The sequence below is a fragment of the Acrocarpospora catenulata genome (assembly GCF_018476525.1).
GTDB classification, from domain to species: Bacteria; Actinomycetota; Actinomycetes; order Streptosporangiales; family Streptosporangiaceae; genus Acrocarpospora; species Acrocarpospora catenulata.
Map to the genome: position 1 here is coordinate 1 of NZ_JAHCST010000042.1, position 56,897 is coordinate 56,897.

At 68.2% G+C, this 56,897-nt stretch carries 53 protein-coding genes and 2 pseudogenes (1 of these 55 running past the window's edge); 20 read left to right on the forward strand and 35 right to left on the reverse strand.

The genetic code is table 11. The features are described 5' to 3' along the window. Window positions 1-468 precede the first annotated feature (468 nt). Together KIP79_RS31490 and KIP79_RS48675 are read right to left on the reverse strand one after the other, a co-directional pair. A complete protein-coding gene (locus KIP79_RS31490; RefSeq protein ID WP_214108595.1) occupies window positions 469-1,095 on the reverse strand; it encodes a hypothetical protein in 627 nt (208 codons plus the stop codon). Between the two features lie 376 nt (window positions 1,096-1,471). Next, entirely contained in the window at window positions 1,472-1,597 is a 126-nt protein-coding gene (locus tag KIP79_RS48675) for a hypothetical protein (RefSeq protein ID WP_256447539.1), read from the reverse strand. Between the two features lie 46 nt (window positions 1,598-1,643). Here KIP79_RS48675 and KIP79_RS31495 point away from each other — a divergent pair, with 46 nt between their 5' ends. Then, the gene (locus KIP79_RS31495; protein WP_214108596.1) at window positions 1,644-1,817 is read left to right on the forward strand and encodes a hypothetical protein; all 174 of its coding nucleotides are present in this window, start codon (window positions 1,644-1,646) and stop codon (window positions 1,815-1,817) included. 13 nt (window positions 1,818-1,830) lie between these two features. Beyond that, window positions 1,831-4,380, forward strand: a complete 2,550-nt coding sequence (locus KIP79_RS31500; RefSeq protein WP_214108597.1) for a hypothetical protein — start codon at window positions 1,831-1,833, stop codon at window positions 4,378-4,380. Between the two features lie 634 nt (window positions 4,381-5,014). Here KIP79_RS31500 and KIP79_RS31505 read toward each other — a convergent pair. The 3 genes from KIP79_RS31505 to KIP79_RS50215 all read right to left on the reverse strand — a co-directional run bounded on the left by KIP79_RS31505 (window position 5,015) and on the right by KIP79_RS50215 (window position 7,956). Continuing rightward, entirely contained in the window at window positions 5,015-5,893 is an 879-nt protein-coding gene (locus KIP79_RS31505; RefSeq protein ID WP_214108598.1) for a pPIWI-associating nuclease domain-containing protein, read from the reverse strand. 588 nt (window positions 5,894-6,481) lie between these two features. Next, window positions 6,482-7,066, reverse strand: coding sequence for a DUF6461 domain-containing protein (locus KIP79_RS31510; RefSeq protein WP_214108599.1), 585 nt, complete (start codon window positions 7,064-7,066; stop codon window positions 6,482-6,484). Window positions 7,067-7,242: 176 nt separating this feature from the next. Further along, window positions 7,243-7,956: a tyrosine-type recombinase/integrase gene (locus KIP79_RS50215; protein WP_372453725.1), complete on the reverse strand. Its 714-nt coding sequence runs from the start codon at window positions 7,954-7,956 to the stop codon at window positions 7,243-7,245. A 431-nt stretch (window positions 7,957-8,387) separates the two neighbouring features. Between KIP79_RS50215 and KIP79_RS31520 the strand changes: the two genes are divergently transcribed. From KIP79_RS31520 to KIP79_RS31530, 4 genes are all read left to right on the forward strand, one after another. Further along, the gene (locus tag KIP79_RS31520; RefSeq protein WP_372453723.1) at window positions 8,388-8,903 is read left to right on the forward strand and encodes a hypothetical protein; all 516 of its coding nucleotides are present in this window, start codon (window positions 8,388-8,390) and stop codon (window positions 8,901-8,903) included. 34 nt (window positions 8,904-8,937) lie between these two features. Further along, the gene (locus KIP79_RS48680; RefSeq protein ID WP_256447540.1) at window positions 8,938-9,069 is read left to right on the forward strand and encodes a hypothetical protein; all 132 of its coding nucleotides are present in this window, start codon (window positions 8,938-8,940) and stop codon (window positions 9,067-9,069) included. After that, window positions 9,066-9,254 carry a hypothetical protein gene (locus tag KIP79_RS31525; RefSeq protein ID WP_214108601.1) on the forward strand — a complete coding sequence of 63 codons (189 nt, stop codon included), beginning with the start codon at window positions 9,066-9,068 and terminating at the stop codon, window positions 9,252-9,254. The genes KIP79_RS48680 and KIP79_RS31525 overlap by 4 nt, the downstream gene beginning before the upstream one ends. A 300-nt stretch (window positions 9,255-9,554) precedes the next feature. After that, entirely contained in the window at window positions 9,555-10,460 is a 906-nt protein-coding gene (locus tag KIP79_RS31530; protein ID WP_214108602.1) for a LysR substrate-binding domain-containing protein, read from the forward strand. Window positions 10,461-10,464: 4 nt separating this feature from the next. On the opposite strand, the gene KIP79_RS31535 is transcribed toward KIP79_RS31530, so the two are convergent. The 7 genes from KIP79_RS31535 to KIP79_RS49740 all read right to left on the reverse strand — a co-directional run bounded on the left by KIP79_RS31535 (window position 10,465) and on the right by KIP79_RS49740 (window position 17,398). Beyond that, window positions 10,465-11,262 (reverse strand): ABC transporter permease, encoded by a 798-nt coding sequence (locus tag KIP79_RS31535; protein WP_214108603.1) that lies wholly within the window; start codon window positions 11,260-11,262, stop codon window positions 10,465-10,467. After that, window positions 11,259-12,035 carry an ABC transporter ATP-binding protein gene (locus tag KIP79_RS31540; RefSeq protein ID WP_214108604.1) on the reverse strand — a complete coding sequence of 259 codons (777 nt, stop codon included), beginning with the start codon at window positions 12,033-12,035 and terminating at the stop codon, window positions 11,259-11,261. Before KIP79_RS31540 ends, KIP79_RS31535 begins: the two co-directional genes overlap by 4 nt. Window positions 12,036-12,045: 10 nt before the next feature. Further along, window positions 12,046-13,050 carry an ABC transporter substrate-binding protein gene (locus KIP79_RS31545; protein ID WP_214108605.1) on the reverse strand — a complete coding sequence of 335 codons (1,005 nt, stop codon included), beginning with the start codon at window positions 13,048-13,050 and terminating at the stop codon, window positions 12,046-12,048. Then, the gene (locus KIP79_RS31550; protein ID WP_214108606.1) at window positions 13,047-13,409 is read right to left on the reverse strand and encodes a cupin domain-containing protein; all 363 of its coding nucleotides are present in this window, start codon (window positions 13,407-13,409) and stop codon (window positions 13,047-13,049) included. The genes KIP79_RS31545 and KIP79_RS31550 overlap by 4 nt, the downstream gene beginning before the upstream one ends. Beyond that, a complete protein-coding gene (locus KIP79_RS31555; protein WP_214108607.1) occupies window positions 13,406-15,055 on the reverse strand; it encodes an FAD-dependent monooxygenase in 1,650 nt (549 codons plus the stop codon). Before KIP79_RS31555 ends, KIP79_RS31550 begins: the two co-directional genes overlap by 4 nt. 105 nt (window positions 15,056-15,160) lie before the next feature. Beyond that, window positions 15,161-15,916, reverse strand: coding sequence for an SDR family NAD(P)-dependent oxidoreductase (locus KIP79_RS31560; RefSeq protein WP_214108608.1), 756 nt, complete (start codon window positions 15,914-15,916; stop codon window positions 15,161-15,163). 183 nt (window positions 15,917-16,099) lie between these two features. Beyond that, entirely contained in the window at window positions 16,100-17,398 is a 1,299-nt protein-coding gene (locus tag KIP79_RS49740) for a cytochrome P450 (protein WP_214108609.1), read from the reverse strand. Window positions 17,399-17,655: 257 nt separating this feature from the next. Here KIP79_RS49740 and KIP79_RS47575 point away from each other — a divergent pair. Both KIP79_RS47575 and KIP79_RS47580 read left to right on the forward strand, forming a co-directional pair. Beyond that, a pseudogene (locus KIP79_RS47575) lies at window positions 17,656-18,625 on the forward strand (AfsR/SARP family transcriptional regulator). Then, window positions 18,610-19,137, forward strand: coding sequence for a hypothetical protein (locus tag KIP79_RS47580; RefSeq protein WP_250214145.1), 528 nt, complete (start codon window positions 18,610-18,612; stop codon window positions 19,135-19,137). The pseudogene KIP79_RS47575 and the gene KIP79_RS47580 overlap by 16 nt, the downstream one beginning before the upstream one ends. A gap of 411 nt (window positions 19,138-19,548) precedes the next feature. Here the strand turns inward: KIP79_RS47580 and KIP79_RS31575 are convergent, their stop codons facing one another. Then, on the reverse strand, window positions 19,549-19,854 hold the full coding sequence (locus KIP79_RS31575) for a hypothetical protein (RefSeq protein WP_214108610.1): 306 nt from the start codon (window positions 19,852-19,854) through the stop codon (window positions 19,549-19,551). Further along, window positions 19,847-20,518 (reverse strand): hypothetical protein, encoded by a 672-nt coding sequence (locus KIP79_RS31580; protein ID WP_214108611.1) that lies wholly within the window; start codon window positions 20,516-20,518, stop codon window positions 19,847-19,849. The genes KIP79_RS31575 and KIP79_RS31580 overlap by 8 nt, the downstream gene beginning before the upstream one ends. Before the next feature lie 768 nt (window positions 20,519-21,286). On the opposite strand from KIP79_RS31580, the gene KIP79_RS31585 reads away from it, so the two are divergent. The 6 genes from KIP79_RS31585 to KIP79_RS31610 all read left to right on the forward strand — a co-directional run bounded on the left by KIP79_RS31585 (window position 21,287) and on the right by KIP79_RS31610 (window position 27,647). Beyond that, window positions 21,287-21,832, forward strand: coding sequence for a MaoC family dehydratase (locus KIP79_RS31585; RefSeq protein WP_214108612.1), 546 nt, complete (start codon window positions 21,287-21,289; stop codon window positions 21,830-21,832). A gap of 60 nt (window positions 21,833-21,892) precedes the next feature. Continuing rightward, a complete protein-coding gene (locus KIP79_RS31590; RefSeq protein ID WP_214108613.1) occupies window positions 21,893-23,152 on the forward strand; it encodes an acetyl-CoA hydrolase/transferase family protein in 1,260 nt (419 codons plus the stop codon). A gap of 23 nt (window positions 23,153-23,175) precedes the next feature. Then, window positions 23,176-24,363, forward strand: a complete 1,188-nt coding sequence (locus KIP79_RS31595; protein ID WP_214108614.1) for an acyl-CoA dehydrogenase family protein — start codon at window positions 23,176-23,178, stop codon at window positions 24,361-24,363. 236 nt (window positions 24,364-24,599) lie between these two features. Beyond that, complete coding sequence (locus KIP79_RS31600) at window positions 24,600-24,866, forward strand: winged helix-turn-helix domain-containing protein (RefSeq protein WP_250214149.1); 267 nt, start codon at window positions 24,600-24,602, stop codon at window positions 24,864-24,866. 992 nt (window positions 24,867-25,858) lie between these two features. Further along, the gene (locus KIP79_RS31605; protein WP_214108616.1) at window positions 25,859-26,467 is read left to right on the forward strand and encodes a MarR family winged helix-turn-helix transcriptional regulator; all 609 of its coding nucleotides are present in this window, start codon (window positions 25,859-25,861) and stop codon (window positions 26,465-26,467) included. Window positions 26,468-26,480: 13 nt separating this feature from the next. Beyond that, entirely contained in the window at window positions 26,481-27,647 is a 1,167-nt protein-coding gene (locus KIP79_RS31610; RefSeq protein WP_214108617.1) for a serine hydrolase domain-containing protein, read from the forward strand. 130 nt (window positions 27,648-27,777) lie between these two features. Here KIP79_RS31610 and KIP79_RS31615 read toward each other — a convergent pair whose 3' ends face one another. Together KIP79_RS31615 and KIP79_RS48685 are read right to left on the reverse strand one after the other, a co-directional pair. Beyond that, window positions 27,778-28,332 carry a DUF6529 family protein gene (locus tag KIP79_RS31615; RefSeq protein WP_214108618.1) on the reverse strand — a complete coding sequence of 185 codons (555 nt, stop codon included), beginning with the start codon at window positions 28,330-28,332 and terminating at the stop codon, window positions 27,778-27,780. Between the two features lie 89 nt (window positions 28,333-28,421). Then, complete coding sequence (locus KIP79_RS48685; protein WP_214108619.1) at window positions 28,422-28,955, reverse strand: COG4315 family predicted lipoprotein; 534 nt, start codon at window positions 28,953-28,955, stop codon at window positions 28,422-28,424. 804 nt (window positions 28,956-29,759) lie between these two features. Between KIP79_RS48685 and KIP79_RS31625 the strand changes: the two genes are divergently transcribed. Continuing rightward, the gene (locus tag KIP79_RS31625; protein ID WP_214108620.1) at window positions 29,760-30,308 is read left to right on the forward strand and encodes a DUF1707 SHOCT-like domain-containing protein; all 549 of its coding nucleotides are present in this window, start codon (window positions 29,760-29,762) and stop codon (window positions 30,306-30,308) included. A gap of 218 nt (window positions 30,309-30,526) precedes the next feature. Further along, entirely contained in the window at window positions 30,527-30,916 is a 390-nt protein-coding gene (locus KIP79_RS31630; protein ID WP_214108621.1) for a hypothetical protein, read from the forward strand. Here KIP79_RS31630 and KIP79_RS31635 read toward each other — a convergent pair. From KIP79_RS31635 to KIP79_RS49745, 7 genes and pseudogenes are all read right to left on the reverse strand, one after another. Then, entirely contained in the window at window positions 30,891-31,373 is a 483-nt protein-coding gene (locus KIP79_RS31635) for a nitrilase-related carbon-nitrogen hydrolase (RefSeq protein WP_214108622.1), read from the reverse strand. The two genes, KIP79_RS31630 and KIP79_RS31635, sit on opposite strands and share 26 nt — an antisense overlap. A gap of 28 nt (window positions 31,374-31,401) precedes the next feature. After that, complete coding sequence (locus tag KIP79_RS31640; RefSeq protein WP_214108623.1) at window positions 31,402-32,457, reverse strand: sensor histidine kinase; 1,056 nt, start codon at window positions 32,455-32,457, stop codon at window positions 31,402-31,404. Window positions 32,458-32,476: 19 nt separating this feature from the next. Further along, complete coding sequence (locus KIP79_RS31645) at window positions 32,477-34,306, reverse strand: ABC transporter ATP-binding protein (RefSeq protein WP_214108624.1); 1,830 nt, start codon at window positions 34,304-34,306, stop codon at window positions 32,477-32,479. Then, the gene (locus KIP79_RS31650) at window positions 34,303-34,830 is read right to left on the reverse strand and encodes a TlpA family protein disulfide reductase (RefSeq protein WP_214108625.1); all 528 of its coding nucleotides are present in this window, start codon (window positions 34,828-34,830) and stop codon (window positions 34,303-34,305) included. The genes KIP79_RS31645 and KIP79_RS31650 overlap by 4 nt, the downstream gene beginning before the upstream one ends. Before the next feature lie 77 nt (window positions 34,831-34,907). Beyond that, window positions 34,908-35,096 carry a hypothetical protein gene (locus tag KIP79_RS31655; RefSeq protein ID WP_214108626.1) on the reverse strand — a complete coding sequence of 63 codons (189 nt, stop codon included), beginning with the start codon at window positions 35,094-35,096 and terminating at the stop codon, window positions 34,908-34,910. Between the two features lie 142 nt (window positions 35,097-35,238). Then, window positions 35,239-37,353 (reverse strand): ATP-binding protein, encoded by a 2,115-nt coding sequence (locus tag KIP79_RS31660; protein ID WP_308169987.1) that lies wholly within the window; start codon window positions 37,351-37,353, stop codon window positions 35,239-35,241. Next, window positions 37,239-37,700, reverse strand: a pseudogene (locus KIP79_RS49745) (AfsR/SARP family transcriptional regulator); the annotation flags it as partial. The pseudogene KIP79_RS49745 and the gene KIP79_RS31660, both read right to left, overlap by 115 nt. Between KIP79_RS49745 and KIP79_RS31665 the strand changes: the two are divergent. The 3 genes from KIP79_RS31665 (at window position 37,600) to KIP79_RS31675 (ending at window position 41,945) form a co-directional block, all read left to right on the forward strand. Beyond that, window positions 37,600-40,329, forward strand: a complete 2,730-nt coding sequence (locus KIP79_RS31665) for an ATP-binding protein (RefSeq protein WP_214108628.1) — start codon at window positions 37,600-37,602, stop codon at window positions 40,327-40,329. The pseudogene KIP79_RS49745 and the gene KIP79_RS31665 sit on opposite strands and share 101 nt — an antisense overlap. A gap of 75 nt (window positions 40,330-40,404) precedes the next feature. Further along, window positions 40,405-41,004 carry a hypothetical protein gene (locus KIP79_RS31670; RefSeq protein WP_308169988.1) on the forward strand — a complete coding sequence of 200 codons (600 nt, stop codon included), beginning with the start codon at window positions 40,405-40,407 and terminating at the stop codon, window positions 41,002-41,004. Then, window positions 41,001-41,945 carry a nucleotidyl transferase AbiEii/AbiGii toxin family protein gene (locus KIP79_RS31675; RefSeq protein ID WP_214108629.1) on the forward strand — a complete coding sequence of 315 codons (945 nt, stop codon included), beginning with the start codon at window positions 41,001-41,003 and terminating at the stop codon, window positions 41,943-41,945. The genes KIP79_RS31670 and KIP79_RS31675 overlap by 4 nt, the downstream gene beginning before the upstream one ends. A 28-nt stretch (window positions 41,946-41,973) precedes the next feature. On the opposite strand, the gene KIP79_RS31680 is transcribed toward KIP79_RS31675, so the two are convergent. The 3 genes from KIP79_RS31680 to KIP79_RS31690 form a co-directional block, all read right to left on the reverse strand. Next, entirely contained in the window at window positions 41,974-42,792 is an 819-nt protein-coding gene (locus tag KIP79_RS31680; protein ID WP_214108630.1) for a family 1 encapsulin nanocompartment shell protein, read from the reverse strand. Next, on the reverse strand, window positions 42,792-43,841 hold the full coding sequence (locus tag KIP79_RS31685; protein WP_214108631.1) for a Dyp-type peroxidase: 1,050 nt from the start codon (window positions 43,839-43,841) through the stop codon (window positions 42,792-42,794). The genes KIP79_RS31680 and KIP79_RS31685 overlap by 1 nt, the downstream gene beginning before the upstream one ends. A gap of 240 nt (window positions 43,842-44,081) precedes the next feature. Continuing rightward, entirely contained in the window at window positions 44,082-45,083 is a 1,002-nt protein-coding gene (locus KIP79_RS31690) for a LysR family transcriptional regulator (RefSeq protein WP_214108632.1), read from the reverse strand. 146 nt (window positions 45,084-45,229) lie between these two features. Between KIP79_RS31690 and KIP79_RS31695 the strand changes: the two genes are divergently transcribed. Next, the gene (locus KIP79_RS31695; protein WP_214108633.1) at window positions 45,230-46,609 is read left to right on the forward strand and encodes an amidohydrolase family protein; all 1,380 of its coding nucleotides are present in this window, start codon (window positions 45,230-45,232) and stop codon (window positions 46,607-46,609) included. Between the two features lie 4 nt (window positions 46,610-46,613). On the opposite strand, the gene KIP79_RS31700 is transcribed toward KIP79_RS31695, so the two are convergent. From KIP79_RS31700 to groL, 9 genes are all read right to left on the reverse strand, one after another. Beyond that, entirely contained in the window at window positions 46,614-48,134 is a 1,521-nt protein-coding gene (locus tag KIP79_RS31700) for a hypothetical protein (protein WP_214108634.1), read from the reverse strand. A gap of 40 nt (window positions 48,135-48,174) precedes the next feature. Then, window positions 48,175-48,852 (reverse strand): hypothetical protein, encoded by a 678-nt coding sequence (locus KIP79_RS31705; protein ID WP_214108635.1) that lies wholly within the window; start codon window positions 48,850-48,852, stop codon window positions 48,175-48,177. 51 nt (window positions 48,853-48,903) lie between these two features. Continuing rightward, on the reverse strand, window positions 48,904-49,353 hold the full coding sequence (locus KIP79_RS31710) for an SRPBCC family protein (RefSeq protein ID WP_214108636.1): 450 nt from the start codon (window positions 49,351-49,353) through the stop codon (window positions 48,904-48,906). A gap of 53 nt (window positions 49,354-49,406) precedes the next feature. Further along, entirely contained in the window at window positions 49,407-49,730 is a 324-nt protein-coding gene (locus KIP79_RS31715; RefSeq protein WP_214108637.1) for an AzlD domain-containing protein, read from the reverse strand. Beyond that, window positions 49,723-50,439, reverse strand: coding sequence for an AzlC family ABC transporter permease (locus tag KIP79_RS31720; RefSeq protein ID WP_214108638.1), 717 nt, complete (start codon window positions 50,437-50,439; stop codon window positions 49,723-49,725). Before KIP79_RS31720 ends, KIP79_RS31715 begins: the two co-directional genes overlap by 8 nt. Continuing rightward, the gene (locus tag KIP79_RS31725) at window positions 50,436-51,236 is read right to left on the reverse strand and encodes a class I SAM-dependent methyltransferase (RefSeq protein ID WP_214108639.1); all 801 of its coding nucleotides are present in this window, start codon (window positions 51,234-51,236) and stop codon (window positions 50,436-50,438) included. The genes KIP79_RS31720 and KIP79_RS31725 overlap by 4 nt, the downstream gene beginning before the upstream one ends. Before the next feature lie 77 nt (window positions 51,237-51,313). Beyond that, on the reverse strand, window positions 51,314-53,923 hold the full coding sequence (locus KIP79_RS31730; protein WP_250214156.1) for an ATP-binding protein: 2,610 nt from the start codon (window positions 53,921-53,923) through the stop codon (window positions 51,314-51,316). Window positions 53,924-54,024: 101 nt separating this feature from the next. Continuing rightward, window positions 54,025-55,272 carry an Nramp family divalent metal transporter gene (locus tag KIP79_RS31735; RefSeq protein WP_308169990.1) on the reverse strand — a complete coding sequence of 416 codons (1,248 nt, stop codon included), beginning with the start codon at window positions 55,270-55,272 and terminating at the stop codon, window positions 54,025-54,027. Window positions 55,273-55,329: 57 nt separating this feature from the next. After that, window positions 55,330-56,897, reverse strand: the 3' portion of a protein-coding gene (gene groL / locus KIP79_RS31740; RefSeq protein ID WP_214108641.1) for a chaperonin GroEL. It continues 82 nt past the right edge of the window; only the last 1,568 of its 1,650 coding nucleotides appear in the window; the start codon falls outside the window, past its right edge; its stop codon occupies window positions 55,330-55,332.

The window sequence follows — 56,897 nt, forward strand, 5'->3', positions numbered from 1 at the left end:
GCCCTTCCTCGTTGGGCGCTTGGCCAGTCGTTACCCCGCTCTTCACTCCGTACGCAGCCCGCGCCCCAGGCTCAGCGGTACCGGAGAAACCAAACCCGGACGAAACCTCGATACGCCGGGGCCCTGGCTGTTCATGTTGCGTATTGTGACGAAGCACATACGGCGATGAAGGGGAAATAGGGTTTCCTGCATGGGAGGAGACTTCACAAGAAGCTCCAGGCTCGCTCCTCCTTCGGGCTGTGACGCCGCAGCTTCCGAGCTCCTCAGGAAGCGTGCAGACGCTCCCTCTGCTGACGATTCCCCACCGGACCGACAGACTGGTGGCAACATCGCAATGGGGTTCGGCGTGGAGCGCGATGATCAACCAGGCTCGCACCGAACTGACCGCGTAAATCTGCCGAATTGGTCTTACGGACCAAGTGCAGTACAAGCGCCGTTCTAGCGCGCAGCCAGGCTCTGGGCGCAGCATCATGACGCATCATTGCCGAGTTCACTCAACAACTTGGCCGCTCTAGGGTCTGCAATTCCTGCCGCTCCTAGATACGCACGCACTGCTGCCTGGAATCGCTCGCGTACCAACCTTAGCTCAGGCACCGCTTCAATATAGGCCCCATCACAAGTGATCATCCGATCCACCACTTCATCAGCGGCACGAACAAGGGCACGAGCAGCGTCCACTACAAGCTGATCAGCCAGAAGAAAAAGTTCACCGACTAAAGCAGGCATTCTATTTAACGTCAAGTCAACGGCTACATCAAGCCCTTCCTCCCACCCCTTTAGCTCAGTAGCCGAGATAAGCTCTGCAACGCCTGCCGGCGGGACATCGTGAAACTCCGTAAAACCTGCCCCATAAAGCTGATCAAACACACGGCGGGACGGGATTTTCGGGCCAAGCGCCAATTCTTCTATCTTAAGGGACGCGGCCACTAGCAACTTAAATACCTGAAATCTCTGCTCAACCCAATAACGCTCTCGCTCGAAATTTCGTCGCTCACGCTCTGCTTGGCGCTGAAATATCTGAGTAAATATAGCCGCCCCAAGCGTCCCACCTATCCCAATAAGTGCGGTGAGAACTTGCGCTACGGAGGCGTCCATACGATCAAGGGTACTTAGCTAACGGGTTGTACGCCCGTCCAAAGGGCAGCCTCCGGCGGGACGCTCCGGCACCCGGTGATCGCCAAAGACCGCGCTCAGCGGCGCGGACCGCAGGTAGCTGAGGAAGGTAGCTGATCATCCGCCCGCCATCGACCCAGGACAAGCCGGGATGCGAGAATAAATGAACATCTCTCACATTAGACGTCTTTTGTCGTTTTCCGTTCCCGAAAGCCCCGATTGATCCACGGCGAGTTCAGGAAGGCTGAAAGATGAAGCAGGCCACGCCCGATCTCTGGGGCGTGGCCGATGGCTAGCGGACGGGGGCTTGGACCGCTGCCCGGCATCGTGGGCGGCGGTCCAGGTTCACTGATGTGGGTTAGCGGTGGGTAATCCACCAAATGGCCAGCTGGATCGGGGCGGCGGCCAGAGCTGCGGCCAGACCGCGTAGGGCGGCCATCAGCGCAATACGGGCCAGGCCGCGGTCGAGTCGTCGGTTGATCATAGATGCTCCTCACGGTGACCCCCGCCTCTCGAGTGGGTGCGGGGTGTTGACCGTGATTGAGCCGGTACGGACGGTTTTCCGGTTCGCCCTTGCTGCCAACTGCTCAGCGGGCAAGCTGGTGACCTCGAAGGGCGTGAACAAAAGGCTTTCCGGCTACGGTACGGATCGGATCTGGATCCGGATTCTCCTGGCCGGGGTGGTGCCGTCGGCAGGGATATGAGTGGGAGCGCGGTGTGAATCAGCAGCAGGACGCTACGGCCCGCTACGCGGCCGCTTTACGCGCCCTTCACCAGGCGGCGGGCAAACCAACCGGCGCCATACTCAAGCGCCAAGCCGCCGCCCAACAACCGGCGCTGAAGCTGTCAGAGACGTCCTGGAGCGACTGGCTCAACGGCAAGAACGTCCCCTCCAACGCCCAACTCGCTCAGTGGGTGATCACCTACCTGGCCGCGCGCACCCGCACCACCGCACCCGACTACGTTCCAACCCCTCCGGCTGCGTGGGAGGCTCTGCGCCAACAAGCGCTGACCGAACGCCGCCGGGGAACAGGTGCAGGCGGCCGCCCCCACGCCCTCCGCCCCGCGCGGCCCACACCGCTCACCGACGACGCGACCCCCGCCTCCCACGGCTTAGAGGGACTGATACACGTTCATCAGGGGCTGCCTCGTCACATGGGCGTGCATAAACCCATCGACGTGCCTGGCGCAACCACCGACCTGCCCGCCTATATCTCTCGTGACATCGACATCGGCCCCCGTAGTGTCCGCACCCTGATCCGTGCTGCCGCCGACAGCGGGCAGGGCGGGATGGTGCTACTGGTCGGCGGCTCCTCGGCGGGCAAGACCCGCTGTGCATATGAGGCCATCACCGCCGAAGTGCCGGACTGGTGGCTGCTTCACCCCGACAGCGCTGACCACATTGCCAAGGCCGCAGCCGCGCGTCCGGCGCGGCTGGTGGTATGGCTGGATGAACTCCAGCGCTATCTACCTGCCTTGACCGCAGCGACCGCCCGCCGCCTCATGTCAAGCGGCGCGGTACTGGTAGGCACGTTGTGGCCGGACCGCTACACCGCCTACACCACCAGGCCAGCCGGTGGCCAGCCCGATCCCTACGCTCTTGAACGTGAACTGGTCGGCTTGGCCGAGGTAATCGACGTCGCAGACAACTTCACTTCTGCCGAGCGCGCCCGTGCCCAAAAAATCGCCGAATCCGGCGATGCACGCATCACCTTGGCCTTAAAGTCCACCGATTACGGGTTGACCCAGGTCATCGCCGCTGCCCCACAACTGATCCAGCGATGGAGAAATGCCGCCGCCGCCGAAGCCGGCCCCTATGCCGCAGCAGTTCTGAACGCAGCAATCGACGCCACCCGCTTGGGCGTCCGCTCACCGTTGACCACCGACCTACTGCGCGCGGCCGCGCCTGGCTACTGCACCCTGCGCCAGCGCGCGACAGCACCATCGAACTGGTTTGAGGTCGCACTGGCGTATGCCACCACCACTCTCAATGGCGCGGCCTCCGCCTTGGCCCCCACCGCGCCGCCTGGCCCCATCGATCAGATGGGACAGATCCACGGCTACCTAGTTGCCGACTACCTTCAGCAGCAGGCTGGCGCCGAGCGCCGCTGGGCTATCGCGCCAGGGTCGCTGTGGCGGGCGCTGACCACCCATCTCACCGACGCTGACGATCAGCGGCTCGCCGCAGATGCGGCGATGAGTCGGTTGTTGTACTGCTTTGCCGAGCCACTATTTGCGGCGGCCGCCGACTCCGGCCGTGAACTGGCTGGCGCAGAGAATATCCTGCACCGTCTATACGCCCAGCAACAGCTGGCCCTTCTGCTGCACAAACAAGTCGACACCGACCGGCTCCAAGCCCGCTCTGACGCAGGCGACCTGCACGCCCGCGAGCAACTGGCCCTTCTGCTGCGCGAACAGGGCGACGCCGACCGGCTGCGAGCCCGCTCTGACGCAGGCGACTTATACGCTCGCGATCAACTAGCAGAGCTGCTACGCGAACAAGGCGACGCCGACCGGCTCCAAGCCCGCTCTGACGCAGGCGACTTATACGCTCGCGATCAACTAGCAGAGCTGCTACGCGAACAAGGCGACCTCGACCGGCTCCAAGCCCTCGCCGACGCCGACGCCAATACCAACGACTGGCACGCCTACGAACAACTGGTCATGCTGCTGCACGAACGCGGCGACCTCGACCGGCTCCAAGCCCTCGCCGACGCCGGCGACCGGTACGCCCTCGACCACCTAGCCGAGCTGCTGAGCGAACGCGATGACCTAAACGGCCTCCAAGCCCTCGCTGACGCCAAAGCCGACGACTGGGTCGTCCGCACTTACTTAGACGCGCTGCTGCACAAACGCAACTACTTTGCCCGGCTGCAAGCCGTAGCTGAGACTAACTCCGACGCTGGCCACCGGGTCTCCAGCCGACAGTTGGCCGAACTGCTTCGTAAACAGGGCGACCTTGACCAGCTGCAAGCCCTCGCAGACGAGAACGCCAACGACTGGATGGTCCGCCACCAACTGGCCGCGCTACTGCGAGAACGCGGGAACCTCGACGATCTCCAAGCCCTCGCCGATGCTGGCGACCGACAGGCCCGCGACCAGCTGGTGGAGCTGCTGTGGGAACGCGGCGACGCTGACGAACTCCGGGTCCGCGCCCTGGCAGGCGACACGTCCGCTGCCCGTCACTTGGTCGATGCTCTTCGGAAAAGTGGCCGGGCGGAGGAGGCAGAGCGCGTGCGGCGGTTCGGGTTACCAGCTCCGGAGTGAAGTCTGTCGATGGCGGAATTTTATAGCTGGTGCCAGCCACCCGCGCAGTCCCGCCACGCAGGCCTATCGGAAGAAGTGGACAACTCGCCATTGTCACGCCCGCACACCGCCGCGAGCGTGACACCGAACATGCATCGGGCTCCCGGCGCCCGCGAGTCCAAACGCGAGCCTTCCCACCAGCCCGACCGCCACCGCTTCCGCCCCTTTCGCTAGGTCGGCAGGTCCGAGGTGCAAAGACACCGCGCCTCTCCTGATCCCTCTGGACAGGGTCCCCACGACCCAAATCTGGCCAAATGCGGTCATTTAAGACCCTGGACCTTAATGTCGGCCGAGGGCTCCATCTGACACCTGCCCAATGGAGAGGCCCGCCTAGATGAGCTGAGCGTTTAGGCTGGTCAGCACCGCATCGTGAGCCGCAGGGGATGCGTGCTTCCTAACCCAATGCCGCCCCACGATTCGCCCTGGGCCGATCGAACGGTTAGCCGCAGTGACCATCCCCCCGGACACCGACCAATTGCGGAGCCAAGACCAGCTTCCACGTACGAGGATTCGCGTACGCAAGGTGGCCAGGTCGTGCCATGCGTCAGGTTCGAGGGCCTCGAATCTGTGACCGATGTTGCCGTTGACGGCTGGGTCAGCGGCCGATCCCGCGGACCAGTGTGGATAGGAATCGAATCGAGTCCTCGACGCGGTGCTTGATCGTGCGAAGGGTGGGGATGTCGAAGCGTCCTGCTGTGCCGTGTGTGCCCTTGTTGAACTGAGAGAACAGGTTCATCACGTCGTTGACGTTGGTCTCTATGAAGTCGCCCAGGGCCTCGTAGCCGACACCGTTCTGATCGAGCAGGTAACCGATCTTCTCGCGCCGCGCAACCGCCTTGCCGTCCGGTCCTCGCTCGCAGCTCGGTTTGGCCTGCAGCACTGCGGCGTCGGGAGCCTTCATGTTGATCAGTTCCACGATGACCTCGCGAGCGCTGGTGCAGAAGTGTCGCGCAGCGTCGGGGTTTCGCGGATTGATCGCGAAGAGGGCGCCCTCCCAGCGGTTGTGCAGGTCTTGTGACAGAGCGGACAGTTCGTCGTTGAGTGACGTTTCCTCGGTCTCCTCCACATCGGCGGCCGTCTCGCCCAGAAGGGCGTTAGCGACATGCGCGCTGTTGGCCGTCTCGGCTTCCGCCAAGTCGGCCAGCTCTTGCCCGCGCTCGTTCCACAGCGCGGACTGCTCGTCGACGTGGGAGTACGCGGTGTGCAGCGCGATGGTGGAGGCCTGCACCGTGACGTAGCGGGTCGTCGAGCGCTGGCGGTTGAGTCGCGCGATCTCGGTGTTGAGCCGCTGTCGATTGGAACGCACGCGCGCGTTGTACGCGCGTACGTCGCGGTTGTAGTCGTCGATGGCCTGCTTCACCTTGCGGTTGTGTGCCGCAGCGTCGCGGTTGTACTTGTCGACGGCCTGCTTCAGCTTACGGTTGGCGTCGCCGACCATGCGCTTGAACTGGGCAGGGGTGACCTTTCGTGGCAATTCAACCTCCGCGAGCAACGATAACGCCAGACGTACGACACAAACGGCGGGTAGCGCCGAGGTCCTTCCTATTTTCTGCGTCGCTCAGGATAGCTCTCCGGGCCGACAGCCCGGCCCCCACTATCGAGCGTGAGCGAACAAATCAGGACCACCTGCGATTCCAGAAGCTCCGATTTGCCCATCTGCGTAGCCAACCGACCAGATCGTGCCTGACATCCCACGACGTACAAATCGTCCTGCACGCCCTAAGCCAATGTCGGTGCCCGTGTCCCCACCCGTTGTCGACGCCGCAGGACGATTGCGTCCTGGGCCTCCTGCACCCCAGTTCGCCCCGTTCCAAACGGACGTACCAAGGTTCGCTTGAGGCGCCTTCGCCACCGGAGCGCCCCGCGATACGCCACCAGGTGTTGGCTGGGATCGGGCGACTTCGGGGTGAGTGGCCGGGTGCGACGATGCCGGTCGCCGGGGTTGCCGCGGTGGCAGCCAAGCGGGTTACGGCGGTGGCCTGTGTCCGGTCTGTCGTCTGCCGAGGCCGGGGCGGGTGGGGCCCTTTCCTGTCTGTACGGGAAGGCCCCTTTCCGTGGCTGCTCAGCTGTGTGATGAGGGCTCTCCCTCGGTTTGGACGGTGCCCCACCTGAATGTGAGGCCCTTCAGGAGTTCCTCGGTCGGCCTGATTCCGGTCAGGTGTTCGATGAGGAGGAACGCCGGTCCTCTGTAGAGGCGGGGAATCGACGGGTAGAGCTTGTCGATCTCGTCGATGACGTCGGCGAGTTCGGCGGGGGGATCCATGACGAAGGCGTCGTCGCCTCCGTAGAGGTATTTGATTTCGCCGTCTTCGCACCAGTAGAAGTCGTCGGTGTCCTCGACGCCGAGCGCGGTGTGGAAGACGAGGCGAGTTCCTTCGGAGAGCCGCGTGAGCAGTTCTTCCTCGATGCCGATCCAGTCGGGGTAGAAGATGATGCTCCAGTCACCTACGGAGGCGACTCCGAGGGGTTCCCCCCGGCGTGGCCAGTTGTCGGGTTCGTCAGGCAGGCGGGCGGGTTCGAAGGCTGCGTAGTGGCCGCCGAGGCGAGCCACGGCCTGTTCGGGAGTGGTGCGGAGGTAGATGAAGCCGTAGCACTCCTCGCCGTATTCGCCGGAGAGCCAGGAGACGTCGATGGGCTGCATGATCATGTCGTCATGGTGACAGCCGCTACCGACAGAAACGTGCCGCCCCGGGAGCGCAATCAACTTATCTCGCGGCCTGTGCTGTACATGCTCGCATTTCCCCCCCGTGGCCTGCTCGTCGAGGCAACGACAGTAGGAGCGCACCGGGGCCGACCGCAGCCATCAGAAGGCGACCGTAACCATCACAGCCGGCAGGTCACAGGCTTACCGCCTTGGAGGAAATCTCGCCCCAAGTGTGTCTCTGCCCAATGCTCGCCCAACCGATCGCTCAAGGCCGACCACGAATGACGTATTCGCTGGTCAGAGACTTGTCGGCGGACGTGTGAGGGTGCGCTTCCTAAACCTGGTGTCGTAGGTTCGATTCCTACCGGGACGGCCAACCTGTGACATCGGTTCTGAGAGCGGCGTCCAGGATATCCCCGAGCTCGCTGCCGTGCTGCGGGGACGAGATGGCCGTAGATCTTGTAAGTGATCTCAATGCTTTGGTGGCCGAGCCAGCGCGACACATCGGTGATCGGGATTCCCGCGGTCAGGGCGGTTGAGGCGAAGCAGTGCCGGAGCGAGTGGGGCGTGAATTCGGCCGGCAACCCCGCCTTGGCGACGGCGCGTGTGAAATCCTCCTGGTAGGTCCGGCGAGTCACCAGGGGCTTGCGTCGTCCCCCGAACAGGTACCCCTGGGCGCCGTCCCGTGATCGGCGAGGTGCTTGTCGATCACCTCCGACACGTACTGCGGTAGCGGTACATCGCGGTATTCGCCTTTTGTGCGGAACTTCAGCGGGCGGAGCCGTGCCTTCGTGTCCACCTGCTCCTGCACCCGCAGTGTCCGGCCATCCGATAGGCGGCAGGCCCTTTTTCACGGTCAGCGCCTCGCCGATCCGAAGCCCGCAGCCGAGCATCAGCCAGACCGTCGCGGCCCAGTCCGCAGGCAGCCCCCAGCGAGCGCCTCCACCGATCAGGATCGGGAAGGATGAACTCCTTCGTGTGCACCACTGCGGGAAGCTCGATGCGGACGCAGGGTGACTCGGCGAGTTTCTTGTCACGGACCGCCTCGTTGAAGATCGCGTTCACCACCAGGTGAGCTAAGTTGATCCGGCTGGCTCCCAGGCCTTTGCGCCGCATGGCCGTCACCAGGTTCTTGATGTCCTGACGGCGGACCAATGCTGAGAGACTTGCCGCCGAATGCGGGAAGAATGTGGATCCGCAGCACCGACTCGTAGGCCTCCACGCTGCTGTCGGCGATCAGGCTGGGAGACATGCCCGCACAGCTGGGTGGTCCGCTACCGGGCCGATGGCGGGCGCACCGGCGGACAGCGGGAGCGGAGCTTCGGTGGTCAGCCGCGACCCCTCCGGCCACGAGCAGGCGGTCACCGTCGATCGGATCGTGTCGGCGACCGGCTACCGCCCGGACCACGCCATCGCCTCGGAACTGCGCCTGGACCTCGACCCGATCCTCGGCTCCACCCGCCAGTTGGCTCCGCTGATCGACCCCAACCAGCACTCCTGTGGCACCGTCCCCGCCCACGGCGTCGACGAACTCGCCCACCCCGAGCCCGGCTACTACGCCGTCGGCGTCAAGAGCTACGGCCGCGCCCCGACCTTCCTGATGGCCACCGGCTACGAGCAGGTCCGCTCGGTGGCCGCCGCGCTGGCAGGCGACTGGGAGGCGGCCCACGACGTGCAGCTCGACCTGCCCGCTACCGGTATCTGCTCCTCCGCGCTCGCCGAGGCCCAGGAGCAACGAGTCTGCCTGGCCACCGTGATCAGCGGCGGCCTGCTGAGCACCCCGCTCGCGCTGACGACCGTGTCCGCCTCGGCTTCGGCCGAGGACGGCTGCTGCGGCTGAGCCGTAAGCACACCAGGAAGGAAGAGCACGAAAGATGTCCGAGGCGAACGCCGCGGCCCAGGAGGTGCTGGACTTGCTCTGCGGCCATAGCTCGCTGGACACCAACCGCTTGGACGAGGATCTGAAAGGCTGCCCCCTCATCGGCAGCTCCGGACGGGCCGTATGAGCGCCGTCTCCGAGACCGCCGCTCCTGTCTCGGGCGGAGGTCTGTCCGGCGGCCGGCGGATCGTCGCCGCGCTGGCCGTCACCCAGACCATCGGCTACGGCGTGCTGTACTACGCCTTCTCGGTCTTCCTCATCCCGATGAGCCGCGACCTGCACGTCGGCAGCGCCCAATCGCGGCCGCCCTGACCATCTCGATCCTCATCGCCGCGCTCTGCGCGCCTCTGGTCGGAAAGCTGCTGGACGCCCGCGGCGGCCGGGGACTGATGACCGCGGGCTCGGTGCTCGGCACGGTCGCCGTGCTCGCCTGGTCCCAGGTCCACGGTGCGCGCTCAGCTCCTCCAGTACGGCGTCCCCCTTCTCCGGTCGCCACCAGAGCGTCCTCCTGACCAGTACCGCTTCGCGCCTGATGTGCAGCGCGCCGCGCTTTACGGAGTGGTAGCGTCGTGGAGAGTTGTCGATCTGTCTGATAAGCGGCCGGAGCCCTTCATGAGCCTGGCAAGTGTCGACCTCAACCTGCTCGTCGCGCTGGACGCGCTGTTGACCGAGCGCAACGTCACGCGGGCGGCCAAGCGAACGTCGGTCGGGCAGCCTGCGATGAGCGCCTCACTGGCGAGACTGCGCAAACATTTCGATGATCCGCTGCTGGTGCGGGAAGGGCGGAGCCTGCAGCGGACGCCGCTCGCCGATACGCTGGTCGGGCCGGTGCGGGAGGCGCTGAGCGCCGCCGAGGCGGTTTTACTTCGCTCGCCCGGCTTCGACCCGGCGAAGGACAAGGCCGCGTTCACGATCATGGCGGCGGATTACGTCACGATAGTGCTCCTGAGCCCACTGCTGGAATCGATCGCCGGTACGGCGCCGCACATTCGAATCTGTATGCGTCCGGTCGATGCCGACTTCGCCGACCAGCTCCGCTCTGGAGCGGTCGACATGGTCATCATCCCGACCAAGCTCGCCGACCGGAAGTTTCCCTTCCCCCACGAGCCGCTGTTCACCGATCGCTACGTGCTGGTGGTCGATCGGAACAACCCTGACGTGCGCGATTCGGTGACACCCGAACAGGCCACCGCACTCCGGTACGTCGCCTTCAGCGGGGGAACCGTCTCACCGATCACCAACGTGGATCTGGAGGCGCTGAATGTGCACATTCCGGTGGAGCTGACGACGGAGAGCTTCGTGGTGCCGCTGCTCCTGCTCACCGGAACCCGGCTGGCCACCATCGCGCCGGAACGTCTGGCTCTCAAACTGGTCAGCATGGCACAGCTGCGGATCGTGGAATATCCGTTGTCGCTGAGCGCCATCCACGAAGCCATGTACTGGAACCCTCGCGACAACGACGACCTCGCGCACCAGTGGCTCCGCCGCCGGCTCATCGACACGGCTCGCAGCATCTGATTTCTCAACGATTCTCCTCCGCCCACGGGAGAATTACCTTCTCAAGCGCGTTCAGACCGTAGAAGAGAACGATGCTGATGACGCCGAGCAGGGCCATGGCGGCGAAGGCCAGCGGGGTGTCCGCGCTCGCGCCCGACTGCACGATGACGAAGCCGAGTCCGGCGTCGGCACCGACGAATTCCGCGATGACCGCGCCGATGACCGCCAACGAGATCGCCGTCTTGAGACCCACCATCACCTGCGGCAACGCGTACGGAAAACGGACTTTGAAAAACACCTGCAGACGGCTGGCGTCGTAGGAGCGGACCAGCTCGGTCAGCTCGGCGGGAGTGGATTTCAGGCCGGTGGCCGTTGAGATCACGATCGGGAAGAAACAGAGCAGGAACACCATGACGATCTTCGGAAACTGCCCGAAGCCCAGCCAGACCACAAGGATCGGCGCGATCGCAATCTTCGGTACGGCATTCACCGCGAGCAGCAGCGGATAAATCATCTTCTCAAGTAACCGCGAACTGGCGATCGACATCGCCGTGGAGATTCCGACGACGACCGCGACCGCAAACCCCTGCACCGTCTCCAGCAGGGTCACCCAGGTCTGCTCCAAGAGGAAGCCGGACTGGCCGACGAAGGCCTCGATCACGTCGTCCGGCGCGGGCACCAGGAACTTCTCGATCGAGAAGACGATCGTGGCCAGCCACCACAGGGCGACCAGGGCGACCAGGGCGATGACGGGGAGGCCCCAGTCCACCAGACGCCGCGTCGCCCTGGAGCCGATCCGCCGCGTCCGCGGCACGGCGGTCATCCGGCGCCCTCCGATGCCATCGGCGCCGGCATCAACAGCTCGTGCAGTTCGGCGCTGACCTCGGCGACTCGGTCCGCGTACGCGTTGCGCCCGAGTGTGCGCGGGCGTGGGATGTCCACGTCGATGATCTTGCGGAGCCGACCGGGCCGGGGGCTGAGCACCGCCACCCGGTCGGCGAGCAGCACCGCCTCCTCGATGGAGTGGGTGACGAAGACGATGGTCATCTCCTGCTCCATCCGGATGCGTTGCAGCTCTATCGACAGCTCCTCCCTGGTCAGCGCGTCGAGCGCGGAGAAGGGCTCGTCCATGAGCAGGACGAGGGGATCCTGGATCAGCGAACGGCACAGGGACGCGCGCTGCTGCATGCCGCCCGACAACTCGTGCGGCAGCCGCTTCTCGAAACCGGCGAGACCGACGAGTTCCAGCAGCTCATGGGCCCGCCGGCGCTTGGCCGCCCGGTCCAGGCGGAGAATCTCCACTGGGAGCAGGACATTGTCCAGCACCGTACGCCACGGCAGTAGGGCCGCACGCTGGAACATGAAGCTGACATCCTGCCGGGGTTTGCCCACCAGCTCACCGGCGACCGTGACCGTTCCCGACGAGGGCCGCAGCAGCCCGGCGACCATCCGCAACATGGTCGACTTGCCGCAGCCCGAGCGGCCCACGAGCGTCACCAGCTCGTTGCGGCGCACCTCAAGGGTGATGTCGTCCAGCGCGTGGACCTCACCCTGACGTCCGGCGAAGACGTGCGAGACGTGCGTGAGCTTGATCATGCCGCCTCGCCTAGCCCTGCGGCGTCAGGGACAGGTCGATGACCTGCTCGGGAGTCATTCCGGCCGGGATCGCACCCGAATCGGTGAGAAGCTTGATGTTCACCTCGACCTTGGCCTTGCTGACCGCGCCGATCGTCTGGCCCTGCGCGGTGACGTAGGGAGCCATCGCCCGTACCTCCGCGGCCGCGACCTCCGCGTTCTGGGTGGGCTGGTACTTCTTGAGGATCTCGCCGGATTCCTCGGGGTTGGCGATGGAGTACTCCAGGCCCTTGAACAGGGCGGCGGCGAACCTCTTGACCACCTCGGGCTTCTCCCTGGCCATGGTGTTCGAGGTCAGCAACGCGTTGCCGTACAGGTCGGGCAGGACCTCGCCGTACGGGAGGACGACGGCCTTCTTCCCCTGTGCGGCCTTCTCGATGAGCCCTCGGCCGACGACGAACTGGCCGATCGCGTCCACCGAGCCGCTCGCCAGCAGCTGCGGCAACGCGGGCGGGGCGCCCGGGACGAACTTGACCTTCGACGCGTCGACGCCGGCGGCCTTGGCGTAAACCGGGAAGGTCACCTGGACGGTGGAACCCGGCTGGTCGCCGATGGTCTTTCCCTCCAGGTCCTTCGGCGTTCTGATCCCGCCCTCCTCCAGCGCGATGATCGCGGCCAACGAGTTCTGGTGCACCATGCCGACGGCGATGACGGGCAGCTTCTCCTTGGCCATCGTGATCAGCGTGCCGGTGAAGTCGCCGATGCCGAAGTCGGCCCGGCCACCGGCCAGCAGCTTCATCGCGTCGACGGTGCCGGTGCCCGGCTTGATGTCGACGTTGAGCCCTGCGTCCTTGAAGTAGCCCTTCTCCAGCGCCACATAGGCGTACGCGTCGCGACCAAAAGTGTTGAACGAGGTCAGATAGCGGACGGTGTCGGCGGCTTGACCTTCGTCGCCGCCTCCTCCGCCGCCGCACGCGGCGACCATGAGCACGACGCCGGCGGCCCCGGCGATGCGGGTGAACCAGGTGGCCTTCATTGTTCCTCCTTGTCGTTCTCTCCCAGGCACTTGAGTTCGACCAGACGGCAGCGGTAGCGGTCCTCGCCACGGTTGGTGAGCATGTGGATCTCGCCGGGATCGCGGTAGACAACTCCCCCGACGGGCTCGTGCACCAGACGCGGGTCACCCCCGTGGATCGAGTCGATGCGGTTGTCCGCCGTCTCCAGGGCGATCACCAGGTAGGGGTTGAGGTGGTGGTGCCACGGCTGCGACCGGCCGGGCTCCAGCTCGATCTCCCAGACCCGCACCTGCTCGTTCTCGAAAACGATCTCCTGGCCGACGGGGCCCAGTTCGACGGGCTGCCCGTCGGGGCCGGGCACGGTCTTGGCGCTGGTCATGCCTTCTCCTCGAACTCCTCGAACTCCTCGAACTCCTCGAAACGGATCGGAGCGCATCCGGTGATGCGCTGATAAACGGCCGCGGCGACGTCCTCATCCGACGTGGAAGTAAAGGGCAGGATCGCGGCCACGTGCGCGTCGGGCCTGAGCAGGACAAGGGTGTCGGTGTCCACGCCGAACCGGCGGCGCACCCGGTCGGCGGGGTCGAACAGGGCTCGCTCACGCAGCCCTGAGTCGTGCGGCGCGTCCCAGCGGGAGACCGCGAAACGCCGCAGTGCGGGGCTGTCCTGAGCGGGCACCCGCGGGCGTCGCCGGGTGTCGGTGAAGTAGAGCGCGACGAAGGACTCGGCGGTGAGATCGTGCAGGTGAACCGGCCCTTCGGGGCCGAAGAGCGGCAGGTCGGGAGCGCGGTCGCCGGTGCGTACCGGCAGCGGGGCCGAACCGGTCCTGACCATCGACCAGTCGCCGGTGCCGTCGACGTCGAGGCGGACCCCGAGCAGACCGCGCGTGAACGCGTTGCCCCAGTTGCCGTCGGTCATCGCCGTGACGGCCTCGCCCTGCCGGCTCATGGCGGCGCGGGCCGCTTCGGCCATCTGGCCTGAACCCTTGATCGCGACTGGGGCCTGCTCCACCTCGTAGCCGGTGAGCAGCGACTCCTCCGCCCAGCCGCGCAGCACCCAGGCGAGCCGCCACGGCAGGTTGCACGCGTCGAGCACGCCGGTGTTGAGGCCGAGCGCCCACATCGGAGTGATCAGGTGCGCGGCGTCGCCCATGAGGAACACCCGGCCCGCACGCCACCGCCCGGCCACGCGGTGGTGGACGGAGTAGAGGTTGGTACCGAGCACCTCGATGCCCTCGACCTCACCGATGAACCGGATGGCCTTGTCGCGCAACTCCTCGTACGTCGGCTCGGCGGCCTCCTTGGGCAGGGGGTAGAGGAAGCGCCAGCAGTGCGGCTGACGGACCAGGACCACCCACTCGGAAGGGTCGGAGAAGTAGGCCAGGTAGGGGTAGTCGCGCGGGTTGGCGATATCCAGATCCACCTTGAGGTCGACCAGCACGTAGCGCTCGTCGAGCGTGTGCCCCTCCACCGTGATACCGAGCCGCTCACGCACCCGCGAGCGGCCGCCGTCGCAGGCCAGTAGATAGCGGGCCTTGACGTGCCGCTCGCCGTCCGGGGTGTCGAACGTCAACTCGACGTGGTCGTCGTGTTGTTCGAAGGTGGTCAGCCGGTGCGCCATGTGCAGGGTCGCCAGCTCACGCGCCACGAGGCGGTCACGCAGGACCGGTTCGAGTTGGTGCTGGGGGATGTTGATGACGAAGGGGAAGCGGGTGTCCTCGGTGAGGTCTCCCGTACGCACGCTCAGCGTGGGTTCGTTGGTGACCCGGTCGATCTCACCGATCTCGTCGATACGCAGCGAGGCGCGCAGCACGTCGGGCAGCACCCCGTACCGGTGCAGCACCTCCAGGGTGCGGGTGAGCACGGTGCCAGCCTTGGTGTCCAGCGAGAGCCGGTCGTCTTCCTCGAAGACGGCCACCGGCACGTCGTACCGGGTCAGTCCGAGGGCGGTGATCAGGCCGACCGGGCCCGCGCCCACCACCGCGACGGAAAGGGTCTCCCCGGTGGCGTCGAACCTGGCTCTCATGCTCCGACGCCTCTCCCGAATGCCCGGCAGTCGCATAACCAGTCGGCCCGCTGCGTCAGACCAATCACCGATTCCCCCAAACTGCTGTAGCGGACGACGCCTCTCTCAGGTGAAGGCGCGTCCGCCGTTGACGAAGAGGTTCTGGCCGGTCACGAAGTCCGAGCCGTGCCCGATCAGGTAGAGCATCGTGCCCACCAGGTCGTGCTGGGTCATCTCGCGTTTGAAGGCCCGCTCGTTGATGATCGCGGCGCCCATGGCGTCGTCCTGCCTGGCGACGTACGAGGCGTCGTGGGGCACGTAGCACGGCGAGATGGTGTTGACCGCGATGCCGTACTGAGCCACCTCGTGGGCGAGGGAGCGGGTGAGACCGACGATCGCCGACTTCGACGCGACGTAGTGCAGGAACATCGGCATCGCGGTCGGCACCACCATCGAGGACGTGTTAATGATCTTCCCGTAGCCCTGTTCGCGCATGACGGGAAAGACGGCCTTGCAGCACAGCCAGGTGCCGAGAACGTTCACGCGGAACGCCTTCTCCCACTCCTCGGCCGTGAGTTCGTCGAACGGCGCCTTCCGGACGGCGGTGAAGTAGGCGGCGTTGTTGATGAGGCCGTCGATGCGGCCCCACCTCTCGGCCACCTGCCCGGCCATCGCCTCGGCCGACTCCGGCGAGGCGACATCGACGTCGACCGCGAGGGCCTCGCCGCCGTTGTCCAAGATCTCGGTGACGGTGTCGGAGGGGTCGGCGATGTCGGCGATGGCCACCCGGTAACCGGCGGCGGCGAGAGCGTGGGAGTAGGTGCGGCCGATGCCCTTGGCACCACCGGTGACGATGACGACTTCACCATTCGGCTTGTTCAATGCGTTCTCCAAGAACCTGCCAAAGCGCATGCGTGCGACGCTCTGTGCGTACAGCGAAGTGCGTGCAGCGAAATGACCTGTACCGGTCGCTCAACCGATGATCCGGAAGCGTTTACCTGGCGAGCTGAGAAATGTGCCCTGCGGTGAACCTATGCGACGACGGGGAAGCACCGGAAACGATTGTCATCGATGGATGTCATCGCTGTGATCGATAAGCTCAGGACAGCCCGGGCTGTCTTTCACGTCCCATTCGATCTCGAGCCTCTTGAAGCCGCGCGCGAAGAAGATGGTGTCGCGCACGGCGGTGTCCTCGCCCGCGGCCATGCGGAGATTCGGCAACCGCTCGAACAGCCGGGGTAACGCGATCTTCAACTGCAGGCGGGCGAGCGGGGCGCCCAGGCAGGCATGGACTCCCTTTCCGAAGGCGACGTGGGTGGCTATGGAGTCGCGGGTGACATCGAAGACGTCGGACTCGCCGAAAACCTGCTCGTCACGGTTGGCCGACGCCCAGTGGACCATCAGGTGAGCGCCGGCCGGGATTGCCACGTCATTGAGCACGGTGTCCTTGCGGACGGTACGGAAAAGTCCCTGCGCGGGTGACTCGAAGCGCAGGATCTCCTCCACCATGGCCGGCACCAGGTCCGGGTCGTTCAGCACGGCCTGAAGCTGGTCCGAGTGCGCCAGCAATGTGGTGAGACCGTTGCCGATGCTGCGGGTGACGGTCACATGTCCGGCGATGAGGAGGTTGATCGTCACGCGCATGGCTTCCTCATGCCTGATGGGCTCGCCATCGGCCACGCGGGCGTCCAGCAGGCTCGACATGAGGTCCTCTCCCGCCTTGCCCACCCGCGATTGAAGCGCGTCCATGAAATACCGCTGCATCGTCACGACGTCGTGCGCGCGGGTGACGAGTTCCTCGACGCCGTCGGTCGCCTGCAGGATGCGCAACCAGCTGACGCTCCACCGATGCAGGGTGGGGATGTCGTCGCGGGGGATACCGAGCATGTCGGTGAGGGTGAACATCGGAAGATTCCACGCGAACCTCTCGATGATATCCGCGCGGCCGTCGCCGGCGAACTCGTCAATGAGAGCGTCGACGTTCTCCCGGATGCGGCCTTCCAGCTCGGCGACGCGCTTGGGGGTGAACGCCTTGCTGACCAGCAGGCGGAGCCTGCGGTGAACCTGCCCGTCGCTGTCGGTGAGCGTCGGCGCCATGGGCCGGCCCGTGGCGAGGACGTCCAGCACCGGCTGCGGAAGCGGTCGCACGGAGGCACGGACCGCGTTCTGGGAGGAGAAGGTCTCCGTGTCGCGTACGACCGCGAGCACGTCCTCGTACCGGCTGACGACCCACAGCCCGTGCGCCTCGGAGTAGAAGACCGGGGCCTCACGTCGCAGCCGAGCGTAAAGCGGATACGGATCCGCCAGTTGCTCCGGTGAGAGCGGGTCAAAGCGGATTGGGCAACTGGTCATGACGGACGCCACCTCCGATGTGACGGCATTCCTGGCAGCGCGGTGTTGAACCAGCGTATGTACGCGGGATCGATCTCCAGAAACGACTTTTATCAATGGGGTTCATCGATGGCTTCGATCCATCGAGCCGGTGGCGGCTTTCGTGTGGGTTGCGGATGATGTGTGCCATGCGGTTCCAGATCCTGGGTGTCACGCGGGCGTGGCGTGACGACGGGAGCGAGGTGGCGCTCGGCGGTCCGGCCCGGCGGGGACTGCTCGCGCTGCTGGCGATGCGGGCCGGCGCGGCGGTGTCCTCCGAGCGGCTGATCGACGATCTGTACGGCGAGCGGTTCTCCGACGGGTCGGCGCACGCCCTGCAGTCGCAGGTGTCGCGGCTGCGGCGGGCGCTGAACCCGGGGGCCGAGATCGAGTTCGTGCCCGGCGGCTACCGGCTGGCGGCAGGGCCGGAAGAGGTCGACGCGTACCGGTTCGAGCGGCTGGCGGACGAAGGCCGGCGAGTTCTGGCGGAGGGCGATCCCGCGCGGGCGGCGGAGTCGCTGCGCGAGGCGCTGGGCCTGTGGCGCGGTCCCGCGCTGGCCGACGCTGCCGACGCCGGGTCCGCGCGGGCCGAGGCGGCGCGGCTCGAAGAGCGCAGGCTCGGCGCGCTGGAGGACCGGATCGAGGCGGAGCTCCGGCAGGGCGGGCATCGGGGGGCCGTACCGGAGCTGCGGGAGTTGACCGCGTCGCATCCGCTGCGGGAACGGCTTGGGGGCCTGCTCATGCGCGCTGCGGGCCGACGGCAGGCAGGCCGAGGCACTCATGGTCTTCGAGGAGATCCGCCGGTCGCTCGCCGACGAGCTCGGCGCGGACCCCGGGCCGGAACTCGCCGCGATCCACCGTTCGCTGCTGCGCGGCGAGCCGGCCGCGCCCGGGCTCCCCGCCCGGCTTACCACCTTCGTGGGACGCGCGGACGACCTCGCGGCGGTCGCCGACCTGCTGGCCAGGACCCGCCTGGTCACCCTCGTGGGCGCCGGTGGCGTAGGCAAGACGCGCCTGGCCATCGAGGCGGCGGACACGGTGGCGGGGACGGCGCTCGAAGTGTGTCTGGTGGAGCTGGCCCGGGTGCGTGACGGCGCGGAGGTGCCCGCCGCCGTGCTCGGCGCGCTCGGGCTGCGGGACAGCGGCTTCCACGCCGGGCAGGCCGTTCCGGAGTCGCGGCTGGTGGCCGCCTGGACCAGCCGCCGGTGCTGTTGCTGCTGAACAACTGCGAGCATCTGGTCGACGCGGTGGCGGCGCTGGCCGAACGGCTGCTGAGACGCTGCCCCCTGCTGCGGGTGCTGGCGACCAGCCGGGAGCCGCTCGGCATCACCGGTGAGAGCCTGTGGCCGGTCCGCCCGCTCGCGCCGGATCCGGCCGCGCGGCTGTTCGCCGACCGGGCGGCCGCCGTACGGCCCGGCTTCATCGTGGACGAGGCCGCCTCCGCGACCGTACGGCGGATCTGCGACGGGCTGGACGGGCTGGCCCTCGCGATCGAGCTGGCGGCGGCGCGACTGCGCACGCTCGACGTCGAGGAGCTCGCGGCAAGGCTCAACGACCGCTTCGGGCTGCTGTCGCGGGGCAGCCGCACCGCCGATGCGCGGCACCGGACGCTGCGCGCGGTCGTGGCTGGTGAAGAGCAGTGCGCCCATGGCGGAGCGAAGGGCGGCATGCAAGGCGTGCCGGGAGTAGACGGCAGCGGCGAAGCTCCGCTTCGGGGTACCTTCGGCCGCTGATCGCAGCCTACAAAGGACCCTACGAGGTGTCCCCGATCTGAAACTGATCCGTGATCACGAGTGCTTGACGCGAAAACCGCACGTCGTGGCGCTGCCCATCTGTGCAGTGCCCTACCGGGGGCACCCAACGAAAGCGCCCGTGACTTGGGAAAACTCAGGCCACGGACGCTCTTCTACGTCCGGCTGCGTACGGCTAGAAATGATCGTTTGCGGGTGGCCGTGCCAAATGCGTCTTAAGTAGGATCCCGAGACGACAACGACACGCAAAACGCCACCTCCCTTGCCTCTACGACGCCCGCTGCAACGCCTTTGAACGCAAGGGCATCCGATCGTGTCCGGCCTACAGCCAAACTCCGGCGATCATGCCAAGCGCCGACAACTTGATCAGCCAATCTCCGGCGTGGATCACGGCTAGCCGGACGTGCTCTCATGGACGATGGCGCCCACCCATAACACCACCGGGAAGCCGAGCCACAGAGCCAGGCCCAGAGTCAGGCCACCGATCCAACCGCCGGCCTGGAGATGGATAGCGAGCCCGGACACCACGGCGGCCAGAACGAGGCAACGCCCGGCCTCGGCCGCGAACATCCACGGCTTCATGGTGGTGGTGGTTCCTCCCGCAGCGGCCAGTCGTTCGCCCAGGATCGCGTAGTAGAACCCGCCCAGGACGAACGTCGCAGTACCCGCGGCCACGACAAGCAGCACGAACTCAGGCATCGCAACCACCGGCGTTCATGGCCGAAGCGAGGGTGGTGAGACGTTCGCGCCACCACCGTTTCATGCGATCCCCCTCATCGGGGTTCGCGAGCCGGGCGTGTTCGACGGTGACCGTGCTGCGGGTCTCGCCTTTGGCGACGATTGTGACGTTCACGCGGGTTCCGTCGTCAGCCCAGTCGAAGCGCGCGGATCGTGGCCGGGTGGCGGCACGTTCGCGGAGGTCTGCGCCGGGCAGTCGGCGTTGACGTTCGGCGGGGTCGGCGAACACGGTGAAGAGCCGGTCGGCGGGGGCGTTCACGGTCCGGGTCACGGTGATGGCGAAGCCGTCGGCGCGCTGGCCGACGGCGCGTCCGCCTCGAGCGCGCTCGTAGCTCACTGTGACCGCCTGCGCGGCCCACGCCAGCGGCACGATGCCCAGCGAATCGGCGACCCATCGGGCGATCTCCCGGTGCGGCCGCTGATCCATCCCCGCGCCGTCGAGCAGATCAAACCACTCCTCCCAGCCACGCCCGGTCCGCTCCCGGATGGCCGCGTCGGAGGTCGCCAGCACAGGACCCTCGCGGTACGCGGGACTGGTCGCCGCGCCGTCAGCGGACCCCGTCCGCCCGCCGGTCGCCAGCAGGGCGGCACGTGCTGCGGAGTAGCTCTCACCGGTCTTGGCCATCCGTGTTCGGACGAGCCGTTTGAAAGACCTTCGCGCCGTCATCATCTGCTCCCTGTCCACGGCGGCGACCCACGACTCACGCTCGTGCGACCCCGCCGGAAAGGGGCGTATATGACCGGCGTCCCAAGGGCTCCAGCCCCCTTTGCTCCCGCATGACCGGCGGCGTGAGCACCGGAACCGGGAGTTGGGCGCAGGACGGCGCCGCCATCAACAATACGCGGCCACCCATCACCGCGGTACCACGCCCTCCCGGCTGCCGTGGGGTCAGTTCTACAACCACCACCGCGGACCTCGAAGTTCCAGTCGCCCAGATAGCCGGACAGCAGCAAAGTCTCACCGCAGAAGGGATGCTTCGCACTGCCGCACGGACCCCGATCGGCGCGACAACCGGCATCTGGGATTCGGCGGCGGCATCCATTACTGCTTCGGCGCGCCGCTGGCCAGGCTGGAGACGCAGATCGCGCTCACCGAGCTCACCCGCCGGCTGGCCGGGCCACGACTCGTGGTCGATCCGCCGCCGTACCGGCGCCCACCGAACCTGCGCGGACCCGAACACCTGCTCATCGACGTCGACCGCGTCATCGGCAGATAGCCAGAGGTAAGGTGCCGACCAAGCTGACAGCAGTGAGACCGAGATTCCTTGTCCGCGAATGCATTGACGTACTCAGCGAATGAATAAATCCGCACAAATAGCTACACGGGCCAAAAGCCTTCCGAAACGCCTTGGGTAGCAGTCTGGGGAGGAAGCCGATCGAAGAGGAGGTCGAGATGACCACCGAATCGGCAGAGCGGGTCTCGTGGTCGGGCCGCTACTTTGAGGACTTCTCCGTGGGCGACATGTACCGGCATCCGCTGGGGCGAACAGTGACCGCCACGGACAACGTATGGCAGGCCCTCCTGACCCAGAACACCATGCCGGTGCACTTCGATGCGCACTATGCGGCCCAGACCGAGTTCGGCCGGCGCCTGGTGGACTCGACGTTCACGTTGGCCCTGGTCACCGGTCAGAGCGTCACGGACGTCTCGCAACACGTGATGGCGAACCTCGGCTGGGACAAGGTGCGGCTGCCGAACCCGGTGTTCGAGGGCGACACGATCTACTCGCAGTCGGAGGTGCTGTCCGTCCGGGAGTCGCGCTCGCGCCACAATGTGGGCATCGTGACGGTCCGCACTATCGGTTTCAACCAGCGTGGTGAGATCGTCATCATCTTCGAGCGCACCATGATGATCTACCGACGGGGTCACGGACCCGACGTGACCGCTGTGCAGCCGGTGTGGGACGAGCGTGCGCAGCGGGCGATGCAGGGGCCATGAGGGCCAGATCGTGGCTCGGATCGGCGACACGACAGCAGTTGCGGTCCATCAGGAGGTGTCATGAACGTACCGACCGACGTGCTGGACTTGGTACGAGACGGCGCGGACCTGATCGTGCCGATCCACCACGGCGAACCGCATACTGTCATTGACGCTCTTGAGGCCCACGCCGACCGCTTGACCGGTGTTCGGATCCATCAGATGGATCCCGCCCGCGAACGCCCCTATATCAACGGCAAATACCCAGGGCGGCTGACCCATGTCAGCTATTACCTGGGGCCGGGATGTCGGCAGGCGTACTGGAACGGCACGTGTGAGCTCGTTCCGGCGCACTTCAGCGAGGTGCCCCTGCTGCTACGCGAGTACACCCGGCATTCCCTGGTCCTGGCCGCGTCGACCATGCCGGACGAGCACGGCTACTTCAGCCTGGGCACCAATGCCGACTACGTGGCCGCGTTCATCGGTGAGGTGCCGTTCTTCCTGGAGGCCAGCCCGCGAATGCCACGCACTTTCGGGCAGAACCAGATCCACGTCAGCCAGGTCGCCGGCTGGTGCGTCGCCGACTATCCCCTGCAGGAGACGATGCCGGCCGTACCCGACGACCGGGACACGCGCATCGCGGAACTGGTCGCCGAGCGCGTGCCGAACGGGGCATGCCTGCAGATCGGCGTCGGCCGCATCCCCAACGCGCTGCTGGCAGAGCTGGCGGGGCACCGCGATCTGGGCGTGCACACCGAGGCGATGTCCGACGGCGTCATGCACCTGGCGGAACAAGGCGTCGTCACCGGTACGCGTAAGAAGCACCAACGCAACAAGCATGTCGCCACCTTCTGCATCGGCACCCGGCGTTTCTTCGACTGGCTCGACGGCAACGCGTCGGTGGCCATGCTGCCGGTCGACTGGGTCAACGACCCACGAGTGGTGGCCCGCGAACCCGCCATGATGTCGATCAACGCCACCAGTGAGATCGACCTCATGGGCCAGGCGGCCAGCGAAACCATCGCGGGTCGTTACTGGTCGGGCTCGGGAGGGCAGGCTGACTTCGCCCGCGGCGCCATGTACTCCGACGGCGGGCAGGCGTTCCTGGTCACCCACGCGGCCACCAGCGACGGCACGAGCAGAATCAAGGTCCAACTCGGCCACGCCACCCCGGTCACCACGCTGAAGAACACCATCGACCACGTCGTCACCGAGTACGGCATCGCCGAGCTGAGGGGCCGCAGCATTTCCCAGCGCGCGGCCGCACTGATCGCCATCGCCCACCCCGATCATCGCGACCGGCTCACCCACGAGGCCCGCCACGCCGGGTTGTTGCACTGAACGCGTCCAGGAGGGAACCGGGCATGGACGATATCGCCATTCTCGACACCGACACCGCCCACCAGCGGCTATCCGCGGAGGTGCGCGAACTCTGTGACCGTTTCGGCGACGAATACTGGCGCGCCCGCGACCGTGAGCGGGCCTATCCGGAGGAGTTCGTACGCGCCCTCACCGAGGCCGGGTATCTGTCGGTCCTCATCCCGAAGGAGTACGGCGGGCTGGGGATGGGGGTCACTGAGGGAAGCATCATCCTGCAGGAAATCAACCGTTCCGGCGGGCACTCCGCCGCTTGCCACGCCCAGATGTACACCATGGCACCGTTGCTGCGGCACGGCAGCGAGGAGCAGAGACGGCGCTATCTGCCCGAGATCGCGACCGGCAGGCTGCGGCTGCAGGCATTCTCCATCACCGAGCCCGAGGCCGGCTCCAACACCACCCGGATCCACACCATGGCGGTGCGCGACGGCGAGGATTACGTGGTGACCGGCCACAAGAACTGGACCAGCCGGATCGCCCAGTCGGACCTTCTGATGCTGCTGGCCCGCACTCGCCCACTGGCGGAGGACCCCGCTGAACGGACCGAGGGCATCAGTCTCTTTCTCGTCGACCTGCGTCAGATCCGCGAGGAGCAGCCCGGCGCGCTGGTCGTCGAACCGGTCCGCACCATGTTCAACTACGCCACCAACCAGGTCTGGTACAAGGGTATGCGGATCCCCGCCGACAGCCTGATCGGCGAGGAGGGGCATGGATTCCGCTACGTCATCGACGGCTGGAACGCCGAACGCATCCTGCTGGCCTCCGAGGCCATCGGCGACGGGTACTGGTTCCTCGACCGGGCGATCGCCTACGCCAGGAAGCGTGACGTCTTCGGTCACCCCATCGGGGCCGACCAGGGCGTGCAGTTCCCGCTGGCCCGCGCCTACACCCAGGTCGCCGCGGCGGACCAGATGCGCACCCGCGCAGCCGCCCTGTTCGACAGCGGGCGGCACAGCGGAGCTGAGGCGAACACGGCCAAGTTCCTGGCGAGCGAGGCCAGCTGGCAGGCGGCCAACGTCTGCCTGGACATCCACGGCGGCAACGGGTTCGTGGACACCTGGAACGTCGAGCGAAAGTTCCGCGAGACCCGCCTCTACCAGGTCGCCCCTGTCAACAACAACCTGATCTTGGCCTTCCTCGGACAGCACGTCCTCGGACTGCCCCGCTCCTACTGAACGCTCACGATCGTGCTCACCGAGCGGCTACCAAGCCAACCGCCGAAGACAACCAGAACACGGGCGCTCCTCCACGTCCGGCTACAACTGATCGTTGGTGGATGGTCGCGTTCGGAAGCGTAGAGACTCCCCCGATTTCACAGCGTCGGTGTCACTTCGGCACGGTGGATCCAAACCTGGCTCCTTCGCCTGATTTTGGGAGACGCGGGAAGCCCAAGGTTCCATCCGTGAACGAGATGTACTGGCCGACCCTGATCACGCTTCGAGCCATCGGCGGCTCTGGAACCAATGACGAGATCACCAAGGGCGGTTTCAGCGAGGAGCAGCAGGCGGTGCCCCATGGAGACGGTCCCACGACAGAGCTTGAGTATCGGCTCGCGTGGGCGCGTTCGCACCTCAAGGGCATGGGACTCACCGTGAACAGCGCGCGGGCCGTTTGGTCGCTCACCGAACACGGCAGGACAGCAACCAAGGAAGATGTGCAGCAGGCACGGGTCGGGTGACAGCAGAACGCCAAGTTCCCGCCACGCAACCCGGAGCGCTCGACGCTGGAACACCTCCACTTGCGCGGCCGCCTCAGCATCCGGCAGCCTTCAGCCCTGCTGATGCTGTCGAACTGCCCGCTGCCGTCGAGACTTTTTGGCCACGCCGGCAATCTACCTGCGGGGTCCGACATCTCGTCCGCATTTATCGCGGTGGTCGGTAGATCGGAAGTCTTCGCTGTGAGTTCTGACCTGGATTGCGCCGAAGCGAAGTGGATCCTTAGCGAAGCATCGGACATGCTGCTCGGAACCGAGCGGACCAGCAGGTTGTGCAGCGCGATAGCGTCGGCTTCCAAACGGGCCAGCGCAGCGCCCGTGCAGAAGGGCAGGTCGCAGCTTCGCGACAGGTGGTTCTTGCATGATCTGGCGACCTTGGCCGGTAGCCCATGATCACATAGCCTGCCACCGAGCCTGACCTAGCGGGGCCTTGGAGGCCACCGAAGGCACTACCAAATGCCTCCCCGATCACCGTTCCAGAGAGGGCACAGCTGACGATTTCCGCAGGTCAGCACTGATGTTCAGCTCGCGAGTTCTCTTGCTTCCTAAACCTGGTGTCGTAGGTTCGATTCCTACCGGGGGCACCCACTAAACGAACCCATCACCTGCACAAACGCAAGTCCGGTGATCTACGGCCAGATACGGCCGATTACGGCCGTCCGGTCCGGCGGCGGCCAGCGCGTTCGAGGCCCAGTCGAGCAACTCCAGGCTCTCCCGGTACGGCCACGGCGACCGGAGCGCTGGGGCTGCGGTCAGCAGATCCTGATCGATCGGTCCATTGGCGAGCAGCCCGCGCCCGAGCCTCTCCCTGCCCACGGCGCCAGTGTGCCGGTTCCCGCCGCGACCGGGCGACCGAATATCGGCCCAGCCAGGCTCGATCCGGTGAACGATGCCCGGCGATGCCAGCGAAATACTGCATGTTTGGACTATCTGCTGCATTATTGTACTTTATTTCCGTGACCAACGATCCTTCGCCGCCGTCTGCCGGCCCGATGTCCCTGCTGTTCGACGTGTGGCTCGTCATGAGCCTCGCCTCCCGTCTGCTCGACGACGCACTGGCGGGCAGCGGCCTCACTGGGGACGACTTCGGTATGTATTCGCTGGTGCGCCGGTTCGGACCGGTCACTCCGAGCCAGCTCAGCCGATGGACGGGGATGGGCGCCACGACCGTCTCGGCGTACCTGAAGCGGATCGAAGCGCGCGGCCACGCCCAGCGGACGCCCAATCCGGCCGACCGCCGGTCGTACCTCATAGGGCTCAGCTCGGACGGCGTCGCCACGCACGACGCGGCGACGGCGGCCTTCCTTGCGGCGATGCACACCCTTGCACCGGCGTTTCAGCCGGATTCCCTCGACGAACGGCTCGCGTTGCAGCGCCTCGACACCGCGTTGCGCGACGCGACCGGCATGGATCCCCGCCCTTACACCGTGACCGGCGACATCGGAGAGAACGCCGAAAGCCGACGACTCTCCTACCGCGGCGAACCGCTGAACACCGAGCAGGAACGGCTCGTGCGGCACTACATCGACTTCGTACGGGCTCAGCCCGTCGACGATCGTCCTTAGGAAGGAACAGGACATGGCTCTCAATTACCGGCCCCGGTCGCATGATGACCCCAGTGGACAATCGCCGGTCGCGACCGACGACGGCATCGACGTGACGTCGATCAGGGCGGCGGTCACACACGTCATGCAGACATCGAAGATCCCCGGCCTGTCGCTTGCGGTCACCCGCCACGACCGGCTGCTGTATGCCGAGGGGTTCGGGCTGGCCGACCGCGCCGCTGACCGCCCCGCGACTCCCCACACCAGCTACCTGTGGTTCTCCTTGTCCAAGATCGTGACCGCCACCGCCGTGATGCGCTTGGCGGATGAGGGGCGTCTCGACCTTGACGCACCTGTGCGCGAGTACATCGCTGCCTATCCCGCTGTCACGCCGCAGCCACGGGTACGACAGTTGCTCAACCACACGGCCGGCTTGGCCAACCCACTGCCGATCCGCTGGGTGCGGCCCGCCACGGCCGCCGTCGATGACGAACCAGACGCGTTCCTGGCGCGCGTTCTGCGCAAGTACGGCAAGCCCCGGCATCCCGTTGGGGGCTCAGCACGCTACTCCAACCTCGGATATCTACTCGCGGCCGAGGTCGTCGCGGCGGTGGCGGGCCGGCCGTTCGAGCGGTACGTCACCCAGGCCGTACTGGCCCCGGCAGGTATGAGCGCCACCGGATACCAGTACGCGCCCGAAGCCGACATGGCCACCGGCTATGTTCGGGGGCCGCGCCTGCTCACGACCGTGCTCTCGGCGCTTCTGCCCCCCGGCATCGCCGGTGAGCGCCACGGCCACTACCTGAGCCTTCGTCCGTTCCTCGTCACCGGCGCAGGCTACGGCGGACTCGTCGGCAACGTCGTGGATGCGGCCCGCCTCGCCGCGGTCCATCTCGGCGACGGTGTCGCCATCAACGGGCAACGCCTCCTGTCCACGCAATCCGCCCGAGCGATGCGGCTAATACAGGCCCGCGGAAAGCCGTTCGACCATGGCATCGGCTGGTTCCGCAGGCCGGACCACCGCGGCAGCATGCCGGAGTTCGTCGAGCACTACGGCACAGGCGCGGGCTTCTGGAACGGCATGCGCCTCTACCCCGGCCTGGACCTCGCAATCACCGTCATGACCAACACCACGCACGCTTACGACATCCACACGCTGCTCACCGACATCATGCGCGCCGCTGGCCACCCGCCACGATAGGAGGCGGACCCGGTTCGCATGCACGTGCCCGGGTTGGGGTTCGGTGGCGAGATCCCGGCCGACGAGGCGCTTGAGTTTGGCGCGGACGCCTTCGACGGCGTTCTTCCCGAGGTCGGGTAACCCACGACTGCTATGGCTGGGCCAGTTGCCAGAGCGCTGCTGAGGACCACAGGATCGCGACGAGAGTGACCAGGGTGCCGCCGGCGAGTGGCAATGCCCAGCCGGGTAGGTGCCTGCTGCGGACGATGAGTACCTTCGCGGCGAATGCGCCATAGAAGAAGCAGCCGGCGAGGGAGTGCAGGGCGACCCGGGCGCTGTCCGTCTGCACTCCGTAAGCGGTGATGCAGTGGTAGGCGATGGGGAGGGAGAGCACAAACAGCACGGCTCCGCCGATGCGGTGGGCGAGGTGTACCGGGCGGGGGGCGGCACCGGCCCCGGGTAGCCGTTGGTAGATCCACAGCGCCAATATGAGCTGGTAGATGGCCAGGCCCAGCATGGCGGTGCCGAGTTGCGCCTTCAGAAGGTTCGCGTCGTTGCCGCGGCGTCCGAACAGGCTGCTGGCGATGTCCGGGGTGTGTATCCGGCCGAAGGCGTACAAGGCCACCGCCACGGCCAGGGCGAGCCCGAGGGCTGTCGCCAGCCGCAGCCGGGCCGGGCGCGGTGACATCTTCGGCGGGGCTCCCACGTCCGTCTCTCCCTCCCGTGATCCCGGCCGCCGGGGCCGTCGCGACAGCCCGTTCGACGCGTTGTGCGTACGGCGGCTACCGTGGCCACTCAGCCTTTATCGATCTTGTTGCCGTGCGGGTCGAGCACGTACCACTTGGCACCAAAGGAGTTGAGACCCTGCCCGGTGGTGTCACCGGGCTTGGCGTCGGTGACGAAGTAGTACAGCGGGTGGCCGTTGTAGGTGACCTGGGTGGTGTGGTCGGTCCTGGCGGTGGTGCCGAGCAAGGCGGGTGATGCGCCGCTGCCGGCCTGCGGCTTGCCCTTGATGGTCAGGGGCGGCCAGACGGTCGTGCACTTGCCGTAGCAGGTCGAGCTGGTGCCCTTGTCCGCCTCGAACAGGTACAGCGTGCGTCCTCGGCCGTCGACGAGGATCTTCCCGAGCTTGGAGTCTCGGACCGCGACGGTGGCGTTCGCGACGGTGGCGCTGGCGGGGCGTGCGACGACGTTCGCGGTCCCGGGCGGGGCGGCATGGGCGGCGGGTGCCGCGGCGTGCTGGGCGCCGAGGGCCAGGAAGGCCACGGCGAGCGCGAGCACAGACCGCCGCTGGGTTCTCCGCGGTTCTGGAAGCGCGAAAATTCTCACGGTCCTGCTCCTGTTCAGGTAGCGGAGGTAAGGAAACTTCAGCGTCTCTACGAGCGCCCACCGTGTCAGGGGCCGTCGCCCAGTCGGGGTTCGGCCCGGCTCGTAGGGCTTGCGCCGTCAGAACTTGCCCGGCGCATTGCCAGTTCGGCCGCCCTCCAAATCATGGCGAAAGGCAGCATCGCAACGACAGGACGCAACTGAAATCTATGATCTCGTTGTTCTCTATCGTGGAGAACCTTCGTCAGTATTGCTCGCTGGTTCGAATATTGAGCGCTGAAGACTCTCTCCTGAGTGGAGAAACTTCCCGGTCGGGTGGTCAGCGGCGATAATTTTCTGTTCATTCGGCCGCTACACTCGCAACACCCTACGGTTCCGGGTGTCATCAAATACTGTCGCATTCACCACCATAGCCGACAGTGAGTGCGCGTAAACATTGCCGAGGCAAAGCCCTATGCAAGCTGCACCATCCACTCCGCGGTGCCGGTAATCCTAACCCCGACGCGGAGTGTAAAGAAAATGGTTCAGGCACAAAGTCCTGGTGACGATGCGTCATGTGGTGCGGGTGATTTCGAGCCAGTTGGCGGACCCTCCTCGTGGGGCTATCGCCGTAACCACGCGGGAATCGGCCGCGCTTGGGTTCGAGGTCGCCGCCTCCACGGTTGGGGAGATCCGCAAAGACCACGGCCCGGCTCGAACCGCTTCGACCTTGATCGCCTGGGCGATCCAGTCCTCGGTGGGTGGCGAATCCACCTTAAGGATGAGACGTTCACCCCGTAAGTTGTTGACCATCGGAAAGGTGACCGTATGGACCTGGAAGCCCGTGCTTCCGACCAGGATCGGGAGACGACCGTCAGGCGCCTCCAGCAAGCGTACGCCGATGGCCGTCTGGGCTCGGAAGAGATGGAACAGCGCGTCGAGCGCGCCCTGACCGCCGTGTCCCAAGGCGATCTGGCCACCTTGACCACCGACCTGCCCGAACGCCCTGGCGAGGTGGTGAACCTCACCTCGAAGGCGGGCAAGATCGTGCGCACCGGGCAGTGGCGGGTGCCCCGGGTGCTGCGTGTCGAGTCCGAATACGGCAGTCCGCGCCTCGACCTGAGCGAAGCGGTGATCGACTACCCCGAGGTCACCTTGGACCTCGACCTGCAGTTCGGCTCCGCCCATATCACCCTGCCGCAAGGCGCGAGCGCCGACACAGACGGCGTGAACTGCGAGTGGGGCAGCGTGTTGTCGGAGGTCCCGGGCGCACCTCGGCCGGGTCTGCTGCATGTGCGGGTGACCGGCAAGCTCGGGTACGGGAAGGTGCGCATTCGTTACCGGAGAACCCGCAAACACCGCTGGTTCACGCGCTGAGCACGCCCGACACTGCCATCAGAACTGAACTGAGCGTCGGCGCGGCGAGCACAATAGCCCCTGATCGGACAGCCAGTTCCGCTCGAAGCCAGCTATCTCCACCATCAGCTGTCCCAAGACCAAAGGACCATCTTCCCGATCATAGAAATGGCCGTTGAGCCTGCCGATGACGATCGGTCACCAGTGCGCCTCCGTACAAGAGTCACTAGATTGCGTCCGTGACTGATACGCCCGTCGAACCGGCTTGGCCGCGCCGACGTCCCTCGGTTCCGGGCTTGCACCTTGGTCAGCTGTTCGGCGTGGCGGTCACGACATGGAGTCTGGAATTCTTCGCCTGGCTTGGCAGCACGTCGATAGAGCTCAAGGAGTGTGGACTCGATCCACTGACCGAGTACGAGACCGACCTGTGCGCCCCAGCGAGCTTCTGGAGCTCGACCGCGTTCATTCTCTGGATGGCCAAACCGCTTGCCTGGGCGGTGGCGGCACTCTTTCTCTGGCGGTCACCTCAGCGCTGGACCCGCCGAAGGCGGCTCACCGCGTGGTCCATCCCCGGCTTCCCGATGATCAGCATCATGGCGCACGTCATCGTTGTCCTCCTGTACGCATGACCTCAGCCGAACGCTTCGTACGAGTCAGTGCACCGAGCGCGATCAGCAGTAATCCGGCCGAGGCCCACGCGGCCCAATCGCCCAAGGTGGTGTAGAGGGTGGTTGAGCCCTCCCGAGGCAGGGTGGCCGTGACCGTGGTCATGGTCGTTCTGTCGGTGTGGTGCTCGGTTAGGATTCGGCCGCGGTTGTCGCTGACTGTCAGCCAGCCTTCGCGTGCGGTGCGGGCCACCGTCAGGCCGTTCTCCACGCCGCGTGTCACTGCCATGCGGCTGTGCAGCCACGCGTCCACCCCGAAATCCCAGGCGGGTGCGAGCAGGGCGGCGGCGCCGGCCCGGCCGTACTGTCTGACCAGGTCGGGGAAGTCGAGGTCCTTGCAGATGATGAGGCCGAGGCGGGTGTCGTCGAGGAAGGCCAGGCTGGTGCCGGGGCGGAAGTTGCGCTCAATACCGGGGATCATGCGGGCTATTCAAGCGGGAATTCAGCTTTCACCATGAATCCTCCGTTTTGTCCTGCTCCGGCGCTGAGCGTCCCGCCGCAGGCCGCTGCGCGTTCGCGCATCCCGGCCAGCCCGTACCCGCCGCCCTCACCGGCCCTCGGCCGTCGTCGGCGATCTCCACCGTCAGGCTGTCCCGCCAGGTCAGAGTGAGGCGTACGGCGCGCGTACCGGCGTGTTTGCGTACGTTGGTCAGCGCCTCCTGGACGATGCGGTAGACGGCGGCCTCGACGCTTTCCGCGAGCAGGCGCGGGGTGCCGACGGTCGTGCTCGTCACATCGAGGCCGCTGCGGTCGAGCAGCGCGGGGAGGTTGGCCAGACGGGGCTGAAAGAGCGACTGCGCCGGTTCGCCCGGGGTTCGCAGGGCGGCGAGCACCCCGCGAAGCTCGGTCAGCGCGCTCCTTCCGGTGTTGGCGATCGCGTCGAAAGCCGCTTCGGCCTTGTCTGGGTCGCTGCGTACCACCACCGGCCCGGCTTCGGCTTGGACCACCATGAGTCCGACGGAATGGGTGAGGATGTCGTGCATGTCGCGCGCGATTCGGGTGCGTTCCTCGGCCACCGCCGCGATGTGCTCCTGCTCCCGGCGCCGTGCTCGCTCGGCCAGTTCGGCGGCTCGTGAGCGGCTTGCCCTGGCGCTGGTGCCCAGGGCGTACGCGGCTACGAAGGCGGTCCCCACCAGCCGGAAGGTCTCGTCGTTCTCCCCTGGCAGTACCAGTGAGGCGCCCACGGCCGCCACGATCATCGGGATCGCCGCCAGCCGCTTCCACGTGGGACTCAGGTCGGCGATCGTGTAGACGGCCAGCAGCGGCCCGAAGGGCAGGAACGGCTTCTCCCACATCACCATCGCCGACATCGCCGCCCCGACCACCACGGCTACCACCATCGGCGCCCGCCTGCGCCACCACACCGGCACCGACGCCAGCAGCCCCAGGCCGATGATCCACCACGGTTTGGGATCGGGCAGGAGAAGCGGCCCGACCGTGGCCAGGACGACGCCGGCCATGAGCGCCCCGTCAACCGCCCTCCCGGCCCGGCCCGCTGCGAACATCCGTCCATTATCGATCTGGTCAGTGCAGCACTGCGGGCTCCTGGAAACCTGCGGCCTGGCGGGTGAACAGCCGTGCGTACTCACCGCCCAGCGCCATCAGCTGGTCATGCGTCCCCTCCTCGGCGACCTTGCCCTCGGCGAGCACGATGATGTGATCAGCCTGGCGTACGGTGTTGAGCCGGTGGGAGATCAGCAGGCTGGTACGGCCCGCGCGGCAGGCGCGCAGCTGCTCGGCGATCGCGTATTCGGCGTCAGGATCCAGGCCGGAACTCGGCTCGTCCAGGATGAGCAGGTCCGCCGATTCGGCGCGGAGCAGGGCCCGGGCGATGGCCACCCGCTGCCACTGCCCGCCGGAAAGGAGCACACCCTGACCGGCCTCGTCTCCCGGTCCTGCGGCGAAGAATCGGGACAGAACGGTCTCGTATCCGAGCGGCAGCCCGGCGAGTGCCTCATGGACGCCCGCTTGGTTCGCCGCGACCTGAATCCGCCCAGAAGAGTCCAGCGCGGTGAGGTCGCCGATGGCGATGTTCTCGGCGGCGGTCAGGTCGTAGGCGACGAAGTCCTGGAAGACCGCGCCGATCCGGCGGCGAATGCCGTCGACGGGCAGGTCGCGCAGGTCGGTGCCGTCCCAGTGGATGCCGCCGCGGCCGGGGTCGTACAACCGGCACAACAACTTGACGAGCGTGCTCTTGCCCGCGCCGTTCAGCCCCACCAGGGCGACGGTCTTCCCGTACGGAATGGTCAGGCTCAGGCCGCTGAGCACCCACGGAAGACCCGAGCCGTAACGGAACCAGACGTCGCGCACCTCGATGGCGTGCCGCAGCGTGGCGACCACCCCCTCCGTGGCCGGTTCCGCCAGGTCGGCCTGCGCGCGCACGACATGCTCGTAGTGGTTCACGAGAGTGAGCGCCTGCTGGAGCTGGCCGAGTTGGACCGTCATCGACGACAGGCAGGACAGTACGCCCGCCACGGCGGCGGTGAGGACCGCCAGGTCGCCGACGCTGGCCCGGCCGGCCCCGATCTGCGCCACCATCGCGATCAGCGCGCCGCCCGCGACGACGGCGGCGAACAGGGTCAGCGCGCCGTTCTGGCGGACCGCGACGGTGTCGAGGCGGCGCTCGGCGCGCTGCCCGGCGTCGAGTTCGGCGAGCATCCGGCCGCGCAGGAAGCCGCCGATCCCGAACAGCCGGATTTCCTTGGCGGCCTGGAGGTCCAGCAGGAGCAGCTGGTAGAAGACCCTGCGGCGTTCGAGAGGCGCGGTCTCCCACATCATCTTCGTACGCGCCCGGCTGAGGCGGAGCTGGACGACCACGTCGGGTACGGCAGCGGCGGCCACGACCAGCGTGAGCCACGGGCTGAAGGTGCTGACGGCCCCGGCGAACCCCACCAGCGTCACTGCCCCGCTGAGCAGGCTGAGCAGCGCGTGCACCACGATCTGCGGAGTCGCCTGGCCGGACTTCTGGGCCAGTTGGAGGCGGTCGTGGAACTCCGGGTCCTCCAGCCGCGCCAGCCCCTTGATCCGGGACACGGCCGTGAACAGATCGTCGCTGGTCCGGCGAACGATCCGGCGCTGCTGCTCGCGCTGGACGTAGTCGGTGAGATGGGGCAGCAGGGCCACCACTCCCCCGGCGACGGCCAGCAGCAGTGCCGGCACGAGCGGGCTCGGCCCGGATCCCGTGGTGAGCCGGTCGATCAGCAGCTTGGTCAGCCAGGCGAGCGCGACGGGCGCCGCGCCGCCGGCGATCGCCCCGGCGAGCTGGATCATGGCGAGAACCGGCCCAGCCCGCCAGACAAGCGCCCCGACGGCGAGCAGCGCGGCTCCCGTCCCCCGCGACTCCGGTGACCTCATGCCCGTGCGAGGCGTCGCATCGGGTCGAGTTCGTGGCTGGAGGCCAGGACCGCGCCGTCCGGCCCGACCAGGAAGAACAGCGGATAGGCGGCGACCGCGAAGGCCGTGGCCACGGGACCGGCCTCCCCTTCGACGACCACCCTGCCGACCGCGTCCAGCGCCTGCAGCAGGTCGTCCGCGGCCGTACGACCGGTCGAGACGACAGCGAGCGCCGGGGTGGCGGTGGCGGTGTCGGCGAAGGCGGGGGCCTTCGGCAGGCACGACCCGCAGTCGGTGGAGAAGAACCCCACCAAGGTGACACCGTCGCGCAGGACCTCCTCGTCGACCGTCTCGCCCGTGGTCGTGGCGGCGGTGAACGAGGGGACCTTCGTCCCGTCGGCCAGCCCCACCTGCCACCGGCCGTCGGTGTGCCTGGCCCTCTCCCGCTCGTATTCGCGCAGCTTCCTGATGATCCCGCCGGTCAGCACCAGGTTGACGGCGACGAGCCCGGTCAGGACGAGCACGGCGGACAGACCGATGGTCATGAGCGCTTCCCTTTCCGATCGTGGTCGTGGCTCCGGAGCCGTCATGGGTCCGGAGCCCGGAACGTGAGTTCAGACCGTCAGCACTGACCGAGGTAGACCCAGCTGGCGCTGCACGTCGCCCGGGAGTAGGCCAGGCAGATGTTGCCGGTGGGGTTGGGGTAGCACTGCTTGTAGTGGTAGCAGCCGCCGGTGAGGGCGGAGTAGTAGCACGTGTCCGCCTGGGCTTCGGTCTTCGGCAGGAACGCGCTGAGGAGCCTGTCCCCCATTCGTGCGATTGTCCGGGTCATGAATCGCTCCCTTCGGATGGACGTGACCGGCCCTGTCGGGCCGCCTCCTCACGATGGACGGCGCCGGCTGCGCGGCGGTGAACGGGTGACGCGCAGGCCCGCGTAACCGGCGCGACACCGGTCACAGCTCAGCGGTCAGCCGGGCCGTGCGCAGCGTGGCCAGGTTGCGCGCCATGATCTCCTCGCCCCACAGGTTGTCCGCGTGCCGGCAGGCGCGCAGGGCGCGCTCGTGGGTGTCCGCCCAGTCCTCGTGCAGCCCGCGGGCGGCGTAGTAGTTGACCGAGCGGGCCGCGAGCTCCCAGGCCAGCTCGTGCTGCCCGGACGCGGCGGCCTGCGCGACGCACGCTCTGATCGCGGCGCGTTCGACGTCGAACCAGTCGAGGGCGTCCAGGACGAGCCCCCTGGCCCGCGCCGGCTTCATGTACCAGCGGGGGGCTACGCCGCCGATGTCCCAGGTGAGGCGTTCGAGGAGGGAACGGTCCGCGGCCTCGGCGAGCGCGAGCCAGCCGCCGATCGCCCGCTGCACCGCCCCCGCGCGCAGCTCGGGCGGTTCCTCCGCGGTGGCGCGTTCGCGGGCGTGCAGCCGCAGGAGATCGATCAGGCGATAGCGCAGCCGGCCGCACGCGTCGGCACCGGTGCACTCCAGCAGATGGACGTCGAGCATCTCTTTGATCAGCGCCTCCGCCTGCTCCGGAGAGACGTCGAGCAGCGCGGCCGGGACCCAGGACGCGAAGTCGGGGACGTCGAGCAGGCCGAGCAGCCGGTACGCCCGCCGGCTCGGCTCACTGAGCGCGGCGTAGCTCGACCTCAGGCGGTCCCGTACGGACAGGTCCCCCGCGGTGAGCTCGTCGAGGCGGGACGGCTCCGCCCGCAGCCGGGACGCCAGACGGGCCAGGCCCAGATGCTCGTCCCCGGCCACCCGGGCGCCCGCGATCCGCAGCGCCAGGGGAAGCCGGTCGCAGAGCCGGACGATCTCGGCGGCCGCCCACTCGTCCGCGCTCTCCGCGCCCGCGACCCTGGCGAACAGCTCCTGCGCCGCCGCCTGGTCGAGCGCGGACAGCCGCATCGTCGTCCGGGCGCCCAGCGCGGCCAGCCTGCGGCGGCTCGTGACCAGCACCGCGCAGTGCGGGCCGCTCGGGATCAACGGCCGGACCTGCGCCTCGCTCGCGGCGTCGTCCAGGATCACGAGCACCCGCCGGCCCGCGGTCAGCGCCCGGTACGCCTCCTGCCGCTCCTCCGGCGTGGCCGGAAGCCTGCGGCAGTCCGCCCCCAACGGCACGAGAAAGCGGCCGAGCACCCGGTCGGGGGCGACCGGCCGGTCGCCGGACCCACCCAGTTCGGCATAGAGCTGGCCATCGGGGAACTGCTCGCGCAGCCGATGGGCCACGTGGACGGCCAGCGCGGTCTTGCCGGTCCCCACCCCGCCGACCACCAGCGCCACGGATCCTCCGGCGGCCAGAGTGCGGCGCAGCGTCTCGGCCTGCTCCCACCGCCCGGCGAAGTCGGCGAGATCGGGCGGCAGGAGACGGGGGGAAACCGGGTCCGCCCCGCAGGTGTGCTGGACGGCCGGCAGCCCGAGCGCCGCCTCGGCCGCCAGGGTCATCGCTCCGTCGTCGAGGACGGCGTCGTGCACGCTCCTGAGCAGCCGGCCGGGCACCACCCCGAGCTCCTCGCGCAGCGCCGTACTCGTGCGGTGATAGATCTCCAGCGCCTCGGCCTGCCGCCCGGTGTGGCACAGGGCGAGCATCAGAAGGGCGCAGAGCCGTTCACGGTACGGGTGGAGCGTGGCCAGCGGGGCGAGCTCGGCCGACACCTCGTCGTGCAGGCCGAGGGCGAGTGTGACGGCGGCGCAGTCCTCGTGGACGCGCAGTTGCTCCTCCTCCAGCCGCCGCGCCTCGGCGGCGACCAGCAGCGGCTCCTCGATGTCGGCGAACGCGGGGCCGCGCCAGAGGGCGAGCCCTGGCGGAAGAGCGCGCGGGCCGCCTCCAGGGATCCCCGTTCGACGGCGGCACGCGCGTCCCCGGTCAGCTCGGCGAAGCGCAGCGCGTCCAGTTCGCCGGGCGTGACGACCAGGGCGTAGCCGCCCGGGCCGTACGCGATGCGCCCCTGTTCTCCGGTCAGCTGCCGGAGCCGCCGCACATACACCTGGACGGTCTTGCGTGAGCTCGGCGGCGGTGCCTCGCCCCACAACGCCTCGATCAGCGTGGGCACCGCGACGGCCCGGCCCGGCCGGCACAGCAGGACGGCCAGCAGCCGGCGCACCATCGGGGCGCCGATCGCGATGTGTGCTCCCCCGTGGCGGACCTGCAATGGCCCAAGAACGCCGAAGTCCGTGGTCATCAGATTCCCATCCGGCATCGCTCCATGGTGATCTGCCGGGGATGTCGCGACCAGGCAGTTGACCGGCAGTTGGTTCCTGCCTGACGGGGCGGGCCGATGGCATAATGCGGCTTCGCGCCCCGAATCCAGCAGGATGACCAGGATGATCGCTCCGCTAGTGATCACGCACCGGCGTCGGCTCGGCCTGACCCAGGAAGAACTCGCGGACAGGTCCGGCCTGAGCGTACGGGCGATACGCGACATCGAGTCCGGCCGCGTGGGCAGCCCGCGGCCGACCACGCTCCGCCTGCTCGCGGACGCCTTCGGGCTCGCGGACGACGACCGCGACCTCTTCGTCGGCTCCGCGCGTGTGCCCGCTCCCGCGCCGTCCCGCGAACCCGCAGGTGAGCGCCCGTGGACGCGGGTGGCGCAGCTGCCGCCCCCGGGCGGCGTCTTCGTGGGCCGGGCCGAGCAGCTCGCCCGGCTCGACGCCCTGCGGCCCGCGGGGCGGCGCCTTCCGGCACCCGTCACCGCCACGGTCGTGGGCACCGCCGGGGTGGGCAAGACGGCCCTCGCCGTGCACTGGGCGCACCGGTCCGCCGCGCACTTCCCCGACGGGCAGCTCTACGCCAACCTGCGCGGGCACTCCGCCGAATCGTCCGTGACACCCGAGTACGCGCTCGCGGGCTTCCTCCGCTCACTCGAGGTTCCGGCCGAACAGATCCCGCGCGACCTCGACGCGCTGGCAGCGATGTACCGTTCATTGACTTCCGGGCGGCGCATTCTGGTCCTGCTGGACGACGCAGGGGCGCCCGGCCAGGTGCGCCCGCTCCTGCCCGCGAGCGGCATGGCCCTGATCACCAGCCGGGACGAGTTGCGCGGGCTGGTCGCGCTCAACGGCGCGCACCCGGTCGTGCTGGCTCCGCTCCCGGCGGCCGAGTCGCTCGTGCTGCTTGGCCGCATCCTCGGACCGGACAGGGTCGAGGCCGACCCGGACGCCGCCGGTGAACTGGCCGGGCTCTGCGCCCACCTCCCGCTGGCGCTGCGCATCGCCGCCGCCGACCTGACCACCCATCCCGAGCTCACCGTCCGTACGGCCGTGAGCCGCCTGGCCGCGGACCGCCTGGACCACCTGGAGATCACGGGAGACCCCTCGGCGGCGGTCCGCGTCAGCTTCGACCTCTCCCTCGACGCCCAGCCGCCGCCCGTCCAACGGGTCTTCCGCCTGATGGGCACGGCCCCCGGCGGTGACATCTCGATTCCCGCCCTCGCGGCGCTGGCCGGGATCTCGACCGGCGAGGCGGCCGAGGCGACCACGCTGCTGGCGGGCGCGCATCTCGTCGACCGCTCTCCCACCGGCCGCTCCGCCATGCACGACCTGCTGCGCGCGTACGCGGTGGAGCGCGCGGCGCGCGAGGACGGCGCGGCCGAGACGCGGGCGGCCCTGACCCGGCTCTACGACCACCTCCTCGGCCGGGCCGAGGCCGCCGCCGATCTGCTCTATCCCGAGGTGCTCCGGCTTCCGCGATTCGCGGACACCTTCGAGTACACCTTCGAGGACACCAAAGCCGCCGCCGACTGGCTGGAGGCCGAACGGGAGAACCTCGTCGCCGCCGTCCTCCGGGCCGCGGCGGACGGCCCCCCGCATGTCGCCTGGACCCTCACCGCCGCGCTGCGCGGCTACTTCTCCATGCGGATGCTCGCCGTCGACTGGTCGGCCTGCGCCGAAGCCGCGCTGACCGCGGCCTACGCGGCCGGCGAGTGCCGGCCCGCCGCCGTACTCGAACTCGGCCTGGCCTGGCTGCACGTACGGCACAGCAGGGAGAAGGAGGCGATCGACCACTACACGAAGGCACTGGAGCTCGCCGAAGAGGCCGGGTGGGTGGACTGTCAGGCCGCCACCCTGGGCGCGCTCGCCTCCGTGCACTTCTACTCCGGGCGGCTGGCCCAGGCCGCCGACGTCTACGCGCGGTCGTTACGGGCCAACGAGGAGGCCGGCAACGTCGGCGGCCAGGCCGTACAGTCGAGCAACCTCGGCCAGGTCTGCTACGAGCTGGGCCGGACCGCCGAGGCGGCGCACCACCTCGCCCGCGCGCTGGAGCTCTATCGGCGGATCGGGTCCCGAGCCGGCGAGTCGCACACGCTCTCGGACCTGGGCGCGGTGTACCGCGTCGCGGGCGACTTCCGCCTGGCCGAGAGCCACCTCGACCAGGCGTGCGCCCTGCAGCGGGAGGTCGGCGACCGGCTCGGCGAGGCGGAGTCACTCCATCGGCTCGCCGCGGTCCACTGCGACACCGGCCGGCTGCCGCGCGCGCACGAACTCGCGCAGGAGGCCATCGCCGTCGCCCAGGAGATCGGCCACCTACGCCTCCAGGTCCGGGCCAGGGCCGTGCTCGGGACCGTACAGTTCCATCTCGGTGACCACCGGCAGGCGTTCGACACCGACCGCGAGACGTTGCGGATCGCACGCGACGCCGGAGAGCGTATCTCCGAGATCACCGCGTTGATCGGCCTGGCCCGGGCACGGCACCGGCTGGGCGGCGCGGACGACCAGGCCCTGGACTACGCCACCGCGGCCCTCGCGCTGGCGCGCGGCACCGGCCACCGCATCCTCGCGGCCCAGGCCATGACCACCGCCTCCGAGATCCACCTCACCCGGGGCGAGACCGCGCCGGCCCTCAGCCGGGCCTCGGACGCCATCGCCCTCCACGAGGAGACCGGCCACCGCCCCGGCGCCGCCCGGAGCCTGATCGCGCTGGGCAACGCACTGCGGCGCGAGAACGGCACCGCCAAGGCCCGTCCGGTCTGGGACGCCGCCCGTGCGCAGCTGGCCGAACTCGGCATGTCCGACGAAGAGTTCCGCGACCTGGTCGACCCGTCGTACTGGAGCTAGCACCAGCTCGGCGCGGGACCGCAACAGAGAGTAATCAGGTCGAACGAGGAATCATTCACGTGAAATTATGATCTTGTGCTGGAGTTCGCGGGCATCTTCGACATTCATCTCACGGTCGCCGGTGATGGTGACCTTGACGCCCTGGCCGCCTGTGCGGCCCCAGGCCACGTCAAGTTCACCCACATCGTCCTGGCCGCCGGCGCCACCCCCTCCCAGCCCATGCTCACTCTCACCGGCCGCGGCACCCTCTCCGAACAGCGCGTCCTCGTCGACGGCTGGACGGCCAGACTCGCCGCGGAAGGCCACCGGGTCATCCGCGCCAAGATCGAAGCCGCGCCCTGGAACGCTGACATCCCCCAGGACAGCGGGATCGACGGCTGCTACTTCGAGCACCACGTCAAAGTGCTCGTCAAAGACGACCTCGCCGACCTCACCGAGACGGCCGGGAGGCACGGCGCGCACGTGTCGGCCAATGCGCGGCGGAGCCGTACCGATGGATCGCACGAGTGGTTCGTCACCCAGCGGTGCCATCGCGTCGGCCTGACCGAAGCGCGGCGCAGGTTGGACGCGCTGCTCGCCGATCTGCGCGGCTTCACCGTGCTGGAGGCGGAACAAGAATTCGTGGTGTACGACGACAATCCCGGCGCCGACCGGGGCTGGATCGAGGAACGATGACGACGTCCTGGGATGATTACTCCTCCTTTCCGTGGGTGCCCGAGGGCTGGATTCCGGAGCGGGGAGAGGAGAAGTTCCCCACGACCTACCTGCCGGTCACGATCGGCGCGGGAACCCGGCAGAAACCGATCTTCGATCCGGCGTTGAAACAGTTCGAGCGTGCCTACCGGGCGGGGGAGCCGGAGTTCGACGCCCCGGAGACCGGGCGGCGGTGGCGTACCGCGCGGCGGCACGCGATCGACCTGGTGCTGGAGGTCATCTCCGGGTCGGTGTGGTCGGAACACCTGGTGCTGAGAGGGAGCCTCCTGCTGGAGGCGTGGATCGGGGACATCGCCCGCGACCCCGGTGACCTCGACTTCGTCGTCGTGCCCGCCAAACTGACGCTGGACAGCCCCGAGGTCGCCGCGATGTTCCGGGACCTGGTCGAGGGTGTGACGAGCCGGACTCTGGACGGGGTACGCCTCGATCCCGCCGACGTCGCGGTGGACGACATCTGGACCTACGACCGGGTGCCGGGGCGGCGCCTGGTGTTCACCTGGCACGCCGACGGGCTACCGCCCGGCACGGTGCAACTCGACTTCGTGTGCGGGGAGAAGTTGCCGGTGCCGCCCCAGGTCACCGGCATACCCCGAGCCGGGGGCGGCGAGCCGACGCCGATCCTGGGGGCCACGCCCGAACTGTCGCTGGCCTGGAAGATCCTCTGGCTGGTGACCGACATGCACGCCCAGGGCAAGGACCTGTACGACGCGGTCTTGCTGGCCGAGCGGGTGACCCTGCCACCCGACCTGCTGACCGAGGTCCTGGACGGCGAGCCGTTCGACGCCGGGATGATCCGTGGGCTCGGGACCGAATGGGAGGAGTTCCGGGCCGAGTATCCACAGGTGCCCGGGGACCAGTTCTACTGGCGCGACCGGCTGGCCGACGCGCTCGGCCTGCCCTGATCGCAACCCCGACCCGGGGCACCTCACATCAAACCTGGCCGCCGCTATCAGGTGCTGGCAGCGCCACGACGGCCTCGCCTGTGTAGGCCGTGAAGGTCAGGGTCTCCTGGAAGTACAGGTGGATGTTGGCCGTGTCGTGTGCGAGGTAGCCGATCGAGAGGTCCTGGCCGAGGTGCAGTTCGAAGTCGCCGCCCCGGGTGGACAGCAGGAAGGCCCCGTCGATGGCGGGTGCCCAGATGGGGTCGCCGTCCACCAGCCGGGTGAGGTGATCCTGGACCGGGTAGCCCTGGTCGGCGGCCTCGGCGACCGCGGTGTAGGCGTCGGCGCCGAGGGCCAGCGTGTATGGGCCGTTGACGCCGGCCAGTCGCAACGCGGTCACGGCCTGGGCGATCGCGGTGGGATAGTCGCGTACGTGTGGCGGGAGGGCGATCGCCGGGTTGGTGGCGGCGGCGCGAACACCGACGATGCCGGCCGCCGCGTACCCTTCGAAGATCGCAAGGTCCTCGGCGAAGGCGATCTGGCGGGCCGCGTCCTTGACCGGCTGCCAGTCCGCGTCCTTGGCCCCGCGTTCGACGTCGTCGACCTGCTGCCGGTCGATAGTGAAGGGCACGCGGAGTTCGACGATCGGCTGGGATTGGCGGATCCGGGCGATCACGCTCTCCGAGTGAGAATCGATGGTCTTCAGGTGCCCGGTGCCGACCGCCGACAACAGAACGCCTTCCGGGCCGGCGACGTCGACGATGCGTCGGCCGGCCACATGACGCCGGAAGGTCCGCGCCGCCTCGTTCTCCAGGTCGGCCCAGGCGGCGGCGGAGATCGGCGCGAGCTCGCGATGCAGGTTGTTCATCAAACTTCGCTTCCTCTGAGATCCCCGATCCCCAGGGATTGCGGCGACCGCGTGTCACGCTCAGCCGGCGCGGGCGTCTCGTCCTCGACCGGGGGCGCGGCCGCGATGGCAGGCGGGTCGGGGAGGTCGTCGAGGAAGTCGGCGCTCGGGACGAAGAACAGGTTGCCGGTCGCGGGGACGGAGAAATCCAGGATCCGGTCGTGTCGGGCCGGTGGGTCGCCGAGGAACATCCGCTCCAGCATCCGTTCCGTGACGGCCGGAGTGCGGGCGTAGCCGATGAAGTACGTGCCGAACTCGCCGCGACCCACCGAGCCGAAGGGCATGTTGTCACGAAGGATCTGGCGTTCGGTGCCGTCAGGGTCGGTGATGGTGGTCAGTGCGACGTGGGAGTCGGGCGGTTTGACGGCGTCGTCGAGTTCGACGTCGGACAGTTTCTTCCGGCCGATGACCATTTCCTGGGCTTCGACCGGCAGGGCGTTCCACGCCTGGAGATCGTGCAGGTACTTCTGGACGATCACGTAACTTCCGCCGGTGAATCGCGGGTCCTCCGCACCGATCAGGACGGCGGCGCTGGCTGCCGGGCCGACCGGATTTTCCGTGCCGTCGACGAAGCCCAGCAGGTCTCGTACGTCGAAATACTTGAATCCCGGCACTTCATCGCGGACCGTCACCACGTCCCGCACCCGGTCCATGATTTCCGCCCCCAGCGCGAAGCACAGGTCCGGCCGCTGGGCCCGGATGTGGAACAGCAGGTCACCCGGTGTGGCCACCGCGTGGTGGACCGGGCCGGTGAGTTCGCGGAACGGGTGCAGTTCGGCGGGGCGCGGCCCGGCGAACAGCCGGTCCCAGGCCCGCGAGCCGATCCCGGTGACGCAGCTCAGCCTGCCCTCCTGCGACCGGAATCCGACCGCCCTCTCCAGGCCCGTCAGATCGGCGAGCAAGTCCCGCACGCGGGACTCGCCTCCTGGATCGATCGTCACCACGAGGAAGAGCGCCGCCCTGGTCAGCGGGCTCAGCACCGCCTGGGGAATCACCTGCGACTCCGCCATCGCCGTTCACCCCTTGGTGGCATCGCCCCGTGCGGACTCCGTCAGCGGACCACTCGAACGCCCGGTACAACCGATCACGTCATCGAGCCGCGCCGCCCGGCCCCGTACCCACTCCCAATAATCGCTCTCCGTCATACCCCACTCACTCAACGTCTACGCGGCGCGTCGGGCGGTCCGGTTTTCAACGCCTAGTAGAGAAAGGTGAAACGGAGCGTTCCAAGGCCAGAATCAAACGCTGCCCTACTGCTGAACATGGTCTCCGTGCCTGGTCTCCGCCTTGAACGGATCGGTCAGCCATCCGCTGTCGGCCGCGGTGGTTCGCGCGGCCGACTGAAACGCGCGAATCCGGTCGCTCATCCGGTCAGGTCGCCACACCAGGGACCACGGATAGACAGGTGAGGGATGAACGATCGGCCGGACGACCAGACCCGCACCGGGGGGCGGGCAGGATTCGGGCCAGGCCGCCACCGCGTCCCATTCGCGTACCTGCTCCAGCATGCTCGACAGTGGAGTCTGACCGGAATGCGGTGGGCGGGGCCGGACGCCGGCCTCGGCGAGGAACGCCAGGACGAATTCGACCCAATCAGGGGTGTGGTCGCTGTTTCCGAACACCCAGCGGCATTGGTCAAGCCGGCTCACGGGGATCTCTCCGTGCGCCGCCAGCGGATGGTCCTCGCGCAGCACCAGTCTCACTGGATCGAGGCGGATCACCTCAGCCTCCAGTTCGGTCTGCTGCTCGGTGAACAGGCCGACGGCCAGATCCAGACGACCGGCGCGAACTTCGGCGATCTGGCGGATCATTCCCGCGATGCCGTGGACGACCTCGAGCGACGGACGCTGCCGACGCAGCGTCCGGAGAATCAACGGCACCGTGTCCAGGCCGTCGACGATACTCGCGATCCGCAGGGGTTCGTCTCCTGCGGCGGCGTAGACGGCGTCCTGAGCCGCCGCGAGCAGTTTCCTGGCCGCCTCAAGGAACCGCTCTCCGGCGGGAGTGAGCTCGACCTTCCGTGTGTTGCGCGACAGCAGGGGCGTGCCCAACTCCTGCTCAAGGCGGCGAATCTGGGTGGACAGGGATGGCTGCGCGATGAACAGCCGCGCAGCGGCACGACCGAAGTGCATCTCCTCCGCAACCGCTACGAAATAGCGCACCAGCCGTAGGTTGAGATCCATACCCCAAGTATGGGCACCCTCCTTCAGCCGGTCTTTTGACGGGAAGGCGACAAGGTCATAGGCGCTCACGGCGTTCCCCTGCCTGCGGGAGGCAAGCTGGGACCGGGTTGGCGCGATCGCCGAATGGCTATCAATCGGGCCGCGACAGGTCTTGGACGCGACGCGAGGCGATGGGTTGTGCTTGGCGCGGAACCTCTCATGACTGTGGAGCGCACATGCCCGACCGCATTCTCCTCCGCGACGGCACCGTCCTTACCATGGAGCCCGGTAGCCGCCCTCTCCGCGCCGACGTCCTGGTGGAGGATGGTCTGATCGCGGCCGTAGAGCCCAATCTGTCTGCCGCCGACGCTGACATGGTGGACGCGAGCCGCTGCCTCGTCCTGCCTGGCATGGTCGATACGCACCGGCACGTCTGGCAGACCCAGCTCCGCGGTGTCACCCATGAATGGTCGCTGAAGGACTACATCCGCAGTGTCCGCTTCCAGTCAGCGGTCTTCTACCGTCCCGAGGACATGTACGTGGGCAACTACCTCGGCATGCTGGAGGCGATCGACGCAGGTATCACGACGGTCCTGGACTTCTCCCACTGCATCAACACACCTGAGCACGCGGAGGCCGCCCTGCGAGGCACCCAGGAGTCGGGGATCCGGTCGGTCTTCGCACTCGGGCTCAACGACGTCCCCGTACCCCATCCGCACTTCGCCACCCTCGCCGCGCGCATCGAGCATGCCCGGGCGCTGAGGGCCAAGGAGCTCTCGTCCGACCAAGGGCTCGTCACCATGGGGATCAGCCTGTCCGACGTGCTGGTCGCGGGCATCGAGAGGGTTACCGAGGAAGTGACCGTCTCCCGCGATCTGGGGCTGCGGATCACCCTCCACGCCAACGCCGTCATGTTCCCCCAACCGGTGAGTGAGGTGGCGTTCCTGGACGACGCCGGGCTGCTGGGCCCGGACCTCATCTGGGTGCACATGAATCAGACAACGGATGACGAACTGCGCCGGGTGGTCGAGACCGGCGGCGCCATCTCGACCACGCCGGAAACCGAGATGCAGATGGGGATGGGACATCCGGCGCACGGGCGGTTCATGGCCGTGGGCGGCAAATGCACGTTCGGTTGCGACGTGATCTCGAACAATTCCGGCGACCTTTTCCCTCAGGTGAGACTCGCCCTGCAGACGGAGCGGATGCTGCGAAACGACCTGGAGTTGGCCCGCCATCACGGCCCCGACGACATCCGGCCGTCCACCCTGTCCCACCTCGAAGGCGCGACGATCAACGGCGCGGAGGCGCTCGGGCTGGCGTCACGGATCGGCACGCTGACTCCGGGCAAGGAAGCCGACATCATCGTCATCCGCGGCGACGCCCCGAACATGCTGCCCGTGAACGACCCGGTGGCGGCCGTCGTGATGCACGCGCACGCGGGCAACGTCGACACGGTCATGGTCGCCGGCCGGATTCTGAAGCGAGACGGACGGCTCCTGGCCGACCCCGCCCGCCGACTGGCCCTGATGGACGAGTCACACGGGCACCTCATGGACGCCATCCAACGCCACGGCGGCCTCATCCCACAGCCGCCCGCGCCTCTCCCCTGGTGAGACGTCAGTCCGGCGGAGTCGGTGGTCGGCCCGTCTGTGGGTCGATGAGCACCGTCAGCGCGTCGAAATCCGGCGGTGTGCGGTACGGCGTCGTCCAGGCCCTCCGCCCGAAGTTCGCTTCGAGGCTCGCCAGAAGCGGGGTCGCCAGCCATTCCTCGGTCGGATACTCCTGAGCCGTCCAGCCGAGCTCGTACTGCTGGCCGCAGAGGGTGCCGTCCAGATCGCAGTGCACGAGCGACGGGAGCGTGGTGGTGGTGTACAGATGAGCCAGGCCGATGGCGCTGATCGGGTTCGAGCGCAGGTTCAGCGACCGGAGGCGGGTGAGTCCCGAAGCCCCGGCGATCGCCGCCACGTGATCGTCGTCGAGTCCCTCACCGGAGAGGTCCAGCGCGAGCAGCCGGGACAGCAGTCCGGAGGCGAGCACGTCGGGCAGCAGCGGTGCCACGCCGGTGAGCTTGACGTACAGGATCGGCGCCACCGCGAAGAGCTCGGGTGCCCGCCGCAGGAAGGTCCCGGCATCGATGCTCACCCATTCGACGAAGCCACGGCGGAAGGCGACCTCCTGCGCGCCCAGCCGTCCGACGGCCGCCGCCCACTCCGAGTGCCACTCGATCAGCAACCTGCTCCGCCGAGGTTCGGACCGTCCGAGGCTGGGCCAGTCCCGCACCTTCTCCCGCACCTCGACCTGCGTACGGACCAGCGCGGCCTGGGGAGCGCCACGCGCCTCGGCGAGTTCCGCCCAACGTAACCGGGCCTCGGTGTCGTCCGGGCGGGCGAGGATCTCCGCGAGCGCGGCGGCCTCGGCGTCCGACGGTGGTGGCGGAGGCCAGGCCGGAGCCTGCGGGAGAGAGAAGGCCACCTCCAGAGCCCAGATCGCTTCTTCGATCCGCTTACACCAGAGCTCCCCCGGACGCCGGCGCCGGTCGGCCGAACCGTCGAAGGCCGGGAGCGCCTGGCCCGCCAGCCTGGACAACGACCTGGCGGCCCATTCGACCTTCGACGGGAAGAGCCGCGTACGCGGCATCCTGTTCAGCAGCCGCACAGCCCTGACCACCGCCATCCGCGCGATGCTCAGGTCCTCCATCGCCTGCCCGAACAGCTCCCGGATCCGAGGGACATGCTCATGGCCCGCGAAAAGGTCACCGATCACCCCCAGCCGCTCGGCGACGCGTCCGATCACATACAGGTCAGCGGCAGCCAGCCCAAGGCCGAGCACCACCTCCTCATAGGAGCGGCTCCCAACACGGACGGCAGCGGCGGCACCGACCGCCTGCCGAACATCCGGCCCACAAGGGCCAAGCAGAGCCTCGATCTGCGCTCTCGCCCCCTTGATGACAGGCGGATACCCCTCTTCGTCGGCGATTGTGTGCCGCGCGACCGTAGGCCAGTCGCTTCGCCGAGGCGGCAAGGAGTCCCGAATGCGCCGGAGAGCGTCGGGGGTGGCCAGGACAATGGTCAGCTCGGCGATGTGCATGGCCTGGCCGACGGAGAGCCTGCCAACCGCCGACGAATTCGGTGCCGTCATGCCTGGATGCTCCCATCCGCGCCACGAACCGGACATGTCCTCACCCGTACAGATCTGGGGGCTCGGGACGGCGTCTGTTTCCTTCCGGAGTGAACGTGAAGCTGTCCTCGAAGGGCCCGCGTCCGACCCGGACCGCCAGGAGAACGGGCTCGTCGAAGATCGGTCGCCGGACCGGTTCGTCGGAGGTTCCGTTCCAGAGGTGGAAGAAGACCATCGGCTCCGTCGTACGTTCGGTCAGGTAGGCAAGTGTTGAGCCGAAGTGGGGGTTGGTGCTGCCGAAGAGAACGCTAGGCGGGCCAAAAGCCTCGTGCACATCGGCGAGTATGCGGTCCTGAGCAGTCCAGGTGGCGAGTTCCCGCCGCAGGGACGCGTATTCCTCGCCTGTCAGCGTTCTCTCCACGTCCAGCCAGCCGCGATCCCGGGCGAACTCCGCGTAGATCGAGGCAACGGCGTTATCGTCGCGGCCGGGTATCACGCTGCTGAAAGCTCCGGCCACACCGAATGCGTTGAACGCCCCCCGCGAATGCAGCGCCTCATGTTCCTCCGCCCAGGCGTCCTCCTCACGTTCCGCGTAACTCAGGTAATCGAGCAAGAGTCGCAGCGCCACCTCCGGGCCGTACATGCCGGGCCGGCGGAGCATATTGTTCAGCTGGGTTCTGAGGTAAGCACGGATCTCGGCTGAGGGTCGGGGGCCGGGGTGTGCAGTCACATTGATCATTCTCGGTCACCAGACTCCGCGATACTGCGGCGGCGCCTGGGGAAACACCGTCTAGATCTGGATGGTCAGGACGTGTGCTTCCAACGCTCTCAGGGATGCTGCGACCTCGTCCCGCAGCATCCAGCCGCGGACATGTACGAGCAGGCGTTGGCGCCAGAATGTCAACGGTGTGAGGGTCCATTTCACGGTGACTGCGCATCCTTTGGAGTGGGGGGCGATCTGCCACGTCCAGTTGGTATGCGATGGGTTGCCGTCGTCGGTCTGGGACACGTATGAGAAATGGCGTGTGGCCTGGTCGAGAGAGAGGATCCGCGAACGTGATCGCCATGTGTAGCCCGGTATGTGTAACTGGCTGATCCATACCGCGTCGGGGGTGAGCTCGGGTGGTACTTCAGGCACCGCGATGATGCGTTCGTTCCAGGAAGGCAGGTTCGGCAGGTCGGTGATGGCGGCGAAGGCGGCGTCGGGGTCGACGCACAGGACGGAAGTCACGCTTGGCATGGCTCGACGTTAGGGTTTCGTTCTTCCCGGGGTCTTCCTCGGTTTGGCGCGGCTCAAGTCCAGGCCCACAGGGCTGCTTCGGCGGTCCATGCCGTCACCAGGCCCACGACAAGGGCCAGCGGTGTGCTGCGGGTACGCCGCCAGGCCAGTACGCAGGCGGCTGCCGCGATGAGTGTGGGTGCCGTTGCGTGGAGGGACAAGGAGCCGCTGGGCAGGATGAGAGCGGGCAGGACCAGCGCGCCCAGTACGGCGGGGCCGATGTGCGGGAGGGTACGTCGTACCGCCGCCAGGGCTGCGGCGCGGTGGGAGAGGAGGAACGCGACGCGCATCAGGTAGGTGCCGGCGCCCACCGCCAGCAGGACTAGCCAGTCACGCATGACGACTCCCGATGTAGGCGCCGGCCATGGCTCCCGCGGTGCCGCCGGCGAGCACGTTGAGGCCCAGGGGGAGGCCGGTGGTGGCGAGTGCGACGGCGCCTCCGGTGAGGGCGGCGGCGTAGCCGGGGCGGTCTTTGAGCATGGGCAGGAGGAGGAGCAGGAAGCCCAGGGGTACGGCGAACGTCAGTGGTAACGCGGCGGGCAGTACGCCGGTGAGCAGGACGCCGATGCCGGTGAGCAGGAGCCAGCCGGACCATAGGACTGCGGCGACGCCGGCGTAGTACTGCAGCCGCTGGAGGGGCTGCTCGTTGACGCGCTCGTACCGGACGATGGCGAGGGCGTAGATCGGGTCGGCCAGGAAGTAGGCGCCGAGCAGCCTCCACTTGCGCGGCCATGACTGGGCGTAGGGGGCCAGCGAGGCGCTGTACAGCAGGTGGCGGATGTTGACAACGAGGGCCATCGCCACGACGAGCGCGGCGTGGGCGCCGCTGTCGAGCATCTGGACTGCCACCAGCTGGGCGCTGCCGCCCACGATGAGCCAGGACGATGACCATCCGGTGAACGCGGGCACGTTGGTGGACGCCATCGCCGCACCCACGGCGAGCGCGAAGGGGATGAGCGCCATCACCATCGGGAGCGCGTCGCGCGCACCGGCGTAGACCGCCAGCGCGCGCGATTGCTTTCCGATGGCTGAGTCAAGCAGGTTCACCCGGTTCTCCTGATGACCGCCTCCAGGTAGTCCATCCGGAGCACCACCGTGTCGTCGTCGGAGGTGTTGAAACGCTTGACCAGGTCGAACATCTCGGCCTTGAGGTCGGCGGCGCGGTCCGCTCCCAGCGCCGCGACAGCCCGATTCGTTGGGCCGTAGTGGGTGGTGAAGAAGTCGACCTGGTGGTCGGCGGACGGGAACCGCCACAAAAAGCTTCGCCGCGGAGCCGAGATGGTCACCTCGGGGCCGAAGAGTTCGCGCAGCCGGTCCTGGCTGCCCCAGAGCACCGGAGGCTGAAGCCCGGGCGGGGACGGCAGGTAGCGGCTGATGGTGCGGAACAGCTCGCCGACGTAGCTGTCGGGGACCCAGTTGACCATGCCGATCCGTCCGCCCGGCCGGCAGACCCGGAGCAGTTCACGGGCGGTCTGCTCCTGGTCGGGGGCGAACATGGCGCCGCAGGTGGATACGACGACATCGAATGAGGTGTCGGGGAAGGGCAGGGCCTCGGCGTCGGCCTCCTCGAAGGTCGCGTCCAGGCCTTCCGCGTGGGCGCGCGCGCGGGCCCGGTCGAGCAGGGCGGGGACGAAGTCGACGCCGACGACGTTGCAGAACCGGCGGGCCGCGGCCAGGGCGGCGTTGCCGTTGCCGCAGGCCACGTCCAGGACCCGCTCGCCGGCACGCAGGTCGACGGCCTCGCACAGCAACTCGGCCGTGAGCAGCAGCCGGGTTCCCACGGCCGCGTAGTCGCCCGCGGCCCAGGTGGCCTGCTGCCGTTGCTTGATGGTGGGGATGTCCATTGCGCTTCTCCTGTCAGTCACCACGGATGAGCGCAACGCTAAAACCGGTCTCCCGGGGGGAGATCGGGAGCGTTTCCCTACCTCTCGCCGTCCGGCTCCCCATTTTTGGCCGGTACGATCGCCAGCCGCCGAGCGACCGCGACGGCCTCGTGGCGCGACGCGACGCCGAGTTTCGCCAGCAGTGCCGAAATGTGGTGGCCGACGGTCTTCGTGGACAGCGACAGCCGACCGGCGATCCCGGCGTCGGTCAAGCCCTCGGCCACCAACCCGAGCACCTCGATCTGCCGGGCGGTGAGACCGGCCGGGTTGGCGGCGGTGGCCCGGATCGGACCGCGGGGGATGCTCCGGTGACCACGACGCCGAAGATCGCGGCGCACGCGCAGCGCCGTCTGCCTGGCCCCCAGTCCGTCCAACAGCGCCAGCGCCGCCACCACCGCGTCCCGGTCACCGCAGGCCAGCGCCAAAGCCTGCTGGTACGGGCACCCGAGCTCCTGCCACGCCGCCGCGGACGCGCGCCAGTCCCCGGTCAGCAGAAGCAGGTACGGCTCGGCGACCACCGCCGGGATCTCCGGCAGGGCTCCTGCCAGCCACAGCCAGCTGGCCAGTTCTCCGGTGAACCACGGGTGAGCCGCTTGTACGGCTCGCTCGAACAGACCGGTGGCCTCCTCGGCGATGCGGTGGTCCTCGCCTTGCAGCCAGGCGTACTCGGCTCGGGCCGCGGCCACCGGCGCGGTCCATTGCAGCTCGGCGGTGGCGAAACCGCGTTCGGTCGCTTCTTGCAGGGTGGCGGCTGCGGTGGCGTCGCCACGGCGGGCCTGCAGCAGGCCCAATGGCACCAGGGCGTCCACCACCCAGGAGCCGTCCACCGCTTCCTCGGTCAGCGCCGCCTCGGCGTCCTGCCCGGCACCGGGCCAATCCCCTTGATCCATGCGCAGGCGAGCGCGGTGCCCCAGCAGGTGCTGTGCGTATCCGGCCAGCTCGTGCGCCTTGACGAAGGCGAGTCCTCGGTCCAGGTCCTGGCGGGCGTGGCGGTAGTCCCGCATCTCCGCACTGCAGGTCGCCAGGTTGCACAGGGCACGGGCGGCGTGATCCTCCAGTCCGGCGGCGACCGCCACCTCGAACCCTCGCTCCAGGTCCGCCCGGCCGGCCGGGTCGCGGGCGAGGATCCGGGCCGAACCGATGTTGGTCAGGGCGTGGCTGAGCGTCTCCTGGTCGCCGAGCCGCTGGGCCATCTCGATCGCCCGCTCGGCCCAGCCCGTGGCCGCCGTCAACCGGTTGGCCAGCATGTCCAGCTGGGCCAGGTTGCTGTAGGCCATCGCCAGCTGGTGCCCCTGCTCCAGGGTCTCCAGTACGGCGATGGCGCGGGCGGCTGCCACCTCGGCTTCGCGCCGGTTGCCGTCCCACCAGTGCAGGCGGGACAGCCAGCGCAGGCCAGCGCCGACCGCCTCCCGGTCACCGGCGGCCTCGCGGAGGTCCAGGGCGGCCTGGCGGGCCGAGACCGCCTCGACGGAGAGCCCGGACAGGTAGCACTCCACCGAGTACCCCTCCAGCAGCTCGGCTCGGACCGCCGCGGGGAGCCGCTCGGCGTGTGCCAGCACCGCCCGGTAGTGCCCGACGGCCTCCCGGTGGGCCGCCACGGCGGCCGCCTGCCGGGCCGCCTCCGGCGCGTACCGCAGTACGGCCTCGAGGTCGCCGGCCTCGCGTGCGTGGTGCACCAGCCGGGCGACGTCGGCGGGGGTGCCGGTGAGCACCTCCAGCACCCGCCGGTTCAACTCCCGGCGGCCGAGTGCCGACAGCGAGCTCTCCACCGCCCGGCGCAGCAGTTCGTGCCGGAACCCGATCGCGTCGGGGCCCGCGACCAGCAGCCCGGCCGCCACACCGGCGTCGGCCGCCGCCGCCTTCGGGCCCATCGCCTCCTCCAGCAGCCACAGCTCGGCCCGAGTCGGCACCACCGCGACCAGCCTGACCACCTCCTGCGCCTCGGGCGGCAGGCCGGCGAACCGGGCCAGCACGAGGTCGCGTACGGTCAACGGCACCCCGGCGTCGCGGGCCGCCAGCACCTCGCCGACCAGTAGCGGGTTCCCACCGGTGAGGGCGTGCAGCCCGGTGGCGGGACGGCCGACCCGCCGGGCCAGCTCCGCCACCGCCGCCTCGGAAAGCGGCGCCGGTCGCAGGCGCCGGACGGTGTTCTGCGGCAGCCTGCCGAGTACGGCACGCAGCGGATGCTCGACCGTCAGCTCGTCGTCCCGGTAGGTGACGATCAACAGCGCCCGGGTGCGTTCGATTCGCCGGCCCAGGAACAGCAGGAGGTCCAGGGTCGCCTCGTCCGCCCAGTGCGCGTCCTCGATCACGACCACCTGCCGCCGCGAGCGCTGGTCCAGTTCGTCGAGGAGGGCGGCGAACAGGTGCTCGCGCGGGCTCCCGTCGGCCAGCAGGGCGGCCAACCGGCCCCCGGTCTCGCGCCCGAGGTCGTGCAGCGGGCCCAGCGCCCGTGGCGTCAGCAGCGGGTCACACGCTCCGAACAGGAAGCGCGCCTCCCCCGAATGCCGTTCGGTGAACCGATTGACCAGCGCCGACTTGCCGATGCCGGCCTCGCCCGCGATCAGGACGACGTGGCCGGCAGCGGCGGTCGCGGCCAGCACGCCACTCAGCTCGTCCAGCAGCGACGAGCGCTCAAGCAGGTCCATCACAGGGCGACGTTACGCCCACCGGCGAGCCGGGTCACCCTGACCGCACGCCCGCCGACAAAGCCAGCCGCATGATCGCACAGACGCCCACGGCGAAGCGACTACGCGAAAGTCAGGATGACCAGTACCGCGTTGAGCGCGATGATCACCAGGCTGGCCAAGGCGGCAAGGGTAGTGGTGATCTTCCGGTTCGCCCACTCCCCCATCACGTCCCGTCGCCGAGTCAGCAGGATGAGCGGAACCAGGGCAAAGGGAATGCCGAACGACAGCACCACCTGACTGAGCACAAGCGCCTGAGTGGGTTCCACATCAAGCGCGAGAACGGCCAGCGCAGGCACCACGGCAAGACATCTCCGCACGTACAGCGGAATTCGGCGCCGGAGGAAGCCCTGCATCACCACCTGTCCCGCGTACACGCCGACGCTGGAGGAGGCCACCCCCGAAGCGAGCAGCGCGATGGCGAACAGCAGCGCGGTCAGCGGACCCGAGCTCTGCGCGAACTCGGCGTGCGCCCCCGCGAGCGTCGGCTCGGCGGCCGTGCCGTACAGCATGGCGGCGGCGACCACCAGCATCATCATGTTGACCAGGCCCGCCACGCTCATGGCCAGCACGACGTCCAGGCGCTGTACGCGGATCAGCGTGCCACGCCGAGCCCCAGGGTCGGGACCGAACCGCGACTGGGTGAGGGCCGAGTGCAGGTAGACGGCATGCGGCATCACCGTGGCACCGACCACCCCAGCAGCCAGGAGCAACGATGCCGGACCATCGAAACGCGGCACGAAGCCGGAGGCCACCTCGTCCAAAGGCACCCTGACCTGGAGCATCTGGTAGAGGAACCCGCCCGCCACCACGGCGAGCATCGCGCTGATCGCCGCCTCGAACCTGCGCTGCCTGGCCGTGAAGGCCAGGATCAGGAAGGAGACGACGGCGGTCACGATTCCGCCCTGCAGCAGCGGCAGTCCGAACAGCAGGTTCAGCGCCACAGCGGCACCGATGAACTCCGCCAGATCGGTCATGATGATCACGACCTCCGCCTGGAGCCACAGCCCCCACACCACCGGCCGCGGATAGCGGTCGCGGATGAGCTCGGGCAGGGTCCGGCCGGTGGCGGCGCCCAGCTTGGCCGACAGGTACTGCAGCAGCATGGCGACGACGTTGGCCACCAGGACGACCCAGAGCAGCAGGAACCCGAAGCGGGCCCCGCCCTCCACGTTGGTGGCGAAGTTGCCGGGATCGATGTACGCGACGGCGGCCACGAAGGCGGGACCCATCATGGCGATCACGCGCTGCTTGGCGCCACCGGGCGCGGGGACGGGGATGGTGTCGGGCGAGACTTCGGGGGACTTCACGGAACGCCTTCCGGGGGTATGCGGGGACGGGGCCAGGCCCGTCCCCGCGGGCTCGGCTCACGCGATGTTCGACGGTCTCACCATGCCTTCGGCGAGGTCGCCGAACCCCGGGGCGACGATCGCCCCCGGATTCCGGATGACCTCCTCGACGACGAGGGTCTCGGTGGTGAGGATCAGCGCGGCGATCGACGCGGCGCTCTGCAGGGCGCAGCGGGTGACCTTGAGCGGGTCGACGATGCCGCGCACGTACATGTCGCCGTACTCGCCGCGCAGCACGTCGAAGCCGTGCCCCGGCTCCAGTTCCTCGACCTTGCCGACGACGTCGTCCCCGGAGTAGCCCCCGTTGATGGCGATCCAGCGGAGCGGTTCCGCCAGCGCCATGACGACGATGTCGCGGCCGACGGAGGCGTCGCCGTCCAGGTCGAGCTCGAAGAGGTGCGCCCTGGCCTGCAGCAGGGCGGTGCCGCCGCCGGCGACGACGCCCTCCTCCACGGCGGCCCGGGTGGCGGCCAGCGAGTCCTCGACCCGGTGCTGTTTCTCCTTGAGTTCGACGCCGGTGGCGGCGCCGACCTTGATGACGGCCACGCAGCCGGAGAGCCTGGCGATCCGCTCCTGGAGCTTCTCCACGTCGTGCTCGTTCTCAGCGCGGGCCAGCTCGGCCTTGAGCTGCTCGATCCGGGCGGTGACGTCGTCGCCGGATCCCGCGCCGCCCACGATCGTCGTGCTCCGCTCGGTGACCGTCACTCTGGCCGCCCGGCCGAGTTGCGCCAGCCGCAGGTTGGCCAGGCTGGTACCGCGATCGCCACTGACGACCTCACCGTTGACCAGCACCGCGAGGTCGTCCAGCTGGGCCAGCCGGCGGTGGCCGAAGCCCGGGGCCTTGACGGCCACCGACCTGAAGGTGCCGTGTACGCAGTTGGCCACCAGCATGCCGAGGGCCGGCCCGTCCACGGTCTCCGCGACGATCACCAGCGGGGAGCCGGTGCGCATGACCTGTTCGAGCACCGGCATGAGGTCCTGGACCTTGGAGATCTTCTCGTTGGTCAGCAGGATGTAGGGGTTCTCGAAGTCGGTCTCCATCCGGGTCTGGTCGGTGGCCATGTACGGCGAGACGTAGCCGTTGTCGAACTCCAGCCCCTCGACGAACTCCACGTCCATGCCGAGCGACGGCGACTCCTCCACCGCCACGACGCCGCCGGACCCGACCCTGGCGATGGCGTCGGCGATGATCTCGCCGATCACCCGGTCGTTGTTGGCCGACAGCGAGGCCACGTGCAGCAGGTCCTCCGGTCTGCTCACCGGGCGGGCCCACTGCCGGAGCACCGCGATCGCCCGGTCGACGGCCTGCTCGATGCCGGCCTTGAGCTGCATCGGGTTTCCGCCCTTGGCCACCTTGCGCAGCCCTTCGCGCACGATGGCCTGGGCCAGGACGGTGGCGGTGGTGGTGCCGTCCCCGACGTCGAGGTTGGTCTTGCTCGCCACCTCCTTGACCAGCTGGGCGCCCATGTTCGCGAACGGGTCGCTGAGCTGGATCTCCCTGGCGATGGTCACACCGTCGTTGGTGATGGTGGGCGGGCCGGTCAGCTTCTCCAGTACCGCGTTGCGGCCCTTGGGGCCCAGGGTCA

Coding starts and splice junctions, on each gene's coding strand:
- KIP79_RS31600 (WP_250214149.1), top strand. CDS start 24,600: ATGTACTGGCCGACCCTGATCACGCTTCGAGCCATCGGCGGCTCTGGA.
- KIP79_RS31595 (WP_214108614.1), top strand. CDS start 23,176: ATGGACGATATCGCCATTCTCGACACCGACACCGCCCACCAGCGGCTA.
- KIP79_RS31550 (WP_214108606.1), bottom strand. CDS start 13,409: ATGACCAGCGCCAAGACCGTGCCCGGCCCCGACGGGCAGCCCGTCGAA.
- KIP79_RS31535 (WP_214108603.1), bottom strand. CDS start 11,262: ATGACCGCCGTGCCGCGGACGCGGCGGATCGGCTCCAGGGCGACGCGG.
- KIP79_RS31635 (WP_214108622.1), bottom strand. CDS start 31,373: ATGATCCCCGGTATTGAGCGCAACTTCCGCCCCGGCACCAGCCTGGCC.
- KIP79_RS31490 (WP_214108595.1), bottom strand. CDS start 1,095: ATGGACGCCTCCGTAGCGCAAGTTCTCACCGCACTTATTGGGATAGGT.
- KIP79_RS31590 (WP_214108613.1), top strand. CDS start 21,893: ATGAACGTACCGACCGACGTGCTGGACTTGGTACGAGACGGCGCGGAC.
- KIP79_RS31715 (WP_214108637.1), bottom strand. CDS start 49,730: ATGCGTGACTGGCTAGTCCTGCTGGCGGTGGGCGCCGGCACCTACCTG.
- KIP79_RS48680 (WP_256447540.1), top strand. CDS start 8,938: ATGTCCGAGGCGAACGCCGCGGCCCAGGAGGTGCTGGACTTGCTCTGC.
- KIP79_RS31705 (WP_214108635.1), bottom strand. CDS start 48,852: ATGATCAATGTGACTGCACACCCCGGCCCCCGACCCTCAGCCGAGATC.
- KIP79_RS31540 (WP_214108604.1), bottom strand. CDS start 12,035: ATGATCAAGCTCACGCACGTCTCGCACGTCTTCGCCGGACGTCAGGGT.
- KIP79_RS31625 (WP_214108620.1), top strand. CDS start 29,760: ATGGACCTGGAAGCCCGTGCTTCCGACCAGGATCGGGAGACGACCGTC.
- KIP79_RS31725 (WP_214108639.1), bottom strand. CDS start 51,236: ATGGACATCCCCACCATCAAGCAACGGCAGCAGGCCACCTGGGCCGCG.
- KIP79_RS31680 (WP_214108630.1), bottom strand. CDS start 42,792: ATGAACAACCTGCATCGCGAGCTCGCGCCGATCTCCGCCGCCGCCTGG.
- KIP79_RS31700 (WP_214108634.1), bottom strand. CDS start 48,134: ATGACGGCACCGAATTCGTCGGCGGTTGGCAGGCTCTCCGTCGGCCAG.
- KIP79_RS31710 (WP_214108636.1), bottom strand. CDS start 49,353: ATGCCAAGCGTGACTTCCGTCCTGTGCGTCGACCCCGACGCCGCCTTC.
- KIP79_RS31655 (WP_214108626.1), bottom strand. CDS start 35,096: ATGGGGGACAGGCTCCTCAGCGCGTTCCTGCCGAAGACCGAAGCCCAG.
- KIP79_RS31510 (WP_214108599.1), bottom strand. CDS start 7,066: ATGATCATGCAGCCCATCGACGTCTCCTGGCTCTCCGGCGAATACGGC.
- KIP79_RS50215 (WP_372453725.1), bottom strand. CDS start 7,956: ATGCTCGGCTGCGGGCTTCGGATCGGCGAGGCGCTGACCGTGAAAAAG.
- KIP79_RS31555 (WP_214108607.1), bottom strand. CDS start 15,055: ATGAGAGCCAGGTTCGACGCCACCGGGGAGACCCTTTCCGTCGCGGTG.
- KIP79_RS48675 (WP_256447539.1), bottom strand. CDS start 1,597: ATGATCAACCGACGACTCGACCGCGGCCTGGCCCGTATTGCGCTGATG.
- KIP79_RS31575 (WP_214108610.1), bottom strand. CDS start 19,854: ATGCCTGAGTTCGTGCTGCTTGTCGTGGCCGCGGGTACTGCGACGTTC.
- KIP79_RS31645 (WP_214108624.1), bottom strand. CDS start 34,306: ATGAGGTCACCGGAGTCGCGGGGGACGGGAGCCGCGCTGCTCGCCGTC.
- KIP79_RS31685 (WP_214108631.1), bottom strand. CDS start 43,841: ATGGCGGAGTCGCAGGTGATTCCCCAGGCGGTGCTGAGCCCGCTGACC.
- KIP79_RS31695 (WP_214108633.1), top strand. CDS start 45,230: ATGCCCGACCGCATTCTCCTCCGCGACGGCACCGTCCTTACCATGGAG.
- KIP79_RS31650 (WP_214108625.1), bottom strand. CDS start 34,830: ATGACCATCGGTCTGTCCGCCGTGCTCGTCCTGACCGGGCTCGTCGCC.
- KIP79_RS31610 (WP_214108617.1), top strand. CDS start 26,481: ATGGCTCTCAATTACCGGCCCCGGTCGCATGATGACCCCAGTGGACAA.
- KIP79_RS31585 (WP_214108612.1), top strand. CDS start 21,287: ATGACCACCGAATCGGCAGAGCGGGTCTCGTGGTCGGGCCGCTACTTT.
- KIP79_RS31525 (WP_214108601.1), top strand. CDS start 9,066: ATGAGCGCCGTCTCCGAGACCGCCGCTCCTGTCTCGGGCGGAGGTCTG.
- KIP79_RS31640 (WP_214108623.1), bottom strand. CDS start 32,457: ATGTTCGCAGCGGGCCGGGCCGGGAGGGCGGTTGACGGGGCGCTCATG.
- KIP79_RS31665 (WP_214108628.1), top strand. CDS start 37,600: ATGATCGCTCCGCTAGTGATCACGCACCGGCGTCGGCTCGGCCTGACC.
- KIP79_RS31580 (WP_214108611.1), bottom strand. CDS start 20,518: ATGGCCAAGACCGGTGAGAGCTACTCCGCAGCACGTGCCGCCCTGCTG.
- KIP79_RS31545 (WP_214108605.1), bottom strand. CDS start 13,050: ATGAAGGCCACCTGGTTCACCCGCATCGCCGGGGCCGCCGGCGTCGTG.
- KIP79_RS31730 (WP_250214156.1), bottom strand. CDS start 53,923: ATGGACCTGCTTGAGCGCTCGTCGCTGCTGGACGAGCTGAGTGGCGTG.
- KIP79_RS31530 (WP_214108602.1), top strand. CDS start 9,555: ATGAGCCTGGCAAGTGTCGACCTCAACCTGCTCGTCGCGCTGGACGCG.
- KIP79_RS31675 (WP_214108629.1), top strand. CDS start 41,001: ATGACGACGTCCTGGGATGATTACTCCTCCTTTCCGTGGGTGCCCGAG.